At 29.8% G+C, this 57,671-nt stretch carries 55 protein-coding genes and 1 tRNA gene; 41 read left to right on the plus strand and 15 right to left on the minus strand.

Going from position 1 to position 57,671, the window contains the following annotated elements:
* Nucleotides 1-56: 56 nt before the first annotated feature.
* The 6 genes from L3B98_RS23775 to L3B98_RS23800 all read left to right on the plus strand — a co-directional run bounded on the left by L3B98_RS23775 (nt 57) and on the right by L3B98_RS23800 (nt 2,626).
* Nucleotides 57-1,361: a helix-turn-helix transcriptional regulator gene (locus tag L3B98_RS23775; protein WP_238918488.1), complete on the plus strand. Its 1,305-nt coding sequence runs from the start codon at nt 57-59 to the stop codon at nt 1,359-1,361.
* 94 nt (nt 1,362-1,455) lie between these two features.
* Nucleotides 1,456-1,617 carry a hypothetical protein gene (locus tag L3B98_RS23780; protein ID WP_238918489.1) on the plus strand — a complete coding sequence of 54 codons (162 nt, stop codon included), beginning with the start codon at nt 1,456-1,458 and terminating at the stop codon, nt 1,615-1,617.
* 229 nt (nt 1,618-1,846) lie between these two features.
* Nucleotides 1,847-1,999 carry an aspartyl-phosphate phosphatase Spo0E family protein gene (locus L3B98_RS23785; protein ID WP_238918490.1) on the plus strand — a complete coding sequence of 51 codons (153 nt, stop codon included), beginning with the start codon at nt 1,847-1,849 and terminating at the stop codon, nt 1,997-1,999.
* 51 nt (nt 2,000-2,050) lie between these two features.
* Complete coding sequence (locus L3B98_RS23790) at nt 2,051-2,242, plus strand: hypothetical protein (RefSeq protein ID WP_238918491.1); 192 nt, start codon at nt 2,051-2,053, stop codon at nt 2,240-2,242.
* Nucleotides 2,239-2,418 carry an aspartyl-phosphate phosphatase Spo0E family protein gene (locus tag L3B98_RS23795; RefSeq protein ID WP_238918492.1) on the plus strand — a complete coding sequence of 60 codons (180 nt, stop codon included), beginning with the start codon at nt 2,239-2,241 and terminating at the stop codon, nt 2,416-2,418. Before L3B98_RS23790 ends, L3B98_RS23795 begins: the two co-directional genes overlap by 4 nt.
* Nucleotides 2,419-2,440: 22 nt before the next feature.
* The gene (locus L3B98_RS23800) at nt 2,441-2,626 is read left to right on the plus strand and encodes a hypothetical protein (protein ID WP_238918493.1); all 186 of its coding nucleotides are present in this window, start codon (nt 2,441-2,443) and stop codon (nt 2,624-2,626) included.
* A 244-nt stretch (nt 2,627-2,870) separates the two neighbouring features.
* On the opposite strand, the gene L3B98_RS23805 is transcribed toward L3B98_RS23800, so the two are convergent.
* The 4 genes from L3B98_RS23805 to L3B98_RS23820 all read right to left on the minus strand — a co-directional run bounded on the left by L3B98_RS23805 (nt 2,871) and on the right by L3B98_RS23820 (nt 6,501).
* Entirely contained in the window at nt 2,871-3,611 is a 741-nt protein-coding gene (locus L3B98_RS23805) for an acetoacetate decarboxylase (RefSeq protein WP_238918494.1), read from the minus strand.
* 72 nt (nt 3,612-3,683) lie between these two features.
* Entirely contained in the window at nt 3,684-4,349 is a 666-nt protein-coding gene (locus L3B98_RS23810; protein ID WP_238918495.1) for a 3-oxoacid CoA-transferase subunit B, read from the minus strand.
* Entirely contained in the window at nt 4,350-5,003 is a 654-nt protein-coding gene (locus tag L3B98_RS23815) for a 3-oxoacid CoA-transferase subunit A (RefSeq protein ID WP_238918496.1), read from the minus strand.
* A gap of 91 nt (nt 5,004-5,094) precedes the next feature.
* On the minus strand, nt 5,095-6,501 hold the full coding sequence (locus L3B98_RS23820) for an aldehyde dehydrogenase family protein (protein ID WP_238918497.1): 1,407 nt from the start codon (nt 6,499-6,501) through the stop codon (nt 5,095-5,097).
* Between the two features lie 488 nt (nt 6,502-6,989).
* Between L3B98_RS23820 and L3B98_RS29025 the strand changes: the two genes are divergently transcribed.
* The 8 genes from L3B98_RS29025 to L3B98_RS23855 all read left to right on the plus strand — a co-directional run bounded on the left by L3B98_RS29025 (nt 6,990) and on the right by L3B98_RS23855 (nt 13,829).
* Complete coding sequence (locus L3B98_RS29025) at nt 6,990-7,124, plus strand: hypothetical protein (protein WP_275298490.1); 135 nt, start codon at nt 6,990-6,992, stop codon at nt 7,122-7,124.
* Nucleotides 7,125-8,085: 961 nt separating this feature from the next.
* Entirely contained in the window at nt 8,086-8,283 is a 198-nt protein-coding gene (locus L3B98_RS23825) for a hypothetical protein (RefSeq protein ID WP_238918498.1), read from the plus strand.
* Complete coding sequence (locus tag L3B98_RS23830; protein WP_238918499.1) at nt 8,280-8,417, plus strand: hypothetical protein; 138 nt, start codon at nt 8,280-8,282, stop codon at nt 8,415-8,417. The genes L3B98_RS23825 and L3B98_RS23830 overlap by 4 nt, the downstream gene beginning before the upstream one ends.
* A 56-nt stretch (nt 8,418-8,473) precedes the next feature.
* A complete protein-coding gene (locus L3B98_RS23835) occupies nt 8,474-9,373 on the plus strand; it encodes a LysR family transcriptional regulator (RefSeq protein WP_238918500.1) in 900 nt (299 codons plus the stop codon).
* Between the two features lie 507 nt (nt 9,374-9,880).
* The gene (locus L3B98_RS23840; protein ID WP_238918501.1) at nt 9,881-10,450 is read left to right on the plus strand and encodes an HD domain-containing protein; all 570 of its coding nucleotides are present in this window, start codon (nt 9,881-9,883) and stop codon (nt 10,448-10,450) included.
* An 88-nt stretch (nt 10,451-10,538) separates the two neighbouring features.
* Nucleotides 10,539-12,032 (plus strand): DASS family sodium-coupled anion symporter, encoded by a 1,494-nt coding sequence (locus L3B98_RS23845; RefSeq protein ID WP_238918502.1) that lies wholly within the window; start codon nt 10,539-10,541, stop codon nt 12,030-12,032.
* Nucleotides 12,033-12,137: 105 nt separating this feature from the next.
* Nucleotides 12,138-13,112: a hydroxyacid dehydrogenase gene (locus tag L3B98_RS23850; protein WP_238918503.1), complete on the plus strand. Its 975-nt coding sequence runs from the start codon at nt 12,138-12,140 to the stop codon at nt 13,110-13,112.
* An 18-nt stretch (nt 13,113-13,130) separates the two neighbouring features.
* Nucleotides 13,131-13,829: an RraA family protein gene (locus tag L3B98_RS23855; protein WP_238918504.1), complete on the plus strand. Its 699-nt coding sequence runs from the start codon at nt 13,131-13,133 to the stop codon at nt 13,827-13,829.
* Nucleotides 13,830-14,438: 609 nt separating this feature from the next.
* Here the strand turns inward: L3B98_RS23855 and L3B98_RS23860 are convergent.
* Complete coding sequence (locus L3B98_RS23860) at nt 14,439-14,537, minus strand: putative holin-like toxin (protein ID WP_238918505.1); 99 nt, start codon at nt 14,535-14,537, stop codon at nt 14,439-14,441.
* 674 nt (nt 14,538-15,211) lie between these two features.
* On the minus strand, nt 15,212-16,366 hold the full coding sequence (locus L3B98_RS23865; protein ID WP_238918506.1) for an epoxide hydrolase family protein: 1,155 nt from the start codon (nt 16,364-16,366) through the stop codon (nt 15,212-15,214).
* A gap of 148 nt (nt 16,367-16,514) precedes the next feature.
* On the opposite strand from L3B98_RS23865, the gene L3B98_RS23870 reads away from it, so the two are divergent.
* Nucleotides 16,515-17,369, plus strand: a complete 855-nt coding sequence (locus L3B98_RS23870) for an AraC family transcriptional regulator (protein ID WP_238918507.1) — start codon at nt 16,515-16,517, stop codon at nt 17,367-17,369.
* 196 nt (nt 17,370-17,565) lie between these two features.
* Here L3B98_RS23870 and L3B98_RS23875 read toward each other — a convergent pair whose 3' ends face one another.
* The 4 genes from L3B98_RS23875 to L3B98_RS23890 form a co-directional block, all read right to left on the minus strand.
* Nucleotides 17,566-19,815, minus strand: a complete 2,250-nt coding sequence (locus L3B98_RS23875) for an excinuclease ABC subunit UvrA (RefSeq protein WP_238918508.1) — start codon at nt 19,813-19,815, stop codon at nt 17,566-17,568.
* Nucleotide 19,816: 1 nt separating this feature from the next.
* A complete protein-coding gene (locus tag L3B98_RS23880) occupies nt 19,817-20,254 on the minus strand; it encodes a MarR family transcriptional regulator (RefSeq protein ID WP_015395714.1) in 438 nt (145 codons plus the stop codon).
* A gap of 468 nt (nt 20,255-20,722) precedes the next feature.
* Nucleotides 20,723-22,030, minus strand: coding sequence for a lipase (locus L3B98_RS23885; RefSeq protein WP_238918509.1), 1,308 nt, complete (start codon nt 22,028-22,030; stop codon nt 20,723-20,725).
* 251 nt (nt 22,031-22,281) lie between these two features.
* Nucleotides 22,282-23,004: an alpha/beta hydrolase-fold protein gene (locus L3B98_RS23890; protein ID WP_238918510.1), complete on the minus strand. Its 723-nt coding sequence runs from the start codon at nt 23,002-23,004 to the stop codon at nt 22,282-22,284.
* Nucleotides 23,005-23,787: 783 nt separating this feature from the next.
* On the opposite strand from L3B98_RS23890, the gene L3B98_RS23895 reads away from it, so the two are divergent.
* The 5 genes from L3B98_RS23895 to L3B98_RS23915 all read left to right on the plus strand — a co-directional run bounded on the left by L3B98_RS23895 (nt 23,788) and on the right by L3B98_RS23915 (nt 29,407).
* Nucleotides 23,788-24,948 (plus strand): iron-containing alcohol dehydrogenase, encoded by a 1,161-nt coding sequence (locus tag L3B98_RS23895; RefSeq protein ID WP_077366599.1) that lies wholly within the window; start codon nt 23,788-23,790, stop codon nt 24,946-24,948.
* A gap of 523 nt (nt 24,949-25,471) precedes the next feature.
* Nucleotides 25,472-26,008 (plus strand): HXXEE domain-containing protein, encoded by a 537-nt coding sequence (locus L3B98_RS23900; protein WP_238918511.1) that lies wholly within the window; start codon nt 25,472-25,474, stop codon nt 26,006-26,008.
* Between the two features lie 350 nt (nt 26,009-26,358).
* A complete protein-coding gene (locus tag L3B98_RS23905; protein WP_238918512.1) occupies nt 26,359-28,074 on the plus strand; it encodes a methyl-accepting chemotaxis protein in 1,716 nt (571 codons plus the stop codon).
* Between the two features lie 177 nt (nt 28,075-28,251).
* Entirely contained in the window at nt 28,252-28,707 is a 456-nt protein-coding gene (locus L3B98_RS23910; protein WP_015395708.1) for a LytTR family DNA-binding domain-containing protein, read from the plus strand.
* A gap of 1 nt (nt 28,708) precedes the next feature.
* Nucleotides 28,709-29,407: a hypothetical protein gene (locus tag L3B98_RS23915; protein WP_077366595.1), complete on the plus strand. Its 699-nt coding sequence runs from the start codon at nt 28,709-28,711 to the stop codon at nt 29,405-29,407.
* 207 nt (nt 29,408-29,614) lie between these two features.
* Here L3B98_RS23915 and L3B98_RS23920 read toward each other — a convergent pair whose 3' ends face one another.
* Nucleotides 29,615-29,959, minus strand: coding sequence for a helix-turn-helix domain-containing protein (locus tag L3B98_RS23920; RefSeq protein WP_238918513.1), 345 nt, complete (start codon nt 29,957-29,959; stop codon nt 29,615-29,617).
* A 155-nt stretch (nt 29,960-30,114) separates the two neighbouring features.
* On the opposite strand from L3B98_RS23920, the gene L3B98_RS23925 reads away from it, so the two are divergent.
* The 21 genes from L3B98_RS23925 to L3B98_RS24025 all read left to right on the plus strand — a co-directional run bounded on the left by L3B98_RS23925 (nt 30,115) and on the right by L3B98_RS24025 (nt 52,066).
* Nucleotides 30,115-31,023 (plus strand): PhzF family isomerase, encoded by a 909-nt coding sequence (locus L3B98_RS23925; RefSeq protein WP_238918514.1) that lies wholly within the window; start codon nt 30,115-30,117, stop codon nt 31,021-31,023.
* Nucleotides 31,024-31,488: 465 nt separating this feature from the next.
* Nucleotides 31,489-33,390, plus strand: coding sequence for an endonuclease MutS2 (locus L3B98_RS23930; protein WP_238918515.1), 1,902 nt, complete (start codon nt 31,489-31,491; stop codon nt 33,388-33,390).
* Between the two features lie 420 nt (nt 33,391-33,810).
* Nucleotides 33,811-33,996, plus strand: a complete 186-nt coding sequence (locus tag L3B98_RS23935; RefSeq protein ID WP_015395702.1) for a DUF1778 domain-containing protein — start codon at nt 33,811-33,813, stop codon at nt 33,994-33,996.
* Between the two features lie 230 nt (nt 33,997-34,226).
* Nucleotides 34,227-35,120 (plus strand): ParM/StbA family protein, encoded by an 894-nt coding sequence (locus L3B98_RS23940; RefSeq protein WP_015395701.1) that lies wholly within the window; start codon nt 34,227-34,229, stop codon nt 35,118-35,120.
* Nucleotides 35,113-35,379 carry a hypothetical protein gene (locus L3B98_RS23945; protein ID WP_015395700.1) on the plus strand — a complete coding sequence of 89 codons (267 nt, stop codon included), beginning with the start codon at nt 35,113-35,115 and terminating at the stop codon, nt 35,377-35,379. Before L3B98_RS23940 ends, L3B98_RS23945 begins: the two co-directional genes overlap by 8 nt.
* 131 nt (nt 35,380-35,510) lie before the next feature.
* The gene (locus L3B98_RS23950; RefSeq protein WP_238918516.1) at nt 35,511-36,581 is read left to right on the plus strand and encodes an N-acetylmuramoyl-L-alanine amidase; all 1,071 of its coding nucleotides are present in this window, start codon (nt 35,511-35,513) and stop codon (nt 36,579-36,581) included.
* 221 nt (nt 36,582-36,802) lie between these two features.
* Nucleotides 36,803-37,234, plus strand: coding sequence for a MarR family transcriptional regulator (locus L3B98_RS23955; RefSeq protein WP_238918517.1), 432 nt, complete (start codon nt 36,803-36,805; stop codon nt 37,232-37,234).
* 51 nt (nt 37,235-37,285) lie between these two features.
* Nucleotides 37,286-39,025 carry an ABC transporter ATP-binding protein gene (locus L3B98_RS23960; RefSeq protein ID WP_238918518.1) on the plus strand — a complete coding sequence of 580 codons (1,740 nt, stop codon included), beginning with the start codon at nt 37,286-37,288 and terminating at the stop codon, nt 39,023-39,025.
* Nucleotides 39,012-40,946: an ABC transporter ATP-binding protein gene (locus L3B98_RS23965; protein WP_238918519.1), complete on the plus strand. Its 1,935-nt coding sequence runs from the start codon at nt 39,012-39,014 to the stop codon at nt 40,944-40,946. Before L3B98_RS23960 ends, L3B98_RS23965 begins: the two co-directional genes overlap by 14 nt.
* A 181-nt stretch (nt 40,947-41,127) precedes the next feature.
* Nucleotides 41,128-41,601, plus strand: a complete 474-nt coding sequence (locus tag L3B98_RS23970; RefSeq protein WP_077366588.1) for a hypothetical protein — start codon at nt 41,128-41,130, stop codon at nt 41,599-41,601.
* Between the two features lie 281 nt (nt 41,602-41,882).
* Entirely contained in the window at nt 41,883-43,238 is a 1,356-nt protein-coding gene (locus tag L3B98_RS23975) for a sucrose-specific PTS transporter subunit IIBC (RefSeq protein WP_077366587.1), read from the plus strand.
* A 167-nt stretch (nt 43,239-43,405) separates the two neighbouring features.
* A complete protein-coding gene (locus tag L3B98_RS23980; protein WP_238918520.1) occupies nt 43,406-44,398 on the plus strand; it encodes a LacI family DNA-binding transcriptional regulator in 993 nt (330 codons plus the stop codon).
* 19 nt (nt 44,399-44,417) lie between these two features.
* On the plus strand, nt 44,418-45,878 hold the full coding sequence (locus L3B98_RS23985) for a sucrose-6-phosphate hydrolase (RefSeq protein WP_077366585.1): 1,461 nt from the start codon (nt 44,418-44,420) through the stop codon (nt 45,876-45,878).
* Nucleotides 45,868-46,806, plus strand: a complete 939-nt coding sequence (locus L3B98_RS23990; protein ID WP_238918521.1) for a carbohydrate kinase — start codon at nt 45,868-45,870, stop codon at nt 46,804-46,806. The genes L3B98_RS23985 and L3B98_RS23990 overlap by 11 nt, the downstream gene beginning before the upstream one ends.
* A 198-nt stretch (nt 46,807-47,004) precedes the next feature.
* On the plus strand, nt 47,005-47,511 hold the full coding sequence (locus L3B98_RS23995; protein WP_238918522.1) for a nucleoside deaminase: 507 nt from the start codon (nt 47,005-47,007) through the stop codon (nt 47,509-47,511).
* Between the two features lie 130 nt (nt 47,512-47,641).
* A complete protein-coding gene (locus L3B98_RS24000; protein ID WP_015395689.1) occupies nt 47,642-47,992 on the plus strand; it encodes a CidA/LrgA family protein in 351 nt (116 codons plus the stop codon).
* Nucleotides 47,989-48,693, plus strand: a complete 705-nt coding sequence (locus L3B98_RS24005) for an LrgB family protein (RefSeq protein WP_015395688.1) — start codon at nt 47,989-47,991, stop codon at nt 48,691-48,693. The genes L3B98_RS24000 and L3B98_RS24005 overlap by 4 nt, the downstream gene beginning before the upstream one ends.
* Before the next feature lie 21 nt (nt 48,694-48,714).
* Nucleotides 48,715-49,296, plus strand: a complete 582-nt coding sequence (locus tag L3B98_RS24010; protein WP_077366582.1) for a hypothetical protein — start codon at nt 48,715-48,717, stop codon at nt 49,294-49,296.
* A 28-nt stretch (nt 49,297-49,324) separates the two neighbouring features.
* Nucleotides 49,325-49,996 carry a FadR/GntR family transcriptional regulator gene (locus L3B98_RS24015; RefSeq protein ID WP_238918523.1) on the plus strand — a complete coding sequence of 224 codons (672 nt, stop codon included), beginning with the start codon at nt 49,325-49,327 and terminating at the stop codon, nt 49,994-49,996.
* A 338-nt stretch (nt 49,997-50,334) separates the two neighbouring features.
* Nucleotides 50,335-51,507, plus strand: coding sequence for a cyclopropane-fatty-acyl-phospholipid synthase family protein (locus L3B98_RS24020; protein ID WP_343073707.1), 1,173 nt, complete (start codon nt 50,335-50,337; stop codon nt 51,505-51,507).
* A gap of 469 nt (nt 51,508-51,976) precedes the next feature.
* Nucleotides 51,977-52,066 (plus strand) — tRNA-Ser (locus L3B98_RS24025).
* 413 nt (nt 52,067-52,479) lie between these two features.
* On the opposite strand, the gene L3B98_RS24030 is transcribed toward L3B98_RS24025, so the two are convergent.
* The 4 genes from L3B98_RS24030 to L3B98_RS24045 form a co-directional block, all read right to left on the minus strand.
* Nucleotides 52,480-52,971 (minus strand): PTS glucose transporter subunit IIA, encoded by a 492-nt coding sequence (locus L3B98_RS24030; protein ID WP_077366581.1) that lies wholly within the window; start codon nt 52,969-52,971, stop codon nt 52,480-52,482.
* Nucleotides 52,972-53,118: 147 nt separating this feature from the next.
* The gene (locus L3B98_RS24035; RefSeq protein WP_238918524.1) at nt 53,119-54,456 is read right to left on the minus strand and encodes a 6-phospho-alpha-glucosidase; all 1,338 of its coding nucleotides are present in this window, start codon (nt 54,454-54,456) and stop codon (nt 53,119-53,121) included.
* Nucleotides 54,457-54,462: 6 nt separating this feature from the next.
* On the minus strand, nt 54,463-56,022 hold the full coding sequence (locus tag L3B98_RS24040) for a PTS transporter subunit EIIC (RefSeq protein ID WP_015395682.1): 1,560 nt from the start codon (nt 56,020-56,022) through the stop codon (nt 54,463-54,465).
* Nucleotides 56,023-56,227: 205 nt separating this feature from the next.
* Complete coding sequence (locus L3B98_RS24045; protein ID WP_077366578.1) at nt 56,228-56,959, minus strand: MurR/RpiR family transcriptional regulator; 732 nt, start codon at nt 56,957-56,959, stop codon at nt 56,228-56,230.
* Between the last annotated feature and the right edge of the window lie 712 nt (nt 56,960-57,671).

Raw genomic sequence — 57,671 nt, forward strand, 5'->3', positions numbered from 1 at the left:
TGCAAAATTTGTATTTAGTTTTTGTTATCTCTTTAAAGAGAGAGGAGAAAACTTAAATGTTTAATAATGAAATCATGACACAAGGAGAAAAAATAAGGAAATACAGAATGAATATACTTGGGGCAACTCAAGATGAAATTGCTCAAGGAGTATGTGCAAAAATTTGGTTAAGTCAAATTGAAAATAATAAGCAGAATCCGACATTAACTTTAGCTACTGGTATTGCTAAAAATTTTAATAAAATTGCGAAAAAAAAGGGGATAAAGATTGAATTAATTACGCCAGAGGAATTAATGGAAAATGAAGATGAACAAGCAAATCATATTTTTACTAATAGCATTATAAAGGAATTGAAAGAAATTAAAGTAATAGATTTGTTTGATCAAAAGTTGAGAGAAGCTGAAGAATTAATTGAAAAGTATAACATTACAGATGATAAAAAAATAGAGTTGTATAAATTATCTGCTAATTTTTACTACTATAGATATAAGTATTCTCAAAGTGAGTATATGTGTGATATTGGATTAAAAATATGCATTAATTCGAGTAATGTTAAAGAAGAAGTGAATTTTTATATATATAAATCCAGAAATAAGATATTTACTGGAGATTACGTTAAAGCATTACAACAATTAGGCTACGCAGAAAAACTAAATAGTGATATATGTAATAGTGAACTTTCTATAATGATACTGTTTTACAAGGCAACGACATATAAAAAGCTAGGTAAGTATGATACTGCTTTAGAATATTTTAAAATACTAAAGCAATTTGAAATTAATGATTGTAATATGTTATTAAGAGTGAAAATGAATCATGCGAATTGCTTGAATGATTATCATAAGTTTGACGAAGCAGAAAAAGAATACAAGGAAACTCTAAGTATTGCTATGGAATGTGATGATAAAGATTTTATCGCTCAAACTTATAGAAATTTATCTGAATTATATTTCAATAAAAAAAATTACAAGTTAGCTATAATGCATATTAAAGAATCTTTAATATATAATCCAGGTAATGAAGATATTGGTGAAACTCTATATTTTGCATCAAAAGTATTCCAAAACTCAAATGAAGAGGTGAAATATTATCTCTTACGGGCGTTAGAAGTATGTGAGAAAAAGGATAATGAGAACTTAAGTTTAATTGAACAAGTAATTTATGATTTGGTACTTATTTATATAAAAAAGGAAGATAAAGAAAATTTAATGATAATGGCAGATAAGGCAAAAGCGTTAAATATAGATTATTCTTTAATCTATGCAGAGATTGGAGAGTATTATAGAGGTCGAAATGAAGAAAAAAGTAAATATTTTAGCAGGAAATCAAGAGAAAAAATGAGAGAGATTAAAAAAATTTAAAGAAAAAATTTTTTTATCGCAAATTTTAACATTATATTACAATGTTAAATAAAGGATTTATAGACTTACTTAAACATTTTAAGGAGGTGATTCTATGAAAAAAATCTTATTAGGTGTAATAGCTACATCAATGTTACTATCAAACATTGCATTTGCTTCAACTAAAACTACACATACTAATACTGCAAAAAATAGCACAGTGGCGAGTGTAGACCAAAATAATATGTATCATTTAGAGACACAAGATTCACATTAATGACAATAAACGTAGCAAAAACACTGCAAATTAATGCTAAAAACTGGAAAGAGTTTAACAAAATTCACTTTGAATTTGTTAAACTCTTTTAAATTTGTAAAATAAAAGAAGTCAATATATAATTGAGTTAATAGTAAGTATTTAAAATAAATAAGTAAATACGCAGATAATATTAAGGGGGAAAAATGAAATTTGTTGTTCTCTTTACGCAAACACCAGTTCGAATAAAATGAAAAATAATGAACTTAACCAAGCTATGGAAAAAGCTGGGGCAAACCTATACAAGGCTATCGAAATATATGGATGGAGTTCTAATGAGGTTATAATTGCAAGTCAAAATTTAGATATATATATAAACATGAGTATGAAAGAAAATTTTTGAAAATTGAATGTAATTTTGATTTAAAGAAGTGGCAAAAGTGGGGTAGTAAATATGAAAAATATATTAGCAATAATGATATATAAATTATTAGTTAAATATTGTGAAATCCATGAGGACAGTTGTGGCAATTGTATTTTCAAGGATAATAGCTCTGAATGTATGTGTATGGCAAATGTACCAATAGAATGGAATAAGCCTAAAGCATTTAAGGAAAGTAAGGGTATAATATACGGGGGAAAATGAGGGAATCAAAATTGAAAAATGATGAAGCTATTTCTAAGCTCAACCAAGATATAGAAATAGCTAGAGCAGATTTACACAAGGCTATTGAAATATATGGGCGGGATTCTAATGAGGCAGTAATTGCAAGTGAAAATTTAGATACATATATAAACATGAGCATGAAAGGAAATGTTTGATTTATATAAAGGTGGGGCTTAGATGATAATTAAGGAATCAATAGAAATATATAGAGAAAATACTTCAATTGAAGATTTTAAAAAAGAAATTGAATTAATAGAAAGTGCTGGGTATGAAGTATCTGAGGAAAACGACGATTATGTGAAGTTGTATCAAGGTGGAATTGTAGTTGATCCAGATTTATTCAATAGCAGAAAAATAAACTAATAAGTAACAATTGAGTTGCCTACAAGTTTATTTTTTATTTTAAATGAATTAATCTTTGTAACACTAACTTTTCTTATTTATACTATATCATATATTTTAATAAGTTAAACAAATTAATAGAATAAAGAAATAATAAATTATATTCCACACACCTTTTTCAGGGGTAGAGTCTGGATCATAGTTTACAATTTGATTTATAATATAGAATAACCACTACTTTTGTAGTGGTTATTCTATATTATTTTTATTTAAGGGAAAGATAATCATGTACAATCTTAGGTGTTCCAAGAGTTAAATCTGTTAGGATATGAGATGCTGATACAATATCTAATACAGGTAAATCAGCAAGAGGAGCTAGTGCATGGCTAAATAATTGTAGACGTGCACTTCCAGTCCAAGCACCGTGAATAGTTATATCAGTATTTTCTGCACATATTAGTTCACAAATTCTTGGCTTACCATCATAACCTTGGATGATTTTTAGCATAAAATTGGGTCTTGCAATTTGATTATAAGCTTCTTTAAGATCTAGAGGCTCGTGCTTGTATCCCATTGTTGCAGTAGCTACTGGTAATGTACCATACTTAAGTGTTCCAACTAAAGTGTCTGAATCAACAAATAGCTTTGGATAACCAAGCTTTTTTGGATAAGCGCTACTTTCTCTTCCAACAGCAATAGCGGGTTCATTATCTAGATACATCATATGCAAGTAGTCACCTTTAATCCCATTATATTTTACTGGAATAGCTTGACCACATTCTGTATATGAGCCTAGACCAGTTGTATCAGGCATAGCCATCATCTCAAATCTAACATATGCTCCATCTAATTCAAGTGGCTCTGGTACTATTTTTCGAAGAGCATCTAAATCAGTTCGATAAATAATGTTTAGATATTCTCTATTATGAAATCTATATGGTCCCCTAGGAAACGCTGGAGCAGCAAGTGGAGTTGTAATTTGTTTAGATACTTCACTTTCTAACATAAAATAATCAACCTCTTTTCTTAGATTGTAATACATAAGATTTTTAAAGTTATATATTTAAAATAGAATGATTCAGATATCCATAATCTTTAAGTTGTCTGGAATAATTAAATCTGCATCTGTTAAAAATTTTATTTCATCAATAGTTGTATCTTTATGAATTTCTTTTAAAAGTAAGCCATCATTTATCACATCAATTACACAAAGTTCTGTAACAATTAAATCTACCTGAGCTTTAGCAGTAAGTGGGAGAGTGCATTTTTTTACAATTTTAGGTTTACCTTTTCCGGTATGTTGCATTGCCACAATTATTCTTTTGGCACCTATTGCTAAATCCATAGCGCCTCCCATACCTGGGACAATTTTATTTGGAACAATCCAGTTAGCTAAATTACCTTTTTCATCAACTTCTAGAGCACCAAGAACAGCAACATCAACATGTCCTCCTCTTATTAGTGCGAAAGACATTGAACTATCAAAAAATGCACCTTGAGGTAATAAGGTTACATATTCCCCACCAGCATTTATTATATCTGGGTCATTTTCACCTGATGAGGCCATTTGGGTCATACCAACCATTCCATTTTCTGATTCAAAAGTAATGTTCATTTCTTTCGGTACATAATTTGCTACTAAAGTTGGAAGTCCTATTCCAAGGTTTACGAGTTGGCCTTTTTTTAGTTCTTTTGCAACTCTTTTGGCAATTATATCTTTGGCTAAAACTTTATCTACAATCAATTAAGCCGCCTCCTTAACGATATAGTCTACTAATACGCCAGGAGTCATTATGGAATCTCTTTTTAAATCTTCACATTTTACTAAATTTTCTGCTTCAACTATAACTGTTTTTGCAGCCATTGCCATATATGGATTGAAATTTTTAGTAGCAGCTCTATAGAAGGTATTTCCAAATTCATCCACAATGCTACCTTTTATTAATGAAATATCAGCAGATAACGGAAGTTCTAATAGATATTCTTTGCCATCGATAGTGACTTTTTTCTTACCTTCTTCAACGATAGTACCAAGCCCTGTTGGAGTTAATACACCTCCGAGGCCAGATCCAGCTGCACGAATTCTTTCAATCAGTGTTCCTTGAGGGGAAAGCTCAACTTTAAGTTCACCAGAGCTCATTTTTTTTCCAGTTTCGGGATTAGTTCCAATATGTGAAGCAATTACTTTAGAAACTTGACCATTTACAATAAGTTTTCCAATTCCTTTATCAGGAAAAGCCGTATCATTGCTTATAATAGTCAGATTTTTTATATTTAAATCAACTAACATATCTATGATGTTTTCAGGAGTTCCGCAATCTAAAAAACCCCCAACCATAATTGTCATGCCATCTTTGAAAATCTGATTTAAATCTGTTAATTTTATTAATTTATTCATTTTAATATCTCCCTTCTAAATAGTTTTTAATATTTTGTGGGAACATTGCGTATTAAAGTTATATGAATAAATATATAAGTTTAGCAAGAGATTAACCGGCGAGTACACATCTTCTTTGTCTTGTAAAATTTCTTGCAGAAGTTATTCCTTCACCAGTGGATCCAGCAATAGTGAAAGTTGTAAAGCCTTCTGCTTCATAACCAACACCGGCAAAAGATTTAGCATTCTTTACAAAGATAGTAGTATCGATTTCTCTTTCAAACCTATTTAGGTTGTCTATATTTTTTGAATAAATATAGGCACTATGTTTTCTATTTTGTTCTGCTATTTTTGCATATTCAATAGCTTCATCTATATCTTTAACTCTTACAATTGGTAATATTGGCATCATGAGTTCTGTCATAACAAATGGATGACTTGCACTTACTTCGCAGATTATGCATTTAACACTTGAAGGAGACTCAACATCTATTTCATCTAAGAATAATTTTGCATCTTTTCCGACCCATTTCTTATTTATAGAGTATTCTTGAGTTTCATTATTTTTTTGTAATACTAAATCTATTAACTTTGATACTTGATCTTCATTTATAATTACAGCATTATTTTTTAGCATGTTAGATATTAAATCATCTGCAACGTTCTCAAAAACAAATACTTCTTTTTCTGCAATACAAGGTAAATTATTATCAAAAGAACAGCCTTCAATAATACTCTTACCAGCCTTTTCTATATCAGCAGTATCATCTACAATAACTGGTGGATTTCCAGCACCAGCACCTATAGCTTTCTTACCAGAATTTAAGAGAGTTTTTACCATTCCTGGCCCTCCAGTTCCGCAAAGTAGTTTTATTGAAGGATGCTTAATAATTGCATCTAGAGATTCCATAGTTGGATTTTTTATAGTTGTTACTAAATTCTCAGGACCACCACATGAAATAATAGCTTTATTTATCATTTCGACAGCAAAAGCAACACATTTTTTAGCGCCTGGATGTCCGTTAAATACTACAGTATTTCCAGCAGCTATCATGCCTATACTATTACATATTACAGTTTCAGTTGGATTCGTAGAAGGAGTTATTGCACCTATAACGCCATATGGAGACATTTCTACAACTGTAAGCCCGTTATCTCCTGACCAAGCAGTAGTAGTTAAATCTTCTGTCCCAGGAGTGTATTTAGCTACTAATTCATGCTTTAATATTTTATCTTCATATCTTCCCATATGTGTTTCTTCAAGAATCATTGTAGCTAGAACCTCTTTATTTTCTAATGCGGCCTTTCTTATCTCAGTTATGATTTTTTCTCTTTGTTCTTTTGTATAATGAAGGGATAATATCTTTTGTGCGTGTACGGCATTGCTTATAGCATTTTCAACATTTTCGAAAACTCCGAAACATGAAGAATCATCCTTGTAGTTCTTTAGATTGGCATTTTCAACATTTGTTTTTAATTTTAAATCTTTTGTTATAGAAACTAGCGTGTCTTTAATCATGACTAATCCTCCTTATGATTTAAAAATTAATAACATTAAAAATTCTATATGAAATATTAAAGTTTTAATGTTATTAAATATATGCTATCACTAAAATTTACAGAGTCAACCTTTTAAGACAAAAAAGTAAATATAAGGAAGAAAAAACGTTATCAAATGACAAGACAGTAGGATATTTTTTTTATATAGCTTTTAGAGGTAAATTATCAGATTATTTTAAAATATTGTTATATATTGTTTTTTAAGGAAATTTATTTAATATATTAGTGGAATTTCAAATAATGACCATGATATTGTAGTATAGAACAAACATTATTGATAATATTTCTTATAATTATCCATTAAATGCATAATTTTTATAAATATGATTAATAGTTAGATCAAGAATCTTAAAAAGTTAAAACTTTTATTTCTAATATATTGACATAAATCCAGAAATTAATTGGTAATTTATAAGGAAAATAAGTAAAGGGAAAATAGGTGTAACAATGATAATACCTAATATTGACTATGCGGATAGAAAAATGGGGGAGTTATACGGTAAAATAGCGGCTAAAACTTATTTTGATTTACTATTGCTAGACTGTTGTGGCTACAAAAATAAAAAGAGTAACATATCATAAATGGGAATTATGAATGTTACTCATTATTTAATAGGGTAAATATTTATGAAAAAAAGTTTTTATCAAGTTTATGATTTTATTATAGTAAATTATTGTGTCAGAATAATGGCAAATTTGAATTACAATGCTTATATTTTGTGTAGTGATTTATGGAAATAGTGTTCGTTTATAATTGAATAATGTGATATTTGAAATATATGGTGTGATAAATTGAAAAATTATTACTTTACTTATGGGGGAAATATCATGCTTAAATCTATTCTGACGGACCTAATAATGAAAGCATTGATAATTTCATTATTAATAATTATTATTAATTTTGTGTGGATAAGCGCGAATTTAATATATCTTATGAAGAGAAAAGTAATTTTAATAATGTTTAAGATATTAATTATAAAGAGAGTGTTTAGAAATATACTTACTTTAGATAAAATATTGTATACATCATATAGACAAGCAATACAATATATACAGCATATGCATAGAATTAATGTTATGTTAAGCCTTGTAAGGTGAAGGTAGAATAAAGACCATATAAAAAGAATACAAAAGAATATTAAAGTATATATTGAATTTAATTAATTGACCCATAAGAATGTGGTAATACAAACACCATACAAAAGCATTCCAATATAATATAATTGACTGAAAAACTTATTATAGATTAAATAATCCTATATAAGTAAAGAAAAGAGCGTTTAGGATAATGGAGGGTGAACCATACCATAAATAAGTGAGGCTTTTAGTCTTAAATATTGATATCACTTGCTTTAGGCTATGTTTATAAGCGAAAATACTGTATCATAAGTAATTGTTAATTTACAAAATAGGTTATACTCAAATTAGAAACAAACTTGAGTAATAGACAAAAAACAGCAAACAAATAGAATAGCAAAAGATACAATCAATTAGACTATATCATGACGCGTTAAAAAAGTCGCTTCCAGGTTATGAAAGTATTATGACGAAATTTGACTATTTCGATGAAGAAGATAATTTGTTATATGGATCTGTGACTGTAGAAGGAATACTTTCTATTTTAGACAAGCATTTGAATGATGGAGAGGAAATAAATGGATTATTGGAATGTAAAATAGAGCAACACAAAAAATATATGGAATACTTGAGTAAGGCTAATTCAAACATTGAGAGTTTATGAATAGTGGGTTTTATAGTGGAATAAAAAGTGCATGTAATGGAGAAGCAATAAAATGTTACTATGGTTTTGTTGTTGCTTTTCATAATGAACACTTTTATTCTGGACATATTATAGATACAGAATATATGATATAATTGTTTACATGTTTTGTAGTAATAGCTATTTATAGCTTTATAAAGGAGGATGCAAATTGAATACTCATCAATTGGAATGTTTTATTTTGCTGGCAAAGTCTTTGAATTTTACAAAAGCTTCTAAAGGAATGTATATTACACAACCAGCTTATAGTAGAATTATATCCAATCTGGAAGAAGATATTGGAGCAAAACTTTTTATAAGAGATAAACGATCTGTGAAGCTTACGGCAGCAGGAAAGACCTTTTTAGAAGAAGCAGAGAAGATGATATATCACTACAATAATAGCCTAATAAAGGTAAAGCAATCAGAAGAAGGATACCTTGGTAGTTTGAAAATAGGGTTTTTAGAAGCTTCACTACATAATTTTTTACCAGAGTTCATTAATTTTTTTAGACAAAAGTATCCTAATATAAGTTTAGTGATGGCAGACAATAGACATACTGCATTATTAAATGAGCTTTATAATGATAAGGTTGATATAGCCTTTACAAATACAGCTGGATTTATTGAGACCAATGAGTTGGTTTTTAAGACGATTTATGAAGATTATTATTGTGCTGTATTGCCAGTAGATCATCCAAAGGCAAAGGGTGGTACTATAGAATTGTTAAATTTAAGGGACGATCATTTCATTTTAATGAATCCTAATGCCTCAGCACAAAGTAGTAACCATATAACAAATATATGTTTAAATGATGGATTTATACCTAAGGTTACTGGTAGTGCAAATACTGTTACAGCATTATTGACTCTGGTAAGTTGTGGAATGGGGGTTAGTGTTTTATTACATAGTCTGGAATACCTTGCTCAAAACAATATTAAGTTTTTGAGAATTAAAAGGAACAATGATCCTATACGAGTGGTAGCAGCTTATAAGAAAGTTAATAATAATCCATGTATACCTATATTTATAAAGGCGTTAGATGAGTACAGTTCCATAAAAAATTTGTAATGCATTAAAGCTCATTCAATTCTACGTTCTTCCAACAGATATTAGATGAAAAGCCCTACCAAAGGAGAAATTTGGAGCAGCCAGCTCAATACATCAGTATTTTATATATAGTATCAAATGGAATTAAAACTTTTAAGAGATATAGATATTTATTGTGATTAAAAGAAGAATAGTAAAAGAAAGGGTATGCCTATTATGGTATACCCTAATTGTAATGTGGATTTTATTAAAGTAGTAAAACAAAAGAAGAGAAACATTCATAGCTAACAGAAGATGATGACTGTATATATTTATAAATATACTTCTCAAAATAGGATTGTGTATAGTTCTATTATTTCATATAAAAAATAATAGAATTTTGTAATGACTGTGATGCATTTTAGGCATTTTACAGTCGAAAATTAGAGATGTTATTATTAGCATATAAAGACAAGCTTGTATTTAATCGATTAACTATTTAGTGTAAACGAAAACATGCAGCTAAAATTTTTATAGAGGAGTGTAGATATGAAAACAATAAGCAAAGAAGAAATTAAATCATTATTTCCAGAATTAAGTTTAGTAAATAACAAAGAATTAGTTGATAAAGCATGTGCAATATGGAAGGAGGCGTTTGAAGCAGGAGCTTGGGATGATATTATGAAACCACAATTTGCTACATTAGCACCAAATGTTTCTCTTGTGAACCATACAAGAACAATTATTAGGAACTCCGTCAATATGGCGGAGAATGTAAAAGAAGCATATGGATACAAAGTGGATATGGATGTATTAATTATAAGTATTCTTTTACATGATGTGTGCAAAATAGTAGAAAATGATCCAGGAGAAGTTCAAGGCACATGTGTAAAGAATAATATAGGTAAAACATATCAGCATGGTTTTATGAGTGGATACTATGCACAGAAATATGATCTTCCAGAAGAAATTGTTGCAACCGTTATAGCTCATGCAGGAGCATCAAAAGTTATCCCAAGAACGATAGAAGGGCTAATTTTATATTACAATGATGTGGCAGATGCAGATATACATTTCTTAATATCAGGAGCAAAACTTATATTAGATACTAGAAAATAAGAATTACATTAAATTTTCGAATTAATTATATAACTTAAGTAATATATCTAGATTTAATTAAAAATATATGCAACAAAGGAGAAATATTATGGATAAGAAAACGTTATTAAGACTTTTGCCAGTTATTTTTTTAGGCATAATAGTTTGGATTGTACCAACACCGCAAGGCTTAACAGATATAACTTTATCAAGTAATTTAGCTAAAGATCCAGCAGAAGCAACTAAGTTTGCAGCGGGTACATGGCATATGTTTGGTATTTATGCAGCAATACTTTGTGGTTTAATACTTAAACCTTTTGCTGAACCGATTATAGTAATGATTATTTTAGCTGTTGCGTCACTTTTCATGGATCCTACTAAGGTATATGCAGGCTATGGATCACCATCAGTAGTGTTCTTGTTATCAGTAGTACTTGCATGTGGAGCATTTACAAAGACAGGTCTAGGAAAACGTATAGCCTTTATACTATTGGATAAATTAGGAAAAACTAAATTCGGTAGAACATCAATAGGATTAGCTTATATATTGTTAATTTGTGACTTGATTTTAAGTCCAGCAACTGGATCAAATACATCACGTTCAGCAATTGTATTTCCAATTTTTAAAGGTGTTTGTGAGTCTATAGGTTCTACACCAACAGAAAATCCTAAAAAGCTAGGTGCTTATCTTGAATTGACATATCATATGATATCAATGGGTACAGCAGTTTTATTCTTAACAGGTATGGCTTCAAATGCAGTTATTGCTTCAACAATTCAAAGTTCAGGGGGAGCTACACTTTCTTGGATGTTTTGGTTTAAAGCAGCGATTGTTCCCGGAGCAATAGTATTATTTATCATACCACTTGTCATGTACAAATTGTATAAACCAGAAATAAAAGAATTAGGAGACATAGATCATCTAATTGTAAAGGCTAAATCAGAAATGGGTCCAATGAAAAGCAAAGAGAAGATTTTACTTGGAATATTTATATTTTCAATTTTGGGATGGATGTTTGGACCTCAAATAGTTATCGGACCAATCAAGGGTATTGATATGCAAGTAGTAGCATTCTTATTCATAGGACTTGAATTATTATTTGGCATCATGACTTGGGATGATCTTTTAAAAGAAAAAATGGCTTGGAGTATGTATATGTGGTACGGGGGGTTCTTTGGAAGTGCAGCCATATTGGCAAATGGAAAATTCTATCCTTTTTTAGCATCACTTCTTAAGCAATACTTAAATTTAGCGCATGTTAATGGATGGATAGTTATACTTATATTACTTCTTATGGCCTTTGCTGTAAAGTACTTCTTCGTATCAAATTCTGCTTATATTGGAGCAATATATCCTATAATTCTTACACTAGCACTTACAACCCAAGCAAATATAACAGTACTATCTTTATTGTTGGCTTTCTTTGGTGGATATAGTTGTTGGTTAACGAATTACGGAAATGGTGCAAGTATTTATATATATTCACAGGGTTATGTTGATCAAAAAGACTGGTATAGAGTAGGAACCATAATGGTAGGGATAGTTATGTTAGTATACGTAGTAGTGGCTTTACCTTATTGGAAAGTACTTGGGATTTACTAAGAGTTATAAGAATTGATTATAAATATTGTAGCAGTGCAACTAGGTTCTGCAAAATATTTTATAAAATAAAGCATTAGATTAAAAGCAAATTTAGGAGGAATAAAAATGGGATATAAAATATTATTACCACAAGAAATAACACAACCAGCAAGAGATTATCTTGAGAATTTAGGCTATGAATTAGTAGATGGAAGTGGAAAAGAAGTCGAAGATGTAATTAAAGATATACCTGATTGTGATGCAATAATTGTTAGATTGACTAAAATGACAGCTGATGTTTTTAATGCAGCACCTAAACTTAAAGCTGTTGCAAGGCATGGTGTTGGTTTCGATACTGTAGATCTTAAAGCTGCTAAAAAAAATGGTGTTCAAGTTGTATATGCACCAAAATCTAACTGTATGTCAGTTGCAGAGTGTGCAATTTTCTATATGCTCTATTGTTCAAGAAACTTTACAAAGGTTAGAGATAACATTAAAAAAGATTACTATTATGCAAAATTAAAAGTAAATAAAATTGAGCTAGATGGAAAAACATTAGGTCTTATTGGATGTGGTAATATCGGTTCACTTGTTGCTAAGAAAGCAATGCATGGATTTAACATGAAGGTTATGGTTTATGATCCATATAAAACACAAGAACAGCTTCCAGAAGGTGTTGAGAAAATTAAAGATAGGGATAGGATTTTTAAAGAATGTGATATTGTTTCAATGCATTGTCCAGCAAATACTGAAACAGCTGATTCAGTTGGAGAAAGAGAATTTGAAATGATGAAGGAAACAGCATTCTTCATTAATACAGCGAGAGGTAAACTTGTTGTTGAAGGAGATTTATATAAAGCTTTAACAACTGGAAAAATTGCAGCAGCAGGTTTAGACGTTCTTAGAGAAGAACCATGTAGCCCAGATCATCCATTATTATCATTAGAAAATTGTGTTGTTGGACCACATATTGGAGCAGCTACTAATGAAGCAACTAATAGAGCGTCACTACATTCAGCACAAGGTATTCATGAAGTATTATCTGGTCAAAAGCCAACATGGCCAGTAGTTGAATTTGATTATACAAAAAAAGTAGACTAGTATTAGGAGGAAAATAAAATGCCAGTAGGAAATAGAGTATTTTTAAAAAGGGAACTTCCAGATAAAGAATTAGTGAAAGCATTTAGTGAGCTTCCAGCAGCAAATGTTGCAGATGCTATGGGCCGTTTATGTGCACTTCACTCAGATATAAAGCTAATGTCAAGTCCAACAAAGAAGATGTGCGGAGTAGCTTTAACTGTAAAAGCTCGTCCTGGTGATAATCTTGCTTTACATAAAGCGCTTAATATATCTGAAGAAGGGGACGTAATCGTAGTTTCAAATGAAGGCGATAGAAGCCAGTCAATAATGGGCGAAATTATGTATAAATATCTTTCAGATTTTAAAAAGATTGAAGGAATAGTAATTGATGGACCTATACGTGATATTGACACAATATCACAATATACAATGCCAATTTACGCAACAGGAACAACTCCTGGTGGTCCTTACAAAGAAGGTCCTGGTGAAGTAAATGTTCCTATTGCTTGTGGACGTATAGCTGTTAACCCAGGAGATATAATTCTTGGAGATGCTGATGGAGTAATTGTAATTCCTAAAAATGATGCAGCACAAATATTAGATAAAGCAAAATCTATTGCAGCAGTAGATGCAGATAAAGTTCAAGCTTCAGCATCAGGAACAGTTAATAGACAATGGGTAGATGATTTACTTGATAAAAAAGGCTTTGAAATCATAAATGATGTATATAGACCATAATAGAATCTAAGCTAAGATAGATAGATTTGAGTTTGTTTAAGCTCAAATCTATCTATTTTGCTATTTTTGACATTATGGACAAAGAACAATTATATATGGACTGGAAAGGTTCTACTTTCTTAGCTGATAAGTTGCTTAAACCAGAAATGACTATCAAAGATGGTTATATCATGTACTGTGCACCGGACTATATTTATGAAAACTAGAATAATAAAAGATTAAATTTTAAAGTTACCAGAAGGCATTGAGAGAAAGAAAAACCTTTTCATGTGGATGGGTGCTTTTTGAATTGCTAAAGAAATGGATATAAAGTATGGTTGCATAGGAGGTGAAGACAAATTCTTATATATACTGAAATTAATTGATATTTTTGATATGTAGTCTACAAGTTCTAATTTACATTATTGAGATTAAAATTTTTAAATAGAAAAAATTATATAGGTTTATTTTTTATAAAAATTTGATATAATATAAATAAGAAATGCATATAATAAAAAAGTAGAGTGTTGTAGCACTCTACTTATGTACAATTCTAGTTGCTTAGGCAACTGGGATCACTATAATTTATAGGAATAAAAAATAGTAGCGTCCAATTGCGAGCTGGGGCTACTATTTTTGCATTTTATCAATAAGTAACACAACAAATGTTAATAGTGCTAGTAAAAATAATCCTGCCTGAAATAGTAACATTAAAATATCGTTACTCACATGTATCACCTCCTTTCACAAGAAAGGTGAGTGATACCAGTAGCCCACATTCAACTTTTAAATTGTACTTTAGAATTATACCATAATTATGCAGAAAATAAATAGAAGAATAAAATGGGAAAATCTCATTTAGAGGTGATACGGAGAACCATATCATAAGTAAAGGACAATAAGTAAATTAAAGTAAAATAAACACAAGATATTAATTAAATAATGCAAGTATTATTAGGCAGAATTATGTATTGAATTATACTAAAAATGGGGGAAAGCATACACATAAATATGGTGGACGTTAGATCATATTTAGTGCAGATGATTCAGAAGTTGTAGATGTTATGGTATACTTTGACCAAGACAGCCGAGCAGACTTGACAATGCATCAAGGATTGGTTAGGGCTATTACGGAAGTTATAATTCATAACTTGTATATCATGGTGTGAAGAAGTATAAGGCAAGCGGTAAATAGCGGGTAATATGATAGGTTATTTACCGCCCACTTTTTCTATAATATCTATTTCGGTATCAATTTAGGGAAATAGATACTAAATTGTAAAAATTATTAACTAGGTGTATGGAATTTGTTATTTCAATGTAGCTTGACATTTCTTTTTTTAATTCTGTTTAACAATTGTGTTATATCTGTAACTTTATAAAAGTAAAGCTATTATTGTTTATTATTCTTTAGATCTATAAGGTGTGAAGAATGCTCGAATTTCCTTAGCGAGAGGTTCAGGATCTTCCATAGAAGTAAAATGTCCACCTTTGGGCATTGTAGTCCATCGAGTGACATTTAAATTGCTCATAGCCCATTTTTTAGGTGGCAGCAATACATCAGCTGGGAAAAGGGCTATGCCTGTTGGTACGTTTATATGTCCCATTGGTGGCAATGAATGTACATTTTCATAATATGCATTTGCTGATGAGCCTATGGTATTTGTGATCCAATAGATCATTATATTAGTGAGAAGTTCATCTTTACTAAAGTTCTTATTTAAATCACCATTACAATCACTCCAGCTGCGAAATTTTTCTATAATCCATGCGGCCAAGCCCACAGGTGAGTCAGAAAGTCCGTAGGCAATGGTTTGAGGTTTTGTAGATTGAATAGACATATAACCTCCCTCATTTGAAATCCATTCAGAGGCATTTTTCTTATATTGTAGTTCTTCTTCTGAAAGTTCTGCTTCACTTTGAGAAACCATAAGATTTCTAATAATGCCGATATCTGTTAGATGGATTCCTATTAGAAGTTCTGGATGGTTTAATGCCAAGTATCTTGTAACCCCTGAACCAATATCACCACCAGCAGCAGCAAATTTACTATAACCAAGCTTTTCAGTCATTAGTTTTGCCCAAAGCTTGGAAACACGATAATTATCCATGCTACTATGTTTTGAAGCACTAGAAAAACCAAAGCCAGGTAGTGAAGGTACAATTACATCAAAAGAATCATTAAGATCACCACCATAACTTGCAGGATCAGTAAGAAGTGGGATAATCTTTTGATAACGTATGAAACTATCAGGCCATCCATGAGTAAGGATAATTGGTGTTGGATTAGGTCCTTTACCTTTTTCATGTATGAAGTGAACATCTATCCCATCCACATTGCAGCGAAAATGTGAAAAATGGTTTAATTCTCTTTCTTGTGCACGCCAGTCAAATTCATCCTTCCAATATGAAACAAGTGATTTTAAATAATTTATATCAGTACCTCGTTCCCAATCTGAGCCTTCTATTTGCTCAGGCCAGCGTACATGTTCCAATCTGTATTTTAAATCATTAAGTACCTCATCAGATACTTGGATATGGAATTTTTCAATAGACATAATAACTCTCCTTTCATGTAAGTCATGGTGCAGTTTTTTTTGACCATAACTTTCTTTCGTTCTTAATAATAGTTTATCATTCAAAAAATATGATACAATGTGATAAATGAAGCTTTTAACTATACTATTTGTTTATGGAGGAATATTTATGCCGCAAGTAGACCGTCACAAGAATAGAAATGTATATATCGAATTTATTGCAAATGAAGATTTTGTAAATCTACCTTATAAGGAGCGTTTAACTATAACTTTTATTACGAGTGGAAGCATGAATTTACAACTGAATGACCGCTCCATAAAAATTGCAGCTCCAAGTATTCTTTGTTTATCTACGAATGATGAAATACAAGTCCTTAAAAAGTGTAATGTAGCTTCTCAATCATTTTGTTTTCATCCTGATTTTTTTAATACAGCTCATTTCTCAGAATCTAATGACTATCTTTCAACTAATCTAAAAATAAAGAGAGGTCTTTCGCTTTTCAAAAAGGATAATATTAATACTGGTGTATATGTTGCAATTGAGAAAGTCTATCCAAAATTATATGAGTGGTTTTTTATTATGGGAACTGAAGTATATGCACAGAGCGATTCCCTTTGGGTGTGTAGAGTAAAAAAGTATTTAATACAAATCTTTGGTTTACTTGAAGAGTTGAACCACCATAGCGGAAAATTACCTGTTAACTTAGCGCTAGAATATATACATATAAATTATTCTGATAAAATAACTTTAGAAGATTTAACAAGATATGTTCATTTGAATCGAGTGTCATTAAATAAAATGTTTCAGGATTCATGCGGATCTACAGCGATGGGATATTTATTATCATATCGATTAAAAGTTGCAGAGAGTCTTCTAACCCATACAGATATGAGCTTAAATGAAATTGCACGTGCTACTGGCTTTGAATATGATACATATTTTATAAAACAATTTACTGCAAAAATAGGTACGACTCCAACAAAATTTAGAATTGGTTCACGGGAATTTGGAAATTGCCACTAATAAATTTTAATTAAATCAAAGAATGTGATATTTGCAAAATATATAATAATAAAGGTTTAACTATTATATAATATCAATTAAAATTTGATGACCATGTTATTATGCTAAAATTGGCAGACTATCTTCATATATGAGGACAGTAGAATTCATGGAATCACAAAGATGGAAAGAGAAAGCAATTCTATTAATATATATTTTAAGATATATATTCTAATAATCTTTTTCCTGTAAAAGATGAAGAACATTTTGTAATGCCACTAGGATATCCCATATATACTAGTTCTCCTCCATTAAAGCCTCCTAGTGGACCTAAATCAATAATCCAATCAGCTTGGCACATTATACTTAAATTATGTTCTAATATTATAACTGTTTTTCCTTTATTAATTAATTTACTAAATAACTTTATCAATTTTTTTATATCTGACTCATGTAATCCTGTGCTTGGTTCATCTAATATGTAAATTTCACCAGTATTACTTAAAAGCGTTATAGCAATTTTTAATCTTTGAAGTTCTCCACCTGACATGGTGTCAAGAGATTGACCAAGTTTAATATACCCTAGATTTACTTCAGAAATAGTATACAATATTTTCTTTAGCTCTTTGTCAATAAAGACTTCCATAGCTTCATCAACAGAGAGGTCAAGGATATCACTTATTGTGTATGAATTGTACTTATAATTTAATATTTCCTGTTTGTATTTGGTTCCATTACATAGTTCGCAAGTTTCTTCAACATCATCCATAAAAGCTAAATCTGTTTTTAGTATACCTTTCCCTTTACACAAAGGACATGCACCGTCTCCAATAAAGCTAAATAATGAAGGGGACTTACTATTTGCTTTACCAAAGATGGTTCTAATTTTATCAAAGAAGCCTATGTAAGTTGAGAGTATTGACCTAGAAGTGGTATGGATTTTTTTTTGGTTCAAAAGTATACTGCTTGGATACTTGTTACGGAAAAGACGTGTGATTAATGTACTTTTACCTGAACCTGCTACTCCAGTTACAACTGTTAAGGCATTTCTAGGTATTTTTATAGAGATATTTTTCAAATTAAACATATTTGAATTATTAAGCTCGTAGAATTCGTGAAACTCCTTATTCTTTGTAATTATATCATGTTTATTAGATAAAGCATTTCCAGTGGTAGTATCACTATTTAAGAGCTGCTTATATGTACCTTCAAAAGTAATTTCTCCACCTTTAATTCCTGATTCAGGCCCCATGTCAATAATGTGATCTGCTATATTTATTACATCAGGATCATGTTCCACAATTATAACTGTATTTCCTTTTTCTTTAAGCCCTTTGAATATCTTATTTATACCAGTTATATCATGAGGATGTAATCCAATGCTAGGTTCATCGAATATATAGAGGACATCACTCAGACTGCTGTTTAAATGTTTTGACATTTTAATTCGTTGAGATTCACCACCAGATAAAGTATTAGTTGTACGATTCAATGTAAGATAATTTAATCCCACTTCTTCTAATGTGCGTAAACGCTTGAGAATATCATCAATAACTGTTTGAACTTTTTGATCATGGACTAATTGAAGAAAAGACTTCAATTCACTTATTGACATATCAGTACAATCACCAATTGACTTTTCATTGATTTTGCAGGATAAAGTAGTATCATTAAGACGTTTTCCATTACAATGAGGACAGATTTGTTCATCAACAAGCTGCTCAAGTTCTTTTTTATATTGCTTTTGATCTTTTTCTAAAAATGAGCTTCTGATTCTTGGAATAAGGCCAATATATTTTGCTGTCTTATGCCAATTACTTGTGGGATTATCAGGAGCTTTTTCTTCTTCATAAAGTAGAGTATTAAGTTCTAAATCTGAGTAATCTTTAATTGGTTTTTCAATATCAAAATAACCAGACTCTGTATAACGGCTTAATCTCCATCCTCCGGGTTGAAATGTTGGAAACTTAATAGCACCATCATTTAAGCTTTTATTAAAGTCTATTAATTTATGAATATCAATATCTTTAATTACTCCTAATCCTTGGCAATGAGTACACATACCATTTGTATTATTAAAAGAAAAATTCATTGAGTAGCCAACAAAAGGTTTCCCTATTCTAGAGAATAGAAGACGCAATAAGGTATATATATCAGTGACGGTACCAACTGTTGAACGTGCATTTCCACCTATTTTCTTCTGGTCTATAATTATAGAAACAGGAAGATTGTTGATTTTTTCAACATTAGGTCTGCCATAGTGAGGTAATAATTGTTGAACATAAGTGGAATATGTATCATTTAACATCCTTTGAGATTCAGCAGCTAAGGTATCGAAGATTAGAGAAGACTTCCCTGAACCAGATAAACCTGTAATTATTGTGATTTTCTTCTTAGGTATATTTATAGATATATCCTTAAGATTATTTTCATTTGCATGGAAGATTTCAATCATTTCTTTTGACATATTAGCGCCTTCTTTCTTCAAAAACACTGCTCACTTTTAGGCATAGCTCAGCAAAAAGTTTTTGTTCACTTGGAGTTAAGGCAGAGGATGCAATTTCAGCTAAATGTTCATGACCTTTTTTTATTTCTTTTAAAAACTTGAAACCTTTATCTGTTAATATTGTCCATAGTGTCCTTGCATCGTAATCGCTTTTTTCTTGTTTTACATATCCCATATCTTTAAGAGCTTTTAATCCCTTAGATATTTTAGAACGTGAAACACCTAAGTTAATACTTAATTCTGCAGGGCGACTTCCATTTGTGTGATATAAGGATTCTAATAAATCATATTGAAACCAAGAAATATTCTCTGTATTTATCGTATTCCTTTCGGCAACAAGTTCACATTGAAGCCTCGATAATCCCTCTTCTAATTTAGAAGTATATAATTGTTTGTTCATAAAGTAAGTATCTCCTTGATATTTATAAAAGTAGTTTCTTTATGGAAACTATTTTAACATTTTTGCAAGATGATTGCAATATGGAAACTATTTTTTAATAGAGCACTAAGAAGTAATTCAAAGAGCTGCGAGTTTAATCTCGGAGTTAACAAAAAAGGTTTTAAAATAAATTTTAAGACAACAGAAAAGAACGCCCCATCAGACCAAGATTAAGCGTTCATAATTCTGTAAGTATTATATAAATCTAATAGCCCTAAACCTAAAAAACGTTCTAGGGAAAGTTAGTGTTACCAGCACTAACTTTTTCTTATTTATATTATATCACATTATGAGACAAGTGATATTTTACTCGCTGAGAGTACTAAGCATAGGACCGCAACTTTTCAAGTGACTAGGTTGCAGTCTTTTTAATTGTAATAGAAAATTATTATATATAATTATTAATCAAAATATATTATTTTGAATTAATTAAGATGGAAGTTGGTTTAGCATTTTAGCTAAATCTATAAACTTGTCTTGAAGAACTTTCCTATAAATTGGGTTATCTTGAGATACTACTTCAATATGATCTACGTCATCTATTACTCCCATATAATTCCACACCCCTTTTTCAGGAGTAGAGTCTGGGTCATAGTTTACAATTTTATCTTTAGATCCTTGGTGAGGAGCTATAGCAGATATAACACTGACTATGCCATCATTTGGCCACCAACTACTGTCCACTTTAACTTGTGCTCCAGTGGTAGTTGTATATTGTCCCATAAATATGGAACTTTTTAAAAGTAGAGGATCCATGTTAATATTAGGAATTTGATGTTTGGTTAATGAATCTTCATGTGTGTCTAAACAAGAGATAGAGAAATAGTAAATATCACTTTGTGCTTTAACCCAGCTGTTTAATTCTTTAGCACCTTCTTGTGATAAATCCCATATGCTTAAATCTTTAGTTTGCTTCCAAAGATTACTGTTAAACACTCGATGGACATAACTATCAAAAGATTCATAGGATTGCTTTTTTAGTCCCCATTGATCCATTCTAAAATCGAAGCAAGGATTATCAGAATGAGTCACTCCAGTAGCTGCTGCTATAGCAGCGAAAAATTTATGATAATGTGGTTCTAAAGTGTCTTTTTTTTCATCCTCTTGACTTCCATCATGAGGAGTTGCTATTGTGGTAATGCTTTCAATCCAATGATGATTTCCTGCAAGTAATGGACTTATATCAGTAGTGTTGTGCTTTATTTCATCAGGATCACCATTTTCTAATAATTGAGCTAATACTCTTATTGTTTCTCCACCCATACTGTGACCAATTAAATGTATTTTTTTTAATCCATTTTTACCTTCAGTTCCTAGTTCAGGATAAACTCCAGGATAAGTTCTTCCATAGCGCGAATGGCCAGCTTTGTTTGAATGTTCTTCGCCATAGTCTACTGTACCACCTTTTAGATATGCATATAATTCACAAGCTCTATCCCAGTTACTAGATATGGAACCGATAGTTGGAGTAAATACAGTATATCCCTTTTCAGTTAACAGATCTTTTAAACTGTTATGTCCTCCCCAATAATTTATTCCAAAAAGTTCATCATTTCCCCATCCAAATAACCCGTGAACCATTACTATAGGATAATTATTATCTAATTTGTAAGAAGATGAACTTGTACTAGAATTTTCAGAGTTATCAGTTACAGCAAAAGATTTGGTTGAAGGAGCAAATGCTAGTAGCGTAATTGATAACATTAAAGTTAAAAAATTTTTTATATGTTTTCTCATCATAAAACCCCCATTAATTAATATTATACTGACAAGTATAATATAGCACTATTTATATATTTAACACAAAAATGTAAAATACTGTAATTAATAAAGCAAGTCATTGTACTGATTAGTATAAGTAAAAAGCTTTAAATTCCTTAAAATTAGTACGCTTTTCTTTATGTCTTCTCCAAAAGACTCCATGTATGAAAAAATTATATAAAAAGTATAGTTCTCAAAAGGAAATATTTAAGTTTATTGAACAATCGTTAAAGGTGCATTAACCATAACAAGCCTTTAATGAATCGTTGAGTGATTTCTGTAAAATGGCCTCCATTATTCCATTCTAATAATACATTTTCTTTGGACGTAAGTTGTTCTGATAATATATCATAAGTTTTTCTAGTATTATCTCCAACTATGGACATACGTTTATTTCGACTTCGCTCTTCACTATTGCCAAGAGAAAGATATACTTTAGCCTTAGAATTTGGAGGTGAATTTGAAGTTATAAATTCAATCCAGTTATCATACCATAATGAACCAGAAAGACAGCCTATTTTACCAAAGGTTTCAAATTTATAAAGGCTGTATAAAGTAGCAAGGCCAGCTAGAGAATAGCCAATAAGTATAGTATTTTCAGAATCAGCTTTTGTCTTATAGTTCTTATCCATGAAAGGTTTAATAATATTGAAAAGAACATTAAGATATTCAGAGGCATTGCCACTAAAAGCGTCCATGTTTTTTCCTAAGGCTGGTGCAGGCCATGGAGAAAAATCCTTGTTCCAATCTTTTGATTCTATGTTTAAAAGAATAAAGGAATTGCAGTCTATATTAAAATGGGGTTCGATGGAGCTTATTATTTCTTCTATATCACTTCCACCATTTACATAGACTACAGGATAATTAGCATTATTTTTATTGTAGTCTGGTGGAAGATATAATGAGCAATTATATTCATCTATGTTTAAATTTTCAATGATTCCATTCATATATTTATATTTACTCCTTAAAAGATTTTATAAAATTTGTTAGACATATTAAGTTGTAAGTAGCCAAAGCTTATTATTTTTATTGTATCATTGAGCTATAGAAAACAATATGAATTTTATGAAAAAAATAGTGCAAGACTAAAGTCATTAATCACGAATTTAATATTGCAAACAAGAAATTAACTTTTCATTTTAGGGCAGAAATTAAAAACGTTAAGTGAAAAGTTAAATTCGTGATTTAGATAAGGCATTGAAAATGCAACACTAAATTCAATTTTAGATGATAAAATAAGTTAGCTAAATGCCAAATAATGCAGTTATTTTATCATTATCAGCATATTTGGGCATCAGAAATAGGTAGCCGAACTTTCTGTGCAAGACTAAATTCCGCCTACCTTATTATTGTAATACTAAATTCTTGAACTTAGTATTTTGCTATAAGACTATGATATAAATAACACAACGGCAATGGAATGTCAATGGTAAGACGAAGAGCAGAACTGCATATAAGGTTCTTTTCAATAGTTCTATTTAGATAATTAGGAAATAGTTAAGCCACTACCTGGATCAACCATCTCAAATGCATGATAAAAATAGTTCGACTAGATTTATGTGCAAGACTAACTTCTTGTAAGATGAATTTACTATTGCAATCATGAAGTTACTTTTTCATTTTAGCGCAGAAATTAAAAATTTTTATTGACCTTGAGTTAACTCTAAGGAGTATACTTTTAATTGTAAAGATAAACGCAATAAATTGCGTGTGTAAGAGGAGGAAAAGAAATGGAGAATTTTAGATTTAATGCATATACAGAGATGCTTTTTGGAAAGGGACAAATAGAGAAGCTTCCAGAGGTTTTAAAAAGATATGGTAAAAATATATTACTTGCATATGGTGGTGGAAGTATAAAAAAGAATGGACTCTATGATACTATCCAAAAGCTATTGAAAGATTTTAATATTGTTGAATTAAGTGGTATTGAACCAAATCCAAGAATTGAAACTGTAAGACGTGGAGTTGAACTTTGCAGAGAAAATAAAGTAGATGTTATTTTAGCTGTTGGTGGAGGGAGTACAATAGACTGCTCAAAGGTTATAGGGGCAGGTTATTATTATGCTGGAGATGCATGGGACCTTGTAAAAAATCCAGCTAAAATAGGTGAGGTCTTACCAATAGTGACAGTTTTAACAATGGCAGCTACTGGTTCTGAAATGAATAGAAATGCTGTTATTTCAAAGATGGATACAAATGAAAAGCTTGGAACAGGATCACCTAAGATGATTCCTCAAACTTCTATTTTAGATCCAGAATATTTGTATACATTGCCAGCAATTCAAACAGCTGCAGGTTGTGCTGATATTATGTCACACATATTTGAACAATATTTTAATAAAACTACAGATGCTTTTGTACAAGATAAATTTGCGGAAGGTTTGTTGCAAACTTGTATAAAATATTGCCCTGTTGCTTTAAAGGAACCAAAGAATTATGAAGCTAGAGCAAATATAATGTGGGCTAGTTCAATGGCTCTTAACGGACTTTTAGGAAGTGGGAAAGCTGGAGCTTGGACTTGTCATCCAATAGAACATGAATTAAGTGCATTTTATGATATAACTCATGGAGTAGGTCTTGCAATTTTAACTCCAAGTTGGATGAGATATATCTTAAGTGATGTAACAGTTGATAAGTTTGTTGACTATGCTGTTAACGTATGGCATTTAGAACAAAAAGAAGATAAATTTGCTCTTGCAAATGAAGCAATAGATGCAACAGAAAAATTCTTTAAAGCTTGTGGTATTCCAATGACTTTAACTGAACTTGGAATAGATAAAGCAAACTTTGAAAAGATGGCAAAAGCTGCAGTAGAACATGGTGCTTTAGAATATGCATATGTTTCATTAAATGCCGAGGATGTATATAAAATTTTAGAAATGTCCCTTTAAGATAAATATAATTATTTAACAGTCTTATGAAAAAATGAGATAATAGAAAAAGTAGGAATTGGAAATCAAATTAAGTATATTTTAAAATAGTAAGAAAGAATTAAGAGCGACGATGAAAAATAAACATTAATTAGAAATATAAGAAAGCTAATTTCAAATTGTTTTATTTAGTGATACTAGGATGTATTAATTGTATATATTATCTATACAATTAATACATCCATTATTATATAACTCTCAAATAGTAAGGTAATTGTAATATAAATAGAATATATAAGGCATACATTAGAATATTAATATATAAATTTAATCAAAAATAGATAATTTATAGGTATATAATAATATGAATGCCATACAATCGCAGTAAAATGTAATATTAACTATACGGGAAATAATAATTTGTTATAGTAACAATATATTTAGCTGAATGTTATAATTAGCATATAAGCACACTATGATGTAATTTTCGTCTATAATAATACATGGAAATAACATATATAATGGCTTTTATGGGAGGATAAAGATGGATAATATGAAAGTAATAGTATGGCTGTTTCCTATGCTTTTTATTTTTCATGATTTTGAAGAAATAATTTTTATGCAATCGTGGATCTGTAAGAATAGGGGATACTTAATTGAAAGATTTCCTACCTTATCAAAAAGGTTATTACCTCATTTTGATAATATTACAACGTCATCTTTTGCATTTGGCGTAGCAGAAGAATTTATTTTGATTAGCATAATCACAGTTATTTCTTATCTTACAAATTGGTATACCTTATGGGTAGGATTATTTATTGCATTTACTTTACATTTGGTAATACATTGTATGCAAACCTTAATAGTAAGAAAATATGTTCCAGCTATTATTACAAGTATTATTTGCTTACCTATATGTATTTATATTATTATGCATATAATATTATTATTTCAGTTTGATACTATTATTTTGTATTCTATTTTAGCTTTAATGTTAATGTTGATTAATTTAGTTTTTATTCACAAAGGGATGGATATATTCAACGAATGGTTAGTTAAATATGAACGACAAAGCAAATAGAAAACTAAATTTTAGTAAAATTGGAGTTAAGAGAAGTCATTTAAGGCTTCTCTTAAAAATTTGTTCAATTATCAATTATATAATAAAGCATAATTAAAATTTATAAATAAATCTAAATGTAAATTCATATACATATTTATACAATTGTGATAGAATTATTAAAGGGAAAATTATCAAAAAATATAATATAATACATAAAATTGTAGTAAAAGTTATTATAGATATGATTTGTAATTTTACCAAGTAAAATTTAAACTATCAGTTGTGTAAGGACAGTTATTTTATGGGTTGAAGTAAATTACATGACTAAAAGAAAAAATAATTTAAAATATAAAAAGGAGTAGTATTGAATGAATTTATTTATTAATCTAGGTGTCAAAAAGAAACTAATTTCAGTATTTTTTGTTATTTGCATTTTTATAATTGCAATAGGAGCCGAAGGAATATTAAGCTCTGGAAAAATAAATAGTAATGCAGAAAGCATGTACAAAAATAATTTAATGTCCATTGAAAATTTAGGAGAAATAAAAGGTAATATTAATGATATGAGAGCTACCTATAATAGGTTGGTTTTTGAAAGAGATAAAACAAAATTGGATGACTATGTAAAGGTCATAACGGATATAGACAAGAAAAATGATCAAAGTATGAGTGCGTATGAAAAATTAATTACGGATTCGGAAGAGAAAAAAACATATGCTGATTTAAAAAGTGACTTAGCAAAATATGTTGAGATTAGGAATAAAACAATTGAGCTTGCTAAGGCTGATAACTATGATGAAGCAATCAAAATTAGTAATGGTGATCTAACTACAATTAAAAATTCTTTACTGGGGAATATACAAAAAAGTATTGATGCAAATAAAAAAGTTGCAGAGCAAGTTAATCAAAATAATACAACCCAGTTTAATAGTGTTAGAAACTTAACAATAATCTATACAGCAGTATCATTTTTTATTATTTTATTTATGTCGTACATATTAAGTAAAAATATAATGGTTCCATTAAGAAAAATAAAAGAACTTGCAGAGAGACTAGCAGTTTATGATTTTTCAAGTCCAATTTTAATAACAAGAAAAGATGAATTTGGACAAACAGGTATGGCATTAAATAAGGCACAAGAAAATGTAAGTTCTTTAGTAAGAGCAATTATGGAAAATTCACAAGATTTAAGTGCAGCCTCAGAAGAACTTTCAGCAACTGTTGAAGAAATATCCTCTAAAGCAATTACAATAGACCAAGCAGTAAATAATATTGTAACTGCAATGCAGGAATCTAGTGCTACAAGTGAAGAAATAAGTGCTTCTATTCAAGAAGTAGATTCAAGTGTTAATATACTTTCATCAAAAGCCATGGAAGGAAGTAGTAATGCAAATCAATCGAAGGAAAGATCTATGGAAGTTAAAAATAATAGTCAAAAAGCAATTAAAGAAACTAGAGCAATATATATTGAAAAGCAAGAAAAGATGCAAAAGGCTATAGAAGATGGAAAAGTAGTAGATAGTATAAAGACTATGGCAGAAACAATTGGAAGTATTGCAGAACAAACAAATCTACTTGCTTTGAATGCAGCAATTGAAGCTGCGAGAGCAGGAGAGATGGGCAAAGGGTTTGCAGTAGTAGCAGAAGAAGTTAGAACACTGGCAGAGCAATCCTCTGAAGCAGTAATAAATATTCAAGACACTATTACTAAAGTTCAGTTAGCATTTAACAGTAGTATTAGTACAGGTGGAGACATGTTAGACTTTATAAATAAAAATGTTAATGAACAATTCAATAATTATAGTGAAGTTGGTAATACATATTATAAGGATTCAGATTTTGTAAGCAATATGTCTGAAGAAATTGCTGCTATGTCTGAAGAAATTACAGCTACTGTGGGTCAAGTCAGCCAAGCAGTTCAAACCATGGCTGAAACGTCACAAAAATCAAGTGAAGGAGCTGAAATGATAAAAGACAGTATGTATGAAACCACAAAAGCTATTGAACAAGTATCTTTAACAGCACAAAGTCAAGCAGAACTTGCTCAAAAACTTAATGATATGGTACAAGAATTTAAACTTTAGTAAAATGTGAATTAAGAGAAGTCCATAAGTGACTTCTCTTTAAATTTGTCACAATATAGTAAATTGTCATATCACCATAAAAAATATACCACTTACCAGCGATAACTAACCACTTACTGTTATTGCATTTACAAGGGAAAATTCATTGAATATAATGAGATTGTGGGGAGTGAAAATATGAAAATACGAATAGAAGTGGATAATAAAATTGAGGAAAATGAAGTAATTATTAAATGTAATGAACTAAATGAAGAAGTTAAAAACATTCAAGTCGTTCTGGGTGACATGTTATCAAGTAACAAGAGCTTAACTTTTTACAAAGGTGAAACTGAGTATTATTTATCATTAGAAGAAGTTTTATTTTTTGAAACTGAAGAAAGTGGTATTTGTGCACATACCACAGACAATATTTATAACGTAAAATATAAGCTTTATGAACTTGAGGAATTATTACCAGGATATTTTATGAGAGTTTCAAAATCGACAATTTTAAATACGAATCATATTTACTCCATAACCCGCAGTTTATCATCAGCAAGTAAAGTTGAATTTCAGAATACTCACAAACAGGTGTATGTTTCAAGATATTATTATAAGCCATTAAAAATTAAATTATTAGAAAAGAGGAAGTAAGATGAAAAAAGAAAGAGTTTTTTGGGGAGTTTTATTTATAGTAGCTGGCATTTTCTTAGTTATTAGCAAACTTGGATATTTTGAAGGTGTGAATGCAATTAGTTTAATATTAACAGTTTTTTTAGTTTCAATTATTGTAAAAAGTGTACCACGTCTTAATTTTTCAGGTATCCTATTTCCAATTGCATTTATTGGGATAATATATGATAAACAATTAGGAATTACAGCTATTACACCTTGGACTATATTACTTGCAGCATTATTTGGTAGCATTGGTCTTTCAATGATTTTTAATAAACACGTTACTTTCCTTAAGCACAAGCATTTTTGTGAAGATTACAAGTTTGAGAAAATTGATGTTGAAGATGAAAGTCATGTTAGTTTTAGAAATTCTTTTGGAGAAAGCATAAAATATATAAATACAGATAAGTTTGAACAAGCAGATTTAAATTGTTCTTTTGGAGGTATGAAGGTTTATTTCGATAATGCTGTTATGAGCAATGAAACTGCGGTAGTAAGAATTGATGCTTCTTTTGCAGGAATAGAATTATTTGTACCAAGAACTTGGAAGATTGAGGATAGAACTCACGTATTTTTAGGTGGAATCAGTGAAAAGAATAAAAGTGATCAAATTAAAACAAATACTTTAATATTAGTCGGTGATATTAGCTTTGCAGGAGTAGAAATAATTTATATCTAAGGTTTAAAGATGAGGTGGTTTCTTAATTAAGATTTGAACGAAATTATTGAGATTATATTAAGAAAAGTGACTATAAATAAAGAGTAACATACATACGGGGATATGCATGTTACTCTTCATTATTTAAATATTTATGAAAAAAAGATTTTATCAATTCTATTTTTTTATTATAATTCTCTAATGTGTCAAATTAATGACAAATTAAAATTAATACATATATTTTTTACCCCAAATACATAATTCGTTTAAGATATTTTCTAAAGATTTTCCTCTATCTGAAGGGGTATATTCTACTTTGGGTGGTATTGTGGCATAAGCAATCCTATTAATAAGACCATCAGCTTCAAGATTTTTTAATTCTTGAGCAAGGATTTTGTGGCTTATATTAGGGATAGATTTTTTTAATTGACTATATCTTACACAACTAGTTTTTAGAATATGCCATAAGATTATAGCTCTCCATTTGCTTCCAATTACAGTCATAGCAAAACCTATTGAACAATTGAAATCCTTCTGCCTTTTTTCTTGATTCGGGAACTGTTCTTTATTCATATATATTTTATCCTTCTTTCCAAATGGTAAGTAGCTAATGAGAAAGTGCGTACTTGTCTGTGAGCTAATGTAAAATTATAATTAATTATATTATATATGAATATTAATTTCTATGAATTAAAAAATGACTTTTATTATAAAATGGGAGGGAAATCATGATAAGAAAATATAATTTATATCAAATTGATTCATTTACAAAAGAAAAGTTTACTGGAAATCCAGCAGGTGTTATAACAAATGCAGATGGTTTAAGTGAATTTGAAATGCAGAAAATTGCTAGAGAACTTAATAACTCTGAAACAGCTTTTATATTTTCTTCAGATAGTAATGAATATGAAGTTCATTTACGTTATTTTACGCCTATGAAGGAAGTTCCTATATGTGGACATGCGACTATTGCAGCTCATTATGCACGTGCAATTGAAAAAAGATTAGATACTTCACGGATATATCATAAGACAGGAGCAGGAATTTTACCTGTAGATATAATAAGAGAAAATGAAGATTATAAAATTGTTATGACACAAGGGGAGATTGAGTTTGGTAATGTAATTGAAGGTAGAAATAAAGAAGAACTTTTAGCAGCGCTGAATATTAAACCTAGTGATTTATTGGAAAATTATAAAATTCAAATTGTATCAACAGGTCACTCTAAGGTTATGGTTGGAATAAAAAGCATTGAAACTTTAAATGCTTTGCAGCCTAATTATGATGTACTTTCTAAGCTTAGTGAAACTCTTAAATGTAATGGATATTACGTTTTTACAGTGACAGAGGATAGTGATATTTTAGTAAATGGTAGAATGTTTGCGCCTGCAATAGGGATTGATGAAGATCCTGTTACAGGTAACGCTAATGGACCTTTGGGAGCATATCTTGTTCATTATAATCTCGTTGAACACGATGGCTCTATATTAAAATTTAAGGCTAAGCAGGGGGAAGCTATTAAAAGACAAGGAATTATTGAAGTTGAGGTGAAAATAGAAAATAATGAGCCTGCTGAGGTTAAGATTTCAGGAGAGGCTGTAATAATATTTAAATCAGAATTAGTATTAAATGATTGAAGAATTATTCGTTTAGTGCTAATATGTAATTAATTTAATAGTGAAAGGAGAAATTTTTGTGAGTGAGGTAGTTTTTAATTAAGTAATTAAATAAGAGTCTTAAAAATAATGAGAAATGTTATGAAGATATTTATGTTCAAAAATATGCTTTTTGAATGTTTATTAGTCGTACAAATAATTATTGACTAAGGCTTATACTTAATAAACACTATTCACAAAAATTCTTATTATATAAGTTCTAATTAAGAAGTTCATAATTTAGTTGGTTGCCTTACCCAACCACTCTAATATAATAATTAAATCTTAATGAAGAAAATTTTTTAGAACATATATAGAGATTAAGAAATTTATGGCTATAGGTGAATTATGTTTGCTTATGGCTTTTTTTGTGTAAATTTAATATAGGTACTATGAAGTATAGCTTATCTTCTTAACATTCATAAAATTGATTGTAGGAGAAGAAAAATGAATAATAAAACTTTAGAAAAATTACATTATGATAAATTAAAAGAAATTGTTAAAGCTTATTGTATAAGCGGTTTAGGTAAAGAACTTATAGATAAATTAACACCTAGTACAGATTTAAAGCAAGTAGATAGAAGACTTGAAGAGACTTCAGAAGGAAGAAGGCTTTTAGATGCATCTTATCATATACCGCTTGAAGGTGTAGCAAATATTAATCCATTATTAGATAAGATAGATAAAGGCGCAGTGCTGGAGCCGACAGAATTATTAGCGATTGGAGATTTTTTAAGGGGAAGCCGAAAAGTAAAATTATTTATAAAAAATAAAGAGGGATATGCTAAAACCTTAGCAGCTTATGGAGAGAACATTACTGAGTTAGAATTTATAGAGGAGGAAATTAATAAATCAATAAATGGAAGCAGAGTTGATGCAGGAGCAAGTAAGGAATTAAAGAAAATAAGAAACCACATTGATATTTGTGAAGGCAAAATAAAAGAAAAACTTAATAAATTTATTAAAAACCCTAGTAACAAAGAGTTTATTCAAGAATATTTTATAAGTCAAAGAAATGGTAGATTCACTGTACCAATAAAAGCTGGATATAAAAATATTGTACAGGGGACCATTATTGAAGCATCTGCTAAAGGAAATACAGTATTTGTTGAACCATATGTCATAGAAAAATATTCTTCAGAATTAAATATTTTAAAGGCAGAGGAAAGTGTTGAAGAATATAAAATATTAGCAACAATAACAGATATGATTTATGGAAATATTCGAGAATTAAAAATCAATATTGAGGTAATCTCAGAATTTGATATGATAATGGCAAAAGCAAAATACAGTAGAGAAATAGGTGGAATAAAACCAAAGTTAAATGAAATTGGGTATATTAATATAAAAGATGGCGTTTATCCATTAATAAGTAATCCAGTACCACTTAATTTTAAAATTGGAGATGAATATAGGAGTTTAATTATTACAGGTCCTAATGCAGGTGGCAAAACTGTTGTTTTAAAAACAATTGGTCTTTTAATTTTGGCTGTACAGAGTGGGCTTCATATCAGATGTAATATGGAAAGTGAAATATCTATTTTTAAGAAAATATTAATAGATATAGGGGATGAACAAAGCTTGGAGAATGCCTTGAGTACATTTTCCTCTCATGTAAAAAACTTAAGTGAAATATTAAGGGAGAGTAATAAGAGTACGTTATTATTATTAGATGAGATAGGAAGTGGAACAGAGCCAAATGAGGGGGCAGCACTTGCTATAGCAATTTTAGAGGAGTTTTACCAGATGGGATGTATAACTATTGCTTCAACACATTATGGAGAGATAAAAAACTTTTCGCAAAAGCATCCGCATTTCCAAAATGCTGCAATGGAATTTAAATTAGACACATTAGAACCTTTATATAAGCTTCACATAGGTCAATCTGGAGATAGTAATGCTTTATATATTGCAAGGAAAATGGGAATTAGTGAAAAAATAATAGAAAAAACTAAAGGATATATTGAAAATAAAAATTATAACTATGATACGTTGAAGGAGAGTAAAGTAAATAAAACTAAGAAGGAAATAAATACAGACTCATTCTATCAATATGAACGTGGGGATAAGATACGTTTATTAGATAAAAATTTAATTGGTATTGTATATGAAGAAATGGATAAAGACAATAATCTTATAGTAATGATTGATAAAAATAAAGAATTTATCAAAGTCAACTATAAAAGGATAAAGCTTGAGATGAAAGCTGAAGAACTTTATCCAGAAGGTTATGATTTAAACCAATTGTTTGTTGAATATAGGGAAAGGAAATTAGAACATGATATTAATAGAGGCTCTAAAAAGGTAATAAAACGATTGTTAAAAGAAGGAAGAAAAATTAAAAATTAAAATGTGCATTAGTAAATAAATATAATTATTATTTTGATAGTTTAGTAAGGAAATGAATAGTTTTGGATCGAAGAGATACTTTTAGCTAGGTATCTCTTTTTTTATTGTCTGGAAAGGATAAAACTTTTGAATTTTGAAAAGCAGTTATACCAAGGGTTAAGAGGAACTTGGTTTGTAAAAATGTGATTAAGAGTGAGCGCGGCGTAGTCACTTTTGTTTGGTTTAACTTTTGAGGCTAGGCTGTAAATTGAAAATTAATTAAAACTATTTATATTAAATTTAGTATTACGAAAGAAGTCGATAAATTTAATAATATTTAAACAATGATTTTACAAAATATGTAAAAATATTGTGATAATGTATAAGTTGTATTTAATGTATATATTGTTATTACATTATATAAATTAGGAGGAGAGTGCTATGAAAGATGCAACCATAATGCTTAGAGTTACAACAGAACAGAAGCAGGCTATAAAACGAATGGCCCGGCAGCAAGGTATGACAATTACTGAATTTATTCTATTTAATATGATGAAATCAATAAGTGAAGTTGAATTATCTAAATTAAATGGTAAGATCCCTTTGGGTTCTAATCCAAATGAGTGAAAGGAATAGGTGAGTTTGTATATAAAATATAGACAAGCAATACAATATATGCAAATATGCGTGACATAATGTTTATCTAAGTAAGGAGATGCTTGTACAAAGGCTGTATGAAAGACGTACAAAAGAATATAAAGTGTGCACTTATTTTATAAATAAATATATTTAAGGAAAAAGTGGTATAAGCGCCATAAAAAAGTAGTCTAATTGATTAAAAAGAGGAGGATTAAAAAATGAGAATTAGTGCAGATATAGGTTATAATACGACTAACTTTATTGGACATAGTATGGAAGGCTCTTTTTCGTCTACAGTGAAAGAAAAGATACATGAATTGGAAACAGCAAAATATACAGTAGAGTATAATAACAAAACATATCTAATTGGTAATGATGACGGGTTTACTAGTACTGAGCAAACTAGAGATAAAGACATTATTTTTCATATTTGCTTATATACAGCTATAGCAGCTACTATGACTTCTACTATAGATAATAATGTCAGGGTTGTAACTGGACTTCCAGCACAATTTTTTGCAGAACAAAAAGGTTCCTTAATAAAAGCTCTTGAAAATAGAAGAGTGTTTATGAAGCTTAATGGAGAAAGCAGGAGTTTTACAATTACTAAAGTCGTTGTATTTCCTCAATCAGCAGGGTTATTTCTATATGATAAATCTTTGGTGGAAAGGGATACTCTAGTAGTAGATATAGGTGGTGGCACCTTAGATATTGCGTATATGAGCAATGGACAGTTTAAAGAAGGAAGAACATATCCGTTAGGGGTAAACTCAACTTATGATGTTCTACTTCAGGAGTTGTCAAAGTATGGAGTAAACTATTCTAATCGCATGAAGGCAGAGCAAATAATTGCAGATAAAAGTATATTTGTAGAAGGTAGAGATGTGAATGTAGAAAAAGACATAGATAATATATTAAATCTAAGAGCAGGAGAAATAGTAAATGCTGTAAAGCAGGCATTTCCGGAGCAGTCAAAATATTCTAGGTTTGTTTTTATTGGTGGAGGGGCTTTATTACTTAAAAATTACTTAAATGAATATAAGGTGTTGGATGATGCTCAAATGATTAATGTTAAAACTTATGACATAATAGGTAAGAGCAAAAATGTGTAAAAAAATAAAAACTACGATTACATTAGCACCTCATATTAAAGAATTTGCATCAAAAGAAGCAAAGTCGCTCGGCTTAGATTTTTCTGCATATTTAACAATATTAATAGCTGAAAAAATGAGAGCCACAATGCTTACTTCACCAGTAAGAAATACAACAGAAGATGATAATGCAAAGGATGAAATAGCTTTAGATAACAAACAAAGCATTACAATAGATAGTGAACAGGAGAATGAAATAGATAGACTATTGCAATGGTAAAATATATAATGAAAGATGGGGGAGACCTTGGTTAGATAAATTTTACTTATGCGAGTATTTTGAAAATGATTATGTATTTAAAGTAAATAATCTAATAGCATGGTCTTCAATTTCTTAGGGGAGGGGAACTTATGAAAAGATTAATAGCAGTTTTTTTGTTTGTAGCTGTTTTTTTGACATCTATAACACTAATTCCAAATAATCAGATAGCATTTGCAGCAGGAAAAAAGGTAGTAGTTATAGATCCAGGACATGGAGCTGGAGGAAACAGCGGATATGAACTTCAATCACCAGATTCTAATATAACCAAAATCAAAGATGGTGGAGGAACTCAAGGAGTTGCAACTGGTGTTCCAGAGTATGCAGTTACCTTGAAAGTTGCAAATAAGTTAAAAGCTCTATTGGAGCAGAATAACTTTACTGTAATAATGACAAAGACTCAGGATTCAGAAGCTCCAGGGAATATTGAAAGAGCAGAGGTTGGAAATAATAATAATGCGGATTTAGTTATTAGATTACATTGCGATGGAATTGACAATCAAAATATAACTGGAGCCTCAATGCTTGTGCCAGCACCAGTTGGATATGCATCAAGTATTAGTGGAGTAAGTACTGAATATGGACAAACTATATTAGATAGTTTAGTTGCAAGTGCAGGTATGAATAATAAAGGTGTGGTTCAAAGAAGTGATATGACAGGGTTTAACTGGTCTAAGGTTCCTGTAGTATTGGTGGAAATGGGATTTATGTCTAATCCACAAGAAGATAGATTATTAAATGATGATAGCTATGAAAATAAATTAGCTCAAGGTTTATGTAGTGGAATAGTAAAATGCCTAAATAAGACTAAATTAGGTTGGAATCAAAATAATGTAGGCTGGTGGTACTGCACAGATGTAGATAATGGATATTATTATACATCAGATAATGGCTGGAAAGCTATAAATGGTCAATGGTATATTTTTAATGCTTCTGGTTATGCACTAGAAAATACATGGTATACTGATTCCAATGGACATAAATATTATTTAGATTCTGATTGCATGAGAGTAAATGGAGTAAAAGATAAGCCTAGATGGATGCATATAAATGGTTCTGATTATGCATTTAATGAAGAAGGTCAGTTATATGTAGACTGTACAACTCCAGATGGCTACAAGGTAGATAAAAATGGAGCATATATAATAGATAAAGAAAAATAAATATTAATGTTAAAAATAAAAAAATATTTTAATAATAAAAGACGTGCTGAAATGTTTTCATATAGATTTCAGCACGTTTTTTATTACATTAAGAATTTATGTATTAATTTTTTTGAATCGTTTACTGTGAAATACACGTATTTTAGGGAGGTTGACAAAAATTAATATTGAATATAGAATAAAAATAGTTAGAAACCTAACAAACTAATAGGAGAATGAGTATGGAAAAAGAAGTACACCTTGGAAAGAAAATAAATATATTAGCTAAAAGAATACATAGAGCAATTGATAAAGAAGCTTCTAAATATGGAATTACAGGGGTTCAGGGGAGAATTCTTGGCTTTATAAACCATAATTCTAAGAACAGAGATATATTTCAAAAGGATATAGAAGAAGAGCTTGATATTAGACGTTCATCAGTAACAAGCGTATTACAGCTTATGGAGAAAAATGGATTCATTGAAAGAGTAAGTGTATCTGAAGATGCACGACTTAAAAAGTTAATAATTACAGAAAAAGGAGCAAGAATTCAAAAAAGTGTATATGATTCTATTTTAGATTTTGAAAAATCATTTAGGGATGAGTTAAGTGAAGCTGAAATGAATATGTTTATTTCTTTGCTTGATAGACTCTCTAATAAGATAAGTGAATAATTGATATTTTTTTAAACTAGTAGTTAGAAACCTAACAAAAGGAGGATTATTATGATAAAAAGATTAGCTAGTTATATAGCTGAATTTAAAAGAGACACAATGTTAACACCGCTATTTGTTGCCTTAGAAGCAATAATGGAAACAATTATTCCAGTATTAATGGCATCGATAATTGATAATGGAGTAAATAAAAGTAATATGAAATATGTATGTATCTATGGAGCTATAATGCTCGGTGCATCATTTCTATCTCTTGCATGTGGTGTTTTTTCAGGAAAATTTGCTGCAAGTGCATCAACTGGTTTTGCTAGAAATTTGAGAAGAGGAATGTATTACAATATACAAGATTTTGCATTTTCAAATATAGACAAGTATTCCACAGCTGGACTTATAACAAGACTTACAACAGATGTAACAAATGTTCAAAATGCGTTCCAAATGTTAATAAGAATGTTTGTAAGAGCTCCATTTATGCTTATTTTTGCAATGGCAATGAGCTTTTATATTAATGCAAGATTGGCTTTAGTATTTTTGGGAGCAATTATTTTCTTAGGTTTCGTATTATACTTTGTAATGACAAAAGCACATCCATATTTTATGGAAGTTTTTAAGAAGTATGATGATTTGAACGCTAGTGTACAAGAAAATTTAACTGCTATTAGAACTGTAAAGGCTTTTGTCAGAGAAGAACATGAAACAAATAAGTTCTATAAAGCTTCTGAAACTCTGTACAATTTTTTTATAAGAGCTGAAAAATTAATAATAATTAATGGACCAGCTATGCAATTTGCAGTTTATAGTTGCATTTTACTTCTTTCATGGCTTGGAGCAAAAATGATTGTTGGAAGTTCAATGACAACTGGTGAACTTATGAGTATGTTTGCTTATACAACAAATATTATGATAAGTCTTATGATGATGTCTTTTGTTTTTGTAATGGTAATTATGTCAAAATCATCTGCAGAAAGAATTATTGCAGTATTAGATGAGAAAAGTGATTTAACTAATCCAGAAAATCCAATATATGAAGTTAAAGATGGAGCAATCACATTTAATGGTGTAAGTTTCTCGTATAGTAAAGACAAAGATAAGTGTGTATTGGAAGATGCTAATATAAAAATCAATTCAGGTGAAACTATAGGAATTATTGGAGGAACGGGTAGTGCAAAATCTACATTGGTCCAACTTATCCCAAGATTATATGATACAACAAGTGGAACTGTTGAAGTTGGTGGAATTGATGTTAAAAAATATGATATTGAAACTCTTAGAGATGAAGTTTCAATGGTATTACAAAAGAATGTATTATTTTCAGGAACTATAAAAGAAAATTTAAGATGGGGAAAGAAAGATGCATCTGATGAAGAAATAATTGAAGCATGCAGACAAGCACAAGCTGAAGAATTTATAGAAACTTTACCTGATAAATATGATACTTATATTGAACAGGGTGGAAGCAATGTATCTGGAGGACAAAAACAAAGATTATGTATAGCAAGAGCACTTCTTAAGAAACCTAAAATATTAATTTTAGATGATTCAACAAGTGCAGTAGATACTAAGACGGATGCTTTAATTAGAAAGGCATTTAAAGAAACAATTCCAGATACTACAAAGATTATTATTGCACAACGTATTTCTTCAGTGGAAGATGCAGACAGAATTATAGTATTAAATGATGGTAAAATAGATGGCTTTGGATCTCATGATGAGTTATTGAAAAACAATGCTATATATCGTGAAGTCTACGAATCTCAAGTGAAGGGAGCTGATAATAATGAGTCAAAATAATGCTAAGCCAAGAGCAGTTCGTGGACCAGGTGGACGTGGTGCACATGGACATGCTAAAATGAGTAAAAATTCTTTAAAGACTTTAAAAAGATTGCTGATTTACATACTAAAGGAATACAAATTTTTATTTAGTATGGTAATAATAACTATAATTATAAGTTCTCTTGCTAATGTTTATGGAACAACCTTTATAAAAGACTTAATAGATAAGTATATAACACCATTATTAGGACAAAGTTCTCCTGATTTTGGACCATTACTTGAAATGATGGCTATGATGGCGTTTGTTTATTATGTTGGTGTTATAGCAACATATGCATATAGCCGTATGATGATGTATATTTCTCAAGGATCTCTTAAAAAGATAAGAGATGATATGTTTTCACATATGGAAGCATTGCCAGTTAAATTCTTTGATACACATGCTCATGGAGATGTAATGAGCCTCTACACAAATGATACTGATGCCTTAAGACAAATGATCAGCCAAGGTGTACCGCAATTATTATCAGCAATTATAACAGTAATTGGCGTACTTATTGCTATGATTCGTTTAAGTTTACCCCTAATTGTAGTTGAAGCATTAATTATATTATTAATGTTTAAAGTTACTAAAACTATTGGTGCTAAAAGTGGAAAATACTTTGGACTTCAACAAAAGGATTTAGGTGCAGTTAATGGTTATATAGAAGAAATGATGGAAGGACAAAAAGTTGTTAAAGTATTCTGTCATGAAGAAGAAGCTAAAATTAACTTTGATAAGTTAAATGATGAGCTTTGTAATAGTGCGAATAATGCAAATAAATATGCTAATGTTTTAATGCCTATCATGGGTAACATAGGATATATAAATTATGTTTCAGTTGCTATAGTTGGATCAATTTTGGCTATAAATAGTTTTTGGGGATTTACCTTAGGTGCTCTTGCAACCTTCTTACAATTAACAAGAACCTTTAGCCAAACCGTAAATCAAATGTCGCAACAATTTAACTTTGTAATAATGGCCTTAGCTGGAGCTGAACGTATCTTTACTCTTCTTGATGAAAAGAAAGAAATGGATGAAGGCTATGTAACTTTAGTTAATGCAAATGAAGATGAAAATGGAAACCTAACTGAAGCTACAAAACGTACTGGAATTTGGGCATGGAAACATCCTCATGAAGATGGTACAACTACATACTCTAAGCTTAATGGAGAAGTAGTATTTGATGATGTGGATTTTGGTTATAATGATGAAAAAATCATACTTCATAACATAAAACTTTATGCAAAACCAGGACAAAAGATTGCCTTTGTTGGAGCAACAGGTGCTGGTAAGACTACAATTACAAACTTAATAAATAGATTTTATGATATACAAGATGGAAAGATTAGATATGATGGAATAAATATAAACAAAATCAAAAAAGATGATTTAAGAAGTTCACTTGGAATAGTACTTCAAGATGCTCATCTTTTTACAGGAACAGTTGCAGATAACATTAGATATGGTAAACTTGATGCTACAGATGAAGAAGTACATGCAGCAGCAAAGTTAGCAAATGCAGATCAGTTTATTAAGCATCTTCCACAAGGATATGATACTGTCTTAACTGGAGATGGAGGAAGCCTTTCACAAGGTCAAAGACAATTATTAACTATAGCAAGAGCTGCCATAGCAGATCCACCTGTATTAATACTAGATGAAGCAACATCAAGTATAGATACAAGAACAGAAAAAATAGTTCAAGATGGTATGGATAAGTTAATGAATGGAAGAACAGTTTTTGTAATTGCCCACAGACTTTCAACAATTAAAAACTCTGATGTAATTATGGTACTAGATCAAGGTAGAATAATTGAAAGAGGAAATCATGATGATCTAATTGAAGAAAAAGGTAAATACTATCAATTATATACTGGAGCATTTGAATTATCATAAATTTATTGATTTTAAATTTGGAAAAAATCTTAAATTTTAGATTAAATATTACTAGAATAATGTGACATTTCACAAAATACTGAAATTCGTAGATTTTAGCTTAAATAATAGACTTGAAAATATTTTCAAATACTTTAAAATAGTTATTATAACGATAATAGTATAGTGGGGTGGCAGAAAAATGGAAGTTGTTTTAGAACAATTTATTGCATCGGATAAACCAAAAAGAATTAGTAATATGTTTAAAAATTTAGCAATTGCCTTTGGAGTAATTGCACTTATGCTCATATTTGCATCACTTATAATAGCAATAGCATTAGCAATAGTAGCTGCTGCATTTTTTGTTGGAAGTTACCTTATGTATATAGATTATGAATATGAATTGTTTAATGGTGATATTACTGTAACAAAAGTGTACAATGCAAGCAGAAGAAAAATTGCTCAAAAAATTGATAGAACTGAAGTTAGAAGAGTATATTTAACTGAGAGAAAAGATGCTTTAAAAAAAGGTGCAACAGCATATTATAATAGTAATATAAATGGATTGAACATATATACTTTTGAGTTAAACAACAATAAAGTAGTTCAATTAGCGCTAAATGAAGAGATGGAAAAGATAGTTAAAATAGTTTATATTCAAAAGATGAATCGTTAAAATAATTTAAATTTTTTATACCATTAGCTTAATGCTGATGGTATTTTTTTATGCAGTCTACTTTCTGCAATTGATAGAAAACAGAAAAAAGTGGAACTGGTATCATCAAATAAAAAGATATAATAAATTCAGAACAAGAACAAATTAAATGGCTAAAACAGGAATGTTTCAGATAAAATGATTATCAAATAAAAAAATATAAAACATATTGACATATAAATGTGGAACTGATATCATAAGAACATGAAAACGATTTGAAAATAAAAATAGGAGGATATGTTATGAAAGAACAACAAGTAGCAAAAGAAATTTTAGAACACATTGGTGGAAAAGAAAATATTAAATCAATGGAACATTGCGCAACTAGGTTAAGACTGATACTTAATGACAGAAGTAAAGTTGACGAAAAAGCAATTGAAAATATAGATGGAGTGAAGGGGCAGTTTTTTGCAGCAGCACAATTTCAAATAATCCTTGGAACAGGATTCGTAAATAAAGTTTATGATGTTATAGCTGGACAAAACTCAGAGTTAGTTACAGGCAATAACAAAGAAGAAGCTTATAGTCAAATGACAATGGCTCAAAAGATTTCAAGAACTTTTGGTGATGTATTTGTACCAATAATTCCAGTATTAGTTGCAACAGGATTGTTCATGGGATTAAGAGGGTTATTACAAAACTTGGGAGTTCAAATGAGCGATAATTTCGTGCTTTTCACTCAAGTATTAACTGATACAGCTTTTGCATTCTTACCAGCTTTAGTTGCATGGTCAACAATGAAAAAGTTTGGTGGAACACCAGTTATAGGTATAGTAATAGGTTTAATGCTTGTATCACCAAGTTTACCAAATGCTTATGCAGTAGCAGGGGGAACAGCTCAGCCAATATATCTTTCTTTACTTGGATTAACTATTCCAGTTGTAGGATATCAAGGATCTGTATTACCAGCATTAGTACTTGGAATCATTGCAGCTAAGACTCAAAAGGCTTTAAAGAAAGTAGTACCAGATGTATTAGATTTAATAGTTACACCATTTATTACGTTATTATTTTCGATGATATTAGGATTATTAATAGTTGGACCAATCATGCATAATGCTGAACAATTAATATTTGGAGCAATCAAGGCCTTCATGGGGCTTCCATTCGGAATTGGAGGATTTATAATTGGAGGAGTTCACCAACTTATAGTTGTAACTGGAGTTCACCATGCATTGAACGCTTTAGAAGTTGAATTATTAGCAAGTACAGGAAAAGATGCATTTAATGCAATAATAACATGTGGTATTGTAGCACAAGGAGCAGCAGCTTTAGCAGTAGCATTTAAGACAAAGGATAAAAAGAAACGTTCATTATACATTTCATCAGCAATCCCAGCATTTTTAGGAATTACTGAACCAGCAATATTTGGTGTTAATTTAAGATTCATAAAGCCATTTGCTTTTGGATGTGTAGGTGGAGCAGTAGGTGGAATGGTTGCAGCAATGCTTCAATTAGCAGGTACAGGAATGGGAATTACAGCACTTCCAGGTATGCTTTTATATGTAAATAACTTACCTGCATACATTTTAATAAATGCAATAGCCTTTGCAGTAGCATTTTGTTTAACCTTCTTCTTCTTTAAAGTTGAAGAATAAACACCATTAGAAAATTATATATGGAAACACAGATAGATTTAGTAATTAGCATAATTACTAAATCTATCTCGCTATATAAAGATTATTATTTGAATAAAGCAAGTTATTTTCAATAACGTTGAATAATGTTATATAATAATATTAACTTAATTTATTTGGAGGATAATATGGATCGAAAAGTTACAATTCAGGATATTGCTAATATGGCTAATGTATCTAAGAGTAGTGTTTCTAGATATTTAAATGATGGATATGTAAGTGAAGAAAATTCAAAGAAAATAAGAGAAGCAATTGAAAAGACGGGATTTGAAACTAATTTTTTTGCTAAAAGATTAAAAACTAAAAAAAGTGGATTAATAGGTATTGTAATACCAAGAATTGATTCAGTTACAGTTGGAAAGTTCTTAAATGGAGTTAATAAGAAATTAAAAGAAAACGGTTATCAAGGTATTATCTTAATTAGTGAATTAGATCTTGATAAGGAATTAGCTAATATAAACAGCCTTAATCAACAAGGTGTAGATGGGATAATTATTAATTCTATGGCAATTACCAAAAAGCATATTGAATTAACAAGTAAACTTAGAATTCCAACGATATTTTCTGGGCAAAAAAATGAGTTTATTAATTATATAAAAATAGATGACTACGAAGCAGGAAGAATAATGGGAAGTTATTTTAAAGCTAAAGGTCATAAGAACATAGTATTTTTAGGTGTAAATGAATGGGATAAGGCAGTTGGAGTTGATCGTAAAAATGGATTTATTGAGGCAATAAAGGAAAATAACTCTAAGTGTGAAGTTCAATTTGTAGAAACAGATTTCTCATTTATTTGTGCATATAATAAGGCAGAAGAAGTATTAAAATATAATCCAACAGCTATAGTATGTGCTACAGATAATATATGCCTTGGGATACTTAGATATTTACATGAAAATAAAATTAAAGTTCCAGATGAAATTTCAGTTGCTGGTTTTGGTGGATATGATATAGGAAGTGTTTCATATCCAACTCTTACAACGGTAGCTTTTGATTATGAATTAATTGGTATGAAATCAGCTCAAGGAATTCTAGATTTGATTGAAGGAAAAGGGCTGGAGGAAAATAGTGATACCTCTTTAAAATTAATTGAAAGGGAGAGTGTAAGAGAGATTAAATAAATAAGAAAAGAGGAAGAGGATGCTAAACCCAAAATCATATCAAGAAGTAAATGAAGAAATAAATAACTATTATAGCATTAAAAAGAAGAATATATGGAGAAATAATTTTCATATAGAAGCACCCTTTGGTCTAATCAATGATCCAAATGGACTAAATTATTATGATAATAAATTTCATATATTTTATCAATGGAATCCTTTTGGATGTGAGCATAAAACAAAGCATTGGGCACTAGTTACAACGACTGATTTTGTTAATTTTACAAGGCCTAAAGTTGTATTAAAACCAGAAGATTGGTTTGATAAGAATGGTTGCTATTCAGGCTGCGGAGTTGTGAAAGGTGATGACCTTAAGCTTTATTATACAGGGAATGTAAGAAATTCTAATAATGAGCGTGAATCTTATCAATGTATTGCTACCTACCATAAAGATGGAACTCTTGAGAAGGAAGGCGTTATCATACAAAAGCAGCCAGACGGATATACTGCTCATTTTAGAGATCCATATGTTTTTATTAAGGATGAGCAGGATTATATGGTTCTTGGAGTTCAAACAGAAGGACTAAAGGGTAAGGCTTTAATTTATAACTCAAGAAATTCTAAAGAATGGAAGCTTCTTGGTGAGTTAAAAACTAACATGCATGATTTTGGATACATGTGGGAATGCCCTAATATGATAAAGCTATATGAGGATAAATATGCATTTATTTTTTCACCACAAGGATTAGAAAGTGAAGAATTTAAATATCAAAATATATATCAATCAGGTTATGTTATTGGGAATTTAGATCTAGAAAAGGTGGAACTTAGAAAACATACGGAATTTAAAGAATTAGATATGGGGTTTGATTTTTATGCTCCACAAGTGTTTAAATATGAAGATAAAAACATATTAATTGGATGGATTGGAATGCCAGATAAGGATTCTGAGTATCCAACTTCTGAAAAAGGATGGATTTATTCATTAACTTTGCCACGGGTATTAGAATATAAAGATAATGTCCTTTATCAAAAGCCTTTTGATAAATTAGGAGGTTTAAGACAAACTCAAGAATTGCAAATTGAAAATTATGTGTGTGATGAATATAATTTAGAGTTAAATTCTAAAGGTAAAGAAATTATGTTGAATTTAGATATGACTAAAGATGCCAAGCTGGAAATAAAACTTAAGTTTAATGATGAATATATATTATTGACTTATGATAAGAAAGCAGAAGTGTTCATTATAGATAGAACCAATATGTCTTTAGGTGGAAAAGGAATACGAAAATTTAAATTAAAAGCTGAAGAAGAATTAAAATTACATATGTTTATTGATAGTTCAGTTATTGAAATATATTATCAGGATGGGTTAGAAGTGACGACTTTAATGTACTTTCCTAAGGAAGAACAATTAGAAATTCAAATAAAAAATGATTATGAAATAAAAATCAAGGAATTAAGCATGTGGAACTTAAGGAGTGTTAGCTATGAAGAGTAATATCTTTTGTATTGGAGAACTTTTAATTGACATGGTCTGTGTTGACAATAAAGGTTTAAAGGACGGAGAAAAGTTTGAAAAAAAAGCTGGAGGAGCACCGGCTAATGTTGCAGCAAGTATTTCAAAATTAGAAGGAAACGCTTATTTTTTAGGTCAAGTAGGAAATGATTTTTTTGGTAAACACCTAATTGAGTTATTAAAAAATCTTAAAATAAACACTGAAATGACAGTGGAAGATGGAAGTACAACTATTGCTTTGGTGGGAATTGATGAGAATGGGGAGCGTAACTTTGACTTTTTAAGAGGTAGCGATGGAGCTTATTCCTTTGATAATATTGATTTATCAAAAATAACTGGTTCAGATATTATTCATTTTGGTTCAGCAACAGGATTTTTAGATGGAGAATTAAAAAACACATATTATAAATTATTAGATTATGCAAAAACTAATAATATCTATGTATCTTTTGACCCAAATTATCGTGATGCATTAATAACTCCAGATAAATTAGCTTGCTTTGTAGAAGATTGTATTAAATTCTTAAAAGAAAGTGATTTTACTAAATTAAGTGATGAAGAGCTATTATTAATAACTAAAGAAAAAGATATAGATACTGGGGTTAAAAAATTACATGAATTTGGAGTCAAAGTTGTAACTATTACTTTAGGTTCAAAGGGGACATATTTAAGTGTTGATGGGAAGCATGATATAATTCCATCTATAAAGATTAGACAGATAGATTCAACGGGAGCTGGAGATGCTTTTGTTGGAGCTGTATTGAAACAAATATCAGAAATTGAAGATAAACAAAATGTAAGCTTTGAAGAATGGAAAAGAATAGTTTCATTCGCTAATAAGGTTGGAGCAATTACATGTACTAATTATGGTGCAATAGCTTCAATGCCTACTTTAAATGAATTGAAATAGCAGATTTAAGTTAGTTGTAGAAGGGATATGCTTTTAATTAATTATTGGCATCCCTTCTGCTTTTTTTATTATTTTGTTGATGATTATAATTAATGAGCATAAAGTGAATGATATTATATTTATAGTATATGTTAGAATATTAAAAAAGAACAATTGAAATAAATTTTATTAAGAAAATTTGTAATAGGAGCTGTGTTTATGATTGATTTTTTAGAAGTGGCAAAAGAGGAAGCAATTTCAGCTATGAATAAGGGAGAAATTCCAGTAGGTGCTGTAATTGTAAAGAATGGTGTTATTATAGGGAAGGCTCATAATTTAAAGGAGACCTTAAAGGATAGTACAGCCCATGCAGAAATCTTAGCAATCAAGGAAGCATCGAATTTCTTAGGAGATTGGAGATTAAATGGTGCAGAAATGTATGTAACTCTAGAACCATGTCCAATGTGTGCCAGTGCAATTGCTCAAAGTAGAATATCTAAGCTTTATATAGGAACTTTCAATAAAGATATGGGAGCTTGTGGTTCAGTGATTAATATTACAAATAATAAATGGTTAAATTCATCTTTAGAGGTAAAGTGGCTATATGATGAAGGATGTTCCGAAATTTTGACAACGTTTTTTAAAAATAGAAGAATAGATATAATATACACCTATAAAAAGAGCAGCTATGCTGCAATACGGAACTTTCCTGCAACCAAGAACTAATTCACTTTTTGGGCACTTACTTTTTCCTTCGGTATTTGTTGAAAACATAAAGCGAATGTGGTATATTAATAACAAGTGGTATGACCACTATACCAATTTAAATGGGTGAACATATAGATGAGGTGATTTTTTGAAGTATTTAAAACAACTAATGATTATTTTAATGGCGTATTTTCTAGGTGTCATATTGCAATCCGTGTTTAATTTGCCTATACCAGGTACAGTTATTGGACTTATTATATTATTTTTAGGATTATCATTTGGCATAGTTAAAATGGAAATGATTGAAGATATATGTGATGTGTTAATATCCCATATGTCATTTTTATTTGTACCAGCTGGAGTAGGGTTAATTACATCCCTTGATATATTGAAGAGTAATGCTATATCATTTTCAGTTATAATTCTTATTTCTACTGTAGTAGTTTGGGTTGTGACTGCATATGTTGTAAAAATGTTAAGAAGGGTGGTTTCAAGATGAAGGATGTCATAGCATCTCCGGTTTTTGGAGTTTTAATTTCGCTAATTGCTTATGAAATTGGTAATTTTATAAAGCAAAAACTAAAGCTTTCAATTTTTAATCCGTTACTTATCGCAATAATAATTTTACTTATATTTTTGTCAAAATTTAATATAAAATATGAAGATTATAATAATGGTGGGCAGGTGATTTCTTTCTTTTTAGCGCCTGCAACTGTAGCGTTGGCATTACCTTTATATAAAAAGTTTTCTTTATTTAAGAAAAATGCAGTACCTATTTTAGTAGGAATTTTATGTGGTGTTGTTTCTGGAATAATATGTGTAATTGGGATTTCAAAAATATTTGGACTGTCAAGCGAACTAACAAAATCATTAATACCAAAATCTATTACAACACCTATAGGTATGGCATTATCAAATCAATTGGGAGGATTGCCTGCCATAACTGTAGTTGCTATTATAATTACAGGTATATTTGGTTCTATAATTGGTCCGTTTTTGAATAAAATATTAAAAGTAAATGATAGTGTAGCTATGGGAATTGCTATGGGGAATGCATCCCATGCAGTTGGAACAGCAAAAGCTATGGAAATAGGTGAAACTGAAGGTGCTATGAGTAGTTTGACTATTGCAATTTCAGGAATAATAACAGTAATTGTAGGACCAATAATTTGGAATTTATTTTCAACTTTTTTTAAATAAATTATTTATGGAGGGGATATTGTGATTACGAACAAGGATAATTCAAAGAAAAGCGGGGGTACATTTAACAAGTTATTAAATTCTCTTGATAATTTGTTAAATGAAGAAAAAGAGCAGAAACTAAAATTGAAACTTGGTAAAGAAATAAAAAATAGAATATTTACTGAGGAAATATTAACAAAACTTAATGAAAATGATTTTTCTGATTTAATAGATAAAGAAGAAAATGATATAACAACACTTTTTTCAAGTATATTTCCAATATTCATAAAAAAGAATGATATTATTTTTAGATTATATAAACATAAAATTGAAGTTAATTTATCTAATGAAATGAGTGATAGATATATTTACATTTTTGCTGATGGAAGATTGACTTCTGGGTTATTCCAATGCTTTACGCTTAGCGATGATGAGTATGTATATGGAGTTAAAAAAATAATTGATGTTATACCACTTTTTAGGGAAGCGATATTAAATACCTTAGAAAACTTTAAGAAGAATATAGAGATACACAACAATAAAATCGCGAAGTCAAAAAATAGAGAACCTTTGGTGGAAAAAAACTACAATGAATTATTTAATTATTTATCAAAAAAATAAGATAGTAACTTTTGAGAGGAAGATATAAGTGTTAAGTCCTGTTAAAAACCTAAAGATATATGAACTGGTAATGGAACAGATTAAAGATATTGTTAAAAAAGGTGAATTAAAGACTGGTGATAAGTTACCCTCTGAAAGAGATTTGTGTGAAAGGCTTGAAGTTAGTAGATCCTCTGTAAGAGAAGCATTAAAAGCTCTTCAAATGCTTGGCCTTATAGAATCTAAGCATGGTGAAGGAAATTTTATTAAGGAAAATTTTGAGGATAGCTTGCTTGAACCTTTATCTATAGTATTTTTGCTTCTTGGAAGTAAAGATGAAGAGGTTCTTGAACTAAGAAGAGTAATTGAACCAGAAATAGCAGCTCTTGCTGCAAAAAACATAACTGACGAACAGCTTATAGAATTAAAGAAAATAATGAATGAATTAAATGAAACTATTGATGCTGAAATAAGCGTTTCGTTAGATAAAAAATTTCATTATAAAATAGCTAAGGCTTCAGGTAATAATTTAATTTCAACTATAATGTTTTCTATATCATCTTTAATTGAGAAATATATAGAAAAATCAAAAGTTCATACTTTAAATAAAGAGTTAGTTAAAACTCAACATGAGGAAATATGGAAAGCTTTAGAAGCAAAAGACTTTGAGGCAGCTGCAACAGCTGTTAGAAAACATTTGGAATTGAATACTGATTTGTAAGTATTCAAAAGGTTAGCTTAAATTTATTTAGATAAATTTTTGAATTAATAAGATTCATTTAGGGGTATCAGAATAAAAATGAGAAGGGATTTTACTACATTACAAATTAATATATGTTGCTTAAATTGTGATAACAACTTAGACACAATAAAAAATAATAGACCATTAAGTTATAGAGTGCAAGTGGAAGTTATGATGTTTTTAAAACTATAAGTGCAATTTATATAACTATTTCATTTGTAATATATAATGAGTATTTGATTTGTTGTTTCATGTGCCTAGTTTTATATATTTATCTTTTAAATATGATAACTAATTTAAAATAGGAGATGACAATTGTGATTATTGACAAAGTATTTTACAAAACATTATTCAAAAATTTATTCTCAGATACCTTTGAATTAAAGCTTTGGGATGGAAGTTCAGAGATTTATGGAGAGGGAGAAGTTCAATTTAAGATAATCTTTAATGAACCAATTCCAAAAGCGGATATCATTAAGGATCCTTCCTTAACCTTTGGGGAAGCTTATATGACTAAAAAAATAGACATTGAAGGAAGCGTTCAAAAAGTAATAGAATCGTTATACAATAACAAGGAAAGTTTTTTAAGCAATAGTGCTAAATATGCTGCACTATTAGGTAAAGTTACAAATAATCTAAAAAACAGTAAGAAAAATATTGAGTTTCATTATGATATAGGGAACGATTTTTATAAATTGTGGCTTGATGATACCATGACATATTCTTGTGGATATTTTAAATCCGAGAATGATTCTTTGACTCAAGCTCAAAAAAATAAAGTTGAACATATTCTTAAGAAGCTTGATTTAAAAGAAGGAGAGACTTTGCTTGATATAGGTTGTGGCTGGGGTGAACTTATAATTTCAGCAGCTAAACAATACAAAGTAAAAGCTATGGGAATAACCTTAAGTAATGAACAGTTAGCTAAAGTTACAGAAAGAATAAAAAAAGAGAATTTGGAAGAATTAGTTGAAGTTAAACTAGTAGACTATAGAGAATTAAAAAATAGAAAATTTGATAAAATAGTAAGTGTAGGTATGCTAGAACATGTTGGACAAGACCATCTTGCAGAATATTTTGAAACTATAGATAGGCTATTGGTTGATAATGGTGTATCATTACTTCATTGTATAACTGGTATTGTTGGAGGCAATAATACTTGGATAAATAAATATATTTTCCCAGGTGGATATGTTCCAGCGATTACAGAATTAATTGGTGGAATGTCAGAAAGAAATTTTGATGTAAATGATGTAGAAAATTTAAGACTACATTATGGAAGAACCCTTGAACATTGGGCAAGAAATTTTGAAGAAGCATTGCCTGAGATAAGAAAAACAAAGGATGAAACTTTTATAAGAATGTGGAGATTATATTTAAATGCATGTGCAGCATCTTTTAATTCTGGAAATATAAATATCCATCAATTCTTGTTTAATAAGGGCGTAAATAATGACTTACAATGGACAAGAGATTATATGTATAAATAAAGAAATGTAATCATTATAGATATCCAAAGCAAGAATTAGACATATGCGGAACTTACCGAAATTAAACACATATTTATTACAGCGGACTAATGAAATTTTCGCTGGATGGGTTCTAAGTGGAAGGATGCACCCATTTCTGCATGTTCCTAAAGTAAATTTATGACAAGCAGAAAGTGGAACAACCTTCCACTAATAACCATCACAGCTTAATTTCATATGCCGCTTGCACAAATATGTATCTAATTTCTAGTGTAGTGTTATGATTATAATTTCTCAATGATGCATGTATATTCTATTTATAAGTTTGATTATTAAATTGGATATCTATATAATGAAACAATATTGAAACTTTTGCTAGAGTGATTTTAAGAAAATGAACATATTAGAATGATAAACAAAACTATAAGCATTCAGTTGAATTACTACTAATAATATGCTATTATAAATAAGCATAAAATTACAAATATATGGAGAGATGTCCGAGTGGTCGAAGGAGCACGCCTGGAAAGCGTGTATAGGGGCAACTCTATCAGGGGTTCAAATCCCCTTCTCTCCGCCAATGAAATTAGATAAGAGAAATGCCTGAGATCTTAGCAAAACTAAGGTGTCAGGCATTTTTTTGGTTTAAGAACTATTGAAATTTATACCCTAAACTACCGTATAAAACATCAATTTACCAAGTATATTTTTAGTATTATGGAGAATTAACAGCATCAAGTTTTTGGTCAGTATCTATATGAGTATACATATTTGTGGTAAAAGACGCATAAGAGTGACCGAGTATTTCAGAAACTACATTCATACATACACCTTTTTTACTAATTCTGATGTGAATGAATGCCTTAAGTTCTTTAGTTACTGGAACTTAAGATACTTTTGATGTTTGTATAGATAATTAAAAGTAACCATACTTGTTATAATATTTATTTATCTAAAATGGATTTTTTAATACTTACTTTTACCTTAATAATGCTATTTTAACTGCGTTTCAAATAGTTTTGTTTCTCCAGCTTTAACTTTATTAATATCTTCCCACTTAAAATTAAAACGATCTTCATTACTATTTGTAATAATCATGGGAATAATTGTGCTGCTTGCATTTTCTTTAATAAAATCTAAATCTGCTTCAACAATAATCTGACCTTTTTTAACTTTATCCCCTAATTTTATATGGAAATTAAATCCTTGCCCGTTGAGATTCATAGTTTCAAGCCCAATATGAATAAGAATTTCTTCCCCAAGAGCAGTTCTTAATGCAAAAGCATGTTTAGTTTCTGCAATTAGGATGATTTCTCCATCCACAGGTGCAAAGATTTGACCATTTGAAGGTAAAATCGCAACACCTTCTCCCATAAGTTTTTGACTAAAAACAGGATCTGGAATATCTTCAATTTTTACAAGATCTCCAGAAGCATAAGCAAATATAGATTCACTAATATTTTTGGAAAATAATTTGTTAAACATTTATGGTAACCTCCACTATAATCTTTTATTAGTTATATAAATTTTCATATATTTAATAAACATAAGCATATATGTTTTGATACTCCTGATTGCAACTACTAATTTCTAATCAAGAGTATCAATTCTATGTTATGAATCAGCTAAAATCTAACGGAGTTCATTCCAATATCCTTTGTTTGCTTCTATTAAATCTTTTAATAATTCTTTAGCAATATTAGTATTTACAACTGCACGATTTAATACGAGTGCCTGCAATGCCTTTTGATAGCTTCCTTCTAAGCATGCGTCTACTGACAATTTTTCATACGCATATTGGTTTTCGATAAGTCCCTTGTAAAAAGTAGGTACACTTCCTACTGCTAATGGTTCAACACCATTATTTCCAACACGACATGGGACTTCTACCATCATTTCAGGTGAAACATTTTGAATAGCTCCATTATTTTCTGTTATTGTTAGAAAAATTTCATTTGTGTTATTAGCAATTGCTGTTGCTAAATCAACTATATATTCTGCATGACATCCTACGTCACTAGTTATTTCATATTTAGTGCCACGTATTTTGCCTAAAGATATAATTTCATGCAGTCTGTTGTAAGTTTCTTTTTCATTTCCATCCATTACTTCATTAGCTCTAGTGTATTCTGGATTTTCTTTATCTCTCATCTTTTTTGGATATAAATAATATTGTAAATATGTGTTTGGCAGATATTCATCATAATCATTAATCATTTGACTCATGAATTCAAATGTTGCTTTCCATGAAGGTTCTTGGAAAAGAGGCTCAGTCTGTACATCTACTGGAGTTTTTAATATTTCTCTTAATTTAGGTAAATAATCTTCTCCAGTCCTTTTATCTAAGATATGTGTAAACCAACCAAAATGATTTAAACCAAAATATTTTGGTTCTAAATCTCTTCTCTTTAATCCAAGCACACTTGCATAAATGTCCATAATTGCAATTGGCATATCACAAATGTTGATAATACGATAATCCCCAGGGAATACTCTTTTTGTTGCTTCTGCAACAATTGCAGCTGGGTTTGAATAATTCAAAATCCAACATTCTGGAGAATAAGTACGAATATTTTTTATCAAATCAATAACAGCAGGAACACTTCGTAATCCATAAGCAAATCCTCCAGGTCCACATGTTTCCTGACCAAGACATCCATGTTTTAATGAAATCTTTTCATCTTTTTCACGCATTTTTAATCTTCCTGCACGAATTTGCATAAGTGCAAAATCTATGTCTTTAAATGCTTCTTTTTCATCAGTAGTGTATATAATTTCTTCTAACTCCGGATAATATTCCTTAAATAATATTTCAGCATATTTTCCAACTATATTTTGGCGTTCGCTTTCATTATCATATAAGACAATCTTCTTTAAAGGGAATCTATCCTTTTGGTTACATAACATGGCAAGCATATCTGGTGTGTAACGGCTTGCTCCACCAACAATACAAATTGAATATTTTTTCATTTTACATTACTCCTTTTTTATGTTTTGTTTTTTTATGTTTAATACATTAACAAGTTTTTCTTTTTCAGATTCTACAGTCATTCCAATAATAATCTGTACGTTGCTTCCTTTAATAACAACACCCTTTTGTTTTCCTTTACTAATTATTTCTTTATTTACTTTGTTGATGTCAGCTACATCAATTCTTAAACGTGTAAAGCAGTTGTTTACTTCTACAATATTTTCTGCACCACCTAGCCCTTCAATAAATAATTCAGGATTTTGATTATCAGAACTATTATTTGTAGAAGAATCATAGCTTGTCTTATTATTAAGAGGTTCCTCTTCTCTACCAGGTGTCTTAATGTCAAATTTTTTAATTAAGAAAACAAAGGTGAAGTACCATACTATAGCCATTACAATACCAACGGCAAAGAAAATGTATATCTTAGATAGTTTTGGATCTATAACAGAATTACAAACTATAGTATCAAGTAAGCCATAAATTGAATAGGTTCTTGAGCCCAATACCCAAAGCAGCATTTCTGAAAAGCCTGTAAGTAATCCATGTACTAGCCAAAGTAATGGTGATATGAAAAGAAATGCGAAATCAAGAGGTTCTGTAATACCTGCTACCATTGAAACGAAGAGTGCTGGTATAAGCAAGCCTTTTACAGTACTTTTATTTTCTGGCTTTGCAGTTTTTATCATAGCAAGAACTATACCTAAGCTTGCAAAGATTTTTGCAAATCCAAAAGTAGCAAATCTTATTGAAGGATCAATAGCTGTCAAATTAGCACCACTACCCATTTCTGCATAGAAAATGTTTACAGCACCTTGTACAGTATTACCGTCAATTTGGGCGGTTCCTCCAAAACCAGTGAAACAAAATGGCATCCATAACAAATGATGCAATCCTGTTGGAATTAAAAATCTGTTACCAAATGCATATACAAATACGCCTAATGCGCCTGCACCTTTCATGAATACTGATAAGCAAGAAATGCCATAATTCATAACAGGCCATACATAACTAAGCACAATTGCTAATATTAAAGTAATTGGTATCATAATTATAAATGCAAATCGTGATCCACCGTATACTCGAAACATTTCTACAAATTGTATATTAGATACTTTATTAAATACATATCCAGTGATGCATCCGAGTATTATTCCTAAAAATACATTCATGTCTACTACCTGGAACCCTAAAACAAGATTTTGTCCAGTTCCAAATAACCCCATAGCACCAGGCTGAGCCAGCATATTTTGTGAAGTAAGCCATGCATTGTTTCCAGCCAAAAAGATAATGTAAACAATAAGACTAATAATAGCGGCATCTACTTTTTTTGTTTTGGCAAATGCAGTTGTTAATCCAACACAAAAAATGATAGAAAGGTTATTTAGCATAGCATTCATCATGGTCTTTAATAAAGTTCCAATAAAAATAACAAATGATGGCATAAAACTGAGTTGCATTATGACAGCAATAGCAAGACCAGTTCCCATAATTGCTAAAAACATTACAGGTTGCACTGCAGCTTGTGAAAATTTTTGACTTAATGATAATAATTTTTCTTTCATAAATATGTACCTCCTTTTATTTGTTTTTAGCATACTCTAGATTATATATAGTATCAATGGATTCACTACTTTTATGATAATGTTTACCTTTAGTGAAAAAGTTCACTGAGCCGCAAATATAAAAAGGGCTGTTAATAGAGTGTAGTGTAAAGATTTTTACACAATAATCTACTTTTAACAGCCCTTTTATAGCATGGCACCGTATTTAATTGAGTTCATAAGTGCTAGTTTTTTTGGGTGATAAATATTTATTAGAATATTTGCTTAATACTAATTCTAATAATATTATTAAATTTGAAGTGAAAAAGTTAGGTATATAATGTTCCTTATCTGATTTTATTCCAGCAACTTCTATTGTCATATGAGCTATTTTGCCCAATGGAGAATCCTTAGTTGAAGTAAAAGCTACAACCTTAAAATTATTCTCAATAGCTACGTTAACCTTTTCAAGAATTTCTGACCTTACCCCAGAATAAGAAAGGAAAAAATAGAGTCCGGATTTATTTTTGTTAAAGGCTTCGTAATGATAGCTGCTAGCTGCATCAAATCCAAATGATAATAATTTTTGTAAATAATATTCCTTAGCGCTATCACAAAAGCCTAGAGAATCAATATAAATTCTTTTTTCTCTATATTCTCTTAGTAATTCTACAAGCATATTAATATGAATTGTTAAAGAATCACTTTTATATGTATCAACAATATTATCAGAAAAGTCTAACTTAAGTGCATGATTAGTAGATGCAAGAATGGTATAATACATTTCACTATATCCACTGTATCCAAATTTTTTTGATAATTTTATAATTGCTGATTTTGAAACAAAACATTCCTGTGCTACTGTATTTATACCAACTTTTTCATTTCGGCTAATATGATCATGTATTTTATTCAGAATTATCTTTTCAAGATCTGAGAGATTTATATTACTTTGCATTTTAAACACTTCCTCTCTGTAAAAATAATGCTCATAAAGTTAAATTTTCTTTTAGTATATCATTATGATTAAGTTAAAATCTACATATCAAACAAAAAGAGTGTTAACAGATAATTATTAAATTATTCAAGCTGTTTCTAACAGTTTAAATAATTTAATAATAAAAATATTATAAAACAGAGTATAAGAAAAATGAGAAATCAGTCACACGATATAGCTGTAACAAAGATGCTGATGTTGAACTGTATGTTTTATATAAAGAAAATTTAATATAAACTAATAGAAATTTACCACTAGAGATTGAAATAAAACATATCTTTTGTAATCAAAATTGTAATCAGATGATGAAATAAAAGTCTATAGATGTTGAAAATACTGGAGTTGTAGAAATGATGAGAAAGCTTTCAAATCCCCTTCTCTCCGCCACTAGTGTTTTGAACGCTTCCAGGTGTGCTCCGCTTTAAGGATGTATGAAAATTAAGTCACACGTTTTTTATTGAAAAATATTCAAAACGTGTGATTATTTTTTTATGTAATTGATAATTATGATATTTGGATATATGAGATAAGTATACATCTATTTTTTAAACATAAAAAGTTTGAGAAGGAAGAAGAAAGCAGAATAGCTTTTATTGTTGGAGATAATTGTTCAAATGAAATTATTAAATTCTTCATATTCGTATTTAATAATGTATTACATGTATATACTGGC

Source organism: Clostridium sp. YIM B02555, from assembly GCF_022320955.1.
Classification (GTDB): domain Bacteria; phylum Bacillota; class Clostridia; order Clostridiales; family Clostridiaceae; genus Clostridium; species Clostridium saccharoperbutylacetonicum.

What these genes read in the sequence shown, in the direction of transcription:
- L3B98_RS23820 (WP_238918497.1), bottom strand. Translation starts at nt 6,501, where the DNA reads ATGATTAAAGACACGCTAGTTTCTATAACAAAAGATTTAAAATTAAAA.
- L3B98_RS23865 (WP_238918506.1), bottom strand. Translation starts at nt 16,366, where the DNA reads ATGTCTATTGAAAAATTCCATATCCAAGTATCTGATGAGGTACTTAAT.
- L3B98_RS24045 (WP_077366578.1), bottom strand. Translation starts at nt 56,959, where the DNA reads ATGCAAAGTAATATAAATCTCTCAGATCTTGAAAAGATAATTCTGAAT.
- L3B98_RS23880 (WP_015395714.1), bottom strand. Translation starts at nt 20,254, where the DNA reads ATGAACAAACAATTATATACTTCTAAATTAGAAGAGGGATTATCGAGG.
- L3B98_RS23780 (WP_238918489.1), top strand. Translation starts at nt 1,456, where the DNA reads ATGAAAAAAATCTTATTAGGTGTAATAGCTACATCAATGTTACTATCA.
- L3B98_RS23920 (WP_238918513.1), bottom strand. Translation starts at nt 29,959, where the DNA reads ATGAATAAAGAACAGTTCCCGAATCAAGAAAAAAGGCAGAAGGATTTC.
- L3B98_RS23900 (WP_238918511.1), top strand. Translation starts at nt 25,472, where the DNA reads ATGGATAATATGAAAGTAATAGTATGGCTGTTTCCTATGCTTTTTATT.
- L3B98_RS23970 (WP_077366588.1), top strand. Translation starts at nt 41,128, where the DNA reads ATGGAAGTTGTTTTAGAACAATTTATTGCATCGGATAAACCAAAAAGA.
- L3B98_RS23825 (WP_238918498.1), top strand. Translation starts at nt 8,086, where the DNA reads ATGACGAAATTTGACTATTTCGATGAAGAAGATAATTTGTTATATGGA.
- L3B98_RS23955 (WP_238918517.1), top strand. Translation starts at nt 36,803, where the DNA reads ATGGAAAAAGAAGTACACCTTGGAAAGAAAATAAATATATTAGCTAAA.
- L3B98_RS23945 (WP_015395700.1), top strand. Translation starts at nt 35,113, where the DNA reads ATGTGTAAAAAAATAAAAACTACGATTACATTAGCACCTCATATTAAA.
- L3B98_RS23815 (WP_238918496.1), bottom strand. Translation starts at nt 5,003, where the DNA reads ATGAATAAATTAATAAAATTAACAGATTTAAATCAGATTTTCAAAGAT.
- L3B98_RS23910 (WP_015395708.1), top strand. Translation starts at nt 28,252, where the DNA reads ATGAAAATACGAATAGAAGTGGATAATAAAATTGAGGAAAATGAAGTA.
- L3B98_RS23995 (WP_238918522.1), top strand. Translation starts at nt 47,005, where the DNA reads ATGATTGATTTTTTAGAAGTGGCAAAAGAGGAAGCAATTTCAGCTATG.
- L3B98_RS23855 (WP_238918504.1), top strand. Translation starts at nt 13,131, where the DNA reads ATGCCAGTAGGAAATAGAGTATTTTTAAAAAGGGAACTTCCAGATAAA.
- L3B98_RS23795 (WP_238918492.1), top strand. Translation starts at nt 2,239, where the DNA reads ATGAGGGAATCAAAATTGAAAAATGATGAAGCTATTTCTAAGCTCAAC.
- L3B98_RS23960 (WP_238918518.1), top strand. Translation starts at nt 37,286, where the DNA reads ATGATAAAAAGATTAGCTAGTTATATAGCTGAATTTAAAAGAGACACA.
- L3B98_RS23875 (WP_238918508.1), bottom strand. Translation starts at nt 19,815, where the DNA reads ATGTCAAAAGAAATGATTGAAATCTTCCATGCAAATGAAAATAATCTT.
- L3B98_RS23905 (WP_238918512.1), top strand. Translation starts at nt 26,359, where the DNA reads ATGAATTTATTTATTAATCTAGGTGTCAAAAAGAAACTAATTTCAGTA.
- L3B98_RS24005 (WP_015395688.1), top strand. Translation starts at nt 47,989, where the DNA reads ATGAAGGATGTCATAGCATCTCCGGTTTTTGGAGTTTTAATTTCGCTA.
- L3B98_RS23805 (WP_238918494.1), bottom strand. Translation starts at nt 3,611, where the DNA reads ATGTTAGAAAGTGAAGTATCTAAACAAATTACAACTCCACTTGCTGCT.
- L3B98_RS23790 (WP_238918491.1), top strand. Translation starts at nt 2,051, where the DNA reads ATGAAAAATATATTAGCAATAATGATATATAAATTATTAGTTAAATAT.
- L3B98_RS23890 (WP_238918510.1), bottom strand. Translation starts at nt 23,004, where the DNA reads ATGAATGGAATCATTGAAAATTTAAACATAGATGAATATAATTGCTCA.
- L3B98_RS23925 (WP_238918514.1), top strand. Translation starts at nt 30,115, where the DNA reads ATGATAAGAAAATATAATTTATATCAAATTGATTCATTTACAAAAGAA.
- L3B98_RS24030 (WP_077366581.1), bottom strand. Translation starts at nt 52,971, where the DNA reads ATGTTTAACAAATTATTTTCCAAAAATATTAGTGAATCTATATTTGCT.
- L3B98_RS23830 (WP_238918499.1), top strand. Translation starts at nt 8,280, where the DNA reads ATGAATAGTGGGTTTTATAGTGGAATAAAAAGTGCATGTAATGGAGAA.
- L3B98_RS23845 (WP_238918502.1), top strand. Translation starts at nt 10,539, where the DNA reads ATGGATAAGAAAACGTTATTAAGACTTTTGCCAGTTATTTTTTTAGGC.
- L3B98_RS23775 (WP_238918488.1), top strand. Translation starts at nt 57, where the DNA reads ATGTTTAATAATGAAATCATGACACAAGGAGAAAAAATAAGGAAATAC.
- L3B98_RS23950 (WP_238918516.1), top strand. Translation starts at nt 35,511, where the DNA reads ATGAAAAGATTAATAGCAGTTTTTTTGTTTGTAGCTGTTTTTTTGACA.
- L3B98_RS23985 (WP_077366585.1), top strand. Translation starts at nt 44,418, where the DNA reads ATGCTAAACCCAAAATCATATCAAGAAGTAAATGAAGAAATAAATAAC.
- L3B98_RS23840 (WP_238918501.1), top strand. Translation starts at nt 9,881, where the DNA reads ATGAAAACAATAAGCAAAGAAGAAATTAAATCATTATTTCCAGAATTA.
- L3B98_RS23990 (WP_238918521.1), top strand. Translation starts at nt 45,868, where the DNA reads ATGAAGAGTAATATCTTTTGTATTGGAGAACTTTTAATTGACATGGTC.
- L3B98_RS23885 (WP_238918509.1), bottom strand. Translation starts at nt 22,030, where the DNA reads ATGAGAAAACATATAAAAAATTTTTTAACTTTAATGTTATCAATTACG.
- L3B98_RS23940 (WP_015395701.1), top strand. Translation starts at nt 34,227, where the DNA reads ATGAGAATTAGTGCAGATATAGGTTATAATACGACTAACTTTATTGGA.
- L3B98_RS23980 (WP_238918520.1), top strand. Translation starts at nt 43,406, where the DNA reads ATGGATCGAAAAGTTACAATTCAGGATATTGCTAATATGGCTAATGTA.
- L3B98_RS23895 (WP_077366599.1), top strand. Translation starts at nt 23,788, where the DNA reads ATGGAGAATTTTAGATTTAATGCATATACAGAGATGCTTTTTGGAAAG.
- L3B98_RS24035 (WP_238918524.1), bottom strand. Translation starts at nt 54,456, where the DNA reads ATGAAAAAATATTCAATTTGTATTGTTGGTGGAGCAAGCCGTTACACA.
- L3B98_RS23930 (WP_238918515.1), top strand. Translation starts at nt 31,489, where the DNA reads ATGAATAATAAAACTTTAGAAAAATTACATTATGATAAATTAAAAGAA.
- L3B98_RS23850 (WP_238918503.1), top strand. Translation starts at nt 12,138, where the DNA reads ATGGGATATAAAATATTATTACCACAAGAAATAACACAACCAGCAAGA.
- L3B98_RS23870 (WP_238918507.1), top strand. Translation starts at nt 16,515, where the DNA reads ATGCCGCAAGTAGACCGTCACAAGAATAGAAATGTATATATCGAATTT.
- L3B98_RS24040 (WP_015395682.1), bottom strand. Translation starts at nt 56,022, where the DNA reads ATGAAAGAAAAATTATTATCATTAAGTCAAAAATTTTCACAAGCTGCA.
- L3B98_RS23915 (WP_077366595.1), top strand. Translation starts at nt 28,709, where the DNA reads ATGAAAAAAGAAAGAGTTTTTTGGGGAGTTTTATTTATAGTAGCTGGC.
- L3B98_RS23800 (WP_238918493.1), top strand. Translation starts at nt 2,441, where the DNA reads ATGATAATTAAGGAATCAATAGAAATATATAGAGAAAATACTTCAATT.
- L3B98_RS23785 (WP_238918490.1), top strand. Translation starts at nt 1,847, where the DNA reads ATGAAAAATAATGAACTTAACCAAGCTATGGAAAAAGCTGGGGCAAAC.
- L3B98_RS23935 (WP_015395702.1), top strand. Translation starts at nt 33,811, where the DNA reads ATGAAAGATGCAACCATAATGCTTAGAGTTACAACAGAACAGAAGCAG.
- L3B98_RS23975 (WP_077366587.1), top strand. Translation starts at nt 41,883, where the DNA reads ATGAAAGAACAACAAGTAGCAAAAGAAATTTTAGAACACATTGGTGGA.
- L3B98_RS23965 (WP_238918519.1), top strand. Translation starts at nt 39,012, where the DNA reads ATGAGTCAAAATAATGCTAAGCCAAGAGCAGTTCGTGGACCAGGTGGA.
- L3B98_RS29025 (WP_275298490.1), top strand. Translation starts at nt 6,990, where the DNA reads ATGATAATACCTAATATTGACTATGCGGATAGAAAAATGGGGGAGTTA.